Consider the following 57,671-nt stretch of genomic DNA (forward strand, 5'->3'; position numbering starts at 1 on the left):
CGCGCTGACCGGCGGTGGGTAGCCGGGTCCGGGTGGTGCGCTGATCGGCGGCGGGTACCCAGGTCCGGGTGGTCCGCTGACAGGTGGTCCGGGAGGCCCGCTGACCGGTGGCGCGGGTGGTGCGCCGGCCAGCGACGGGTAGGCGGGTGCGGGTGGTCCGCTGATCGGCGGGCCGGGAGGACCGCTGACGGGGGGTGCGCTGATCGGTGGTCCGGGAGGGCCGCTGACGGGTGGCGCGGGTGGTGCGCTGGTCGGCGACGGGTAGCTGGATGCCGGTAATCCGCCGACCGGGTGTGCGGGGGGTGCGCTGATCGGAGACGTCGGGGGCGACTCGACGGGCGGCGCGCTGACCGGCGCAGCGCCGGCGGGCGGAGCGCTGACCGGCGTTGCGCGGACGGGCGGAGCGCTGAACTGGGGCATAGCGGGCGGCGGCGCGGCTGCTGCCGGAGCACCGGCGGTGGGTGCGCCCAGAGTGCTCGGCACATCCGGCGAGGGCGCGCTCGGCTGCATCACGCTCGCGGGAGCGTCGCCGCCACCCGTAGCCGACGGTCCGCCGATCGGGGATGTGCTCGCCGGCGGCGCGCTCACCGCAGGCGTCCCGGACGAGGGGGCCCGGGCCGGGCCGGCGGGCGGTGCGCTGAGCGGCGGCGAGCCCTCGGACCGTCCGCTGGTCGTGGGCGCGCTGACCGGAGGGCTGCTGACCGGTCGTGCACCGGCCGGGGTCTCGCTGGCGGCGTCGGCCGCCGCGGGCTCGGCCGGAGCGCCGGTGGCCGCCGTCGCGGCCTTGCGCGCCGCCTCCTCTTCCAGCAGCGGGCCGATCTGCTGCACCTGGATCGTCGGCTTGTCCCAGCCCGGTCCACCGGGGACAGGCGGTGTGGTACCCCGGCCGGAAGCGTCGGTGCCGGTGCCGACCGCCCGCTCCGCGGGGGGAGCGGTTGCCTCGGCCGTCGCAGTCGCCCGTGGGGCAGGCGCCGGTCGGGGCGGAGCAGGTGCGGAGGGCGGCGTCGGTGCGGCGGCTGCGGACGGCGCCGACTCGTCCACCGGCTGGGGCGTGGGCGCCGGTGGCGCTGCCGGGGCCGAAGGGGTGACCGGTGGCGGAGCGGGCAGGGACGACACCGGCGGGACGACCGGAACGGCCGGCGGTGGAGGCAGGTCGCCGGCTGCCGGAGCCGGCACGCGCGGCGCCGGCGGCAGGACGGTCGGAGGCGGAGGCACGAGTCGCGCCGAGGGCGTCCGCGACGGTGGCGGGGTGATCGCGGCGGGCGGCGCCTCGGTGACCGGCGGTGCGGGCGGCGGCGGGATGACCGGCGGGGGCGGAAGTGGGGACGTGCCGACGGTTCCCGGCATCCGCGGCGACGGCCGCGAGGGCGTGCCGGTAGTTCCGGGCATCTGTGACTGCGGGTGCGGCGTACCGGACGTGCCCGGCTGCGGGCGCGACAGCGGCGTACCGGCCGCCGGTGCTGTGGTCGGCGTTCCAGGCGCCGCCGCGGGTGTTCCCGGTGCCGGACCGGGCGTCGACGTGCCGGCGGCGGCCGGGTGCGAAGGCGCGGCGGACGTGCGGGACGGCACCGGGGTCACACCGGGAGCGGTGGCCGGTCGGCCGTACGTCGCCGGTGGTGCCTGGGGGACACGCTGAGCCGGGGGAACCGGGATGACGCCCTGAGCCGGGGGCACCGGGCGGACACCGGGAACCTGCGGGGCTGTCCCGGCAGCCGGCGACCTGGTCGGGGCGGCGGGCTCGATGGGCACCACCGGGAACCGGGTCGTCGCCTCATCCGTGATGGGGGCGAACCGCGTCGTCGCCTCCTCGGTGACGGGGGCGAACCGGGTCGTCGCCTCCGGGACAGGCGGCGAGGGCGGCGCCCACGCACTCGCGGGCCCGCTCGGCCCGGCCGCGGGAGGCTGCCGCGGCGGGGCGGGTGCAACCGGGGGAGGCGGAGCGACACGCGGGTTCGGCGCGGACTGAGCTGGCTGCCCGGCGTGGGGCGCCTGCGGTGCCGGGCCCGAGCGGGGAGCCCACTGCGAACCGGGTACCGGCGGACTTGCGGCGGGCACGCCCGGGGCGGCGGGCCGAGGCGGTGCGGGCGGGTGCGGTGGTGCGACCGCCCGCAGCGAGACGGTGGGCTCGGACACTGCGTGACCGGGGTACCCGGAGGAGGCGGGGCCGGGGCGGGCCGGACCAGCGCTTCCGGGCAGTGCCGGATCGGGGCCTCCGGGCGGGCTCTGGTTCGGATGCCGCGGCAGGGACGGATTGGAGTGCCCGGGCCGGCCCGGATTCGGGTGGCCGGGCAGGGGCGGACCGGGGTGCGGGCCGGCAGCGGCGGCGGAGCCGCCGGGGGAGGGGCCATAGCCCGCGGGAGCGGCGGCGGAGCCGCCGAGGTACTGGCGGGCTGCGCGTACCGCGGGGTGGTCGGGACCGAGCACGGCGGGCCCGGCGGTCGCCACGCGGCTGTAGTTGCGGCGGGCCTCGTGCCGGTTGCCCAGTTCCTCGGACACCCCGGCGAGGTCGAAGCTGAGGGCGAGCATCAGCGGGTCGGCCTCGCCGCGGCGGCGCTCGCCGGCCGCGTAGGCCTCTTCGAGTACGCGCCGGGCGGAGGCCGGGTCGTCGGCCTCGCGGTGCAGCCGGGCCAGCAGGTGGCCGGTGGCCAGGACGTCCGGGTGGTCCTCGCCGTACGCCGGGCGGGCCGCGATGATCGCGTCGGCGAGCAGGCGGCGGGCGCTTGTCAGGTCACCTGCGGCGCGCAGCGCGAGGGCCTGGTGTTGAGCGGCGATCAACGGGGAGGGGTGGGACACGGGAGCAATGCTGCCCGGAATCGGCTGTTGCGCGCTACCCACCCGATCTATGTGGCCGTTGACCTGCGCAAACGTGCCCAGCTGGAGCTGATGTGCATGATCGTTCCGGGCCGTGTACAGTAATGCCCCGTGCGGCCCGCCAGGCCGACCGATGCGGTGAGCAGCTCACATTGGTCGACCGGGTAGGCTGGTACGTGCAGGTCCGGGTGGCGGAATGGCAGACGCGCTAGCTTGAGGTGCTAGTGCCCGTATAGGGCGTGGGGGTTCAAGTCCCCCCTCGGACACCAACTGAATCCCAACGGTGCGCGGCAAGGTCAACACTTGCCCGCACCGTCTGCGTTTCCGGGTCGTACGACAAGTGCAGCCCGAGGCTGCGGTAGACCTCCAGTTTGTGTTCCGGCTGTGCGTTCCGTAGGGCGGCCACGAGGTCTCCGAGTTCCTCGACGACGGCGATGATCTGCTCCTCGCTGTAGCGGGCAGGGACGTTGGTCTTCTCTTCAACTGGCGTGTGCTGGTGCCGTTCGGCGTGTTCGCGTTCTGCTTGGGTCTCGGCGATCCAGCCGGCCACGACGCCTGGGTCGGCGCCTGCGTCGAGTGCCGCCCGGTAGCGGGCCAGTTTGGCGTCGCACTCGGCGATTGTGGCTCCTTCGACGAGCGCCGTCGGGGCGGCGGTGGGCGTGCCGGTGTGGGCCTGGTCGAGGAGTGTGGTGATGGTGTTCCGTCGGTGCAGTGGCCCGAAGCCTTGTATGAGCCAGGTGTCCAGCGGTGTGATCAGCACGTCTTCCCGCATGATCACATTTCGGGGGTGGTCGACTCTGTTGGCCAGGGCGTACTCCTGGGGGAAACGGCAGCGGTAGTAGGCGACGCCGTGGGAGTGCTGGCCTTGCATCTTGCGGCCGCAGATGCCGCAGTGGACCAGGCTCTTGAAGACGTAGGGGTGGCGGGATCGGTGTGCCCGTTTCGGTGAGGTGGCGGTGCGGGCCCGAAGGCCGAGCATGTCCTGAACGCGGTCGAAGTCTGCCTGCTCGACCAGGGGCTCGTGGACCAGTTCGTTGGAGGTGACCCAGCGGTCGCGTTGGTTCCACCGCATGACCGGGGTATGGCCGAGGGCGACGTCGTCGACGTCGAGCAGCACTTCGTCGGTGCGTTGCTTGTTCCAGACCTGGCGGCCGGTGTAGCGGGGGTTGGTCAGGATCGTTCGTACGGCGGTCTTGGACCAGGCGAGCCCGTCTCGGTGGGGGTTGCGGGCACGGTCGTACGCGGAGGGGCAGAGGATGTCGTCGCGGGTGAGCGCCTCGGCGATGGCGAACATTCCGTATCCGGCCAGGTACATGCCGAAGATGCGCTGGACGACGGGTGCGGTCTGCGGGTCGGGGGTCAGGCCGCGGAGGCGTTTGCCGTCGGCGGCCTTTGCCGGGTTCGGGTGCGGTCCGAGGTCCTTGAGCGTGTAGCCGTACGGTGGCCGTCCGCCGAGGAATCGGCCCTCCAGTTGAGTCTGGGAGGCCATGGCGGTGCGGACCCGGACCTTCACCCGGTTCCGCTCGCCCTTGCTCATGCCGCCGAAGACGGACATGACCAGGTCATGCGCCTCGTTGTCCGGATCGATCAACCCGCCGACCTCCGGCACCCACAACTGGACGCCGTAGTGCGTGAACAGCGGCATGGTCAGACCGAACTGGTTGCCGTAGAAGGCGCGGTGCGGCTCACCGATGACGACAGCGGTGAAGCCGCGCTGAGGGTTGCGCAGGGCAGCGAGCAGCCGGCTGGCTTCCGGGCGACGTTGCCACGGCAAGGACCGGCTGTGGCCAACATCGAAGAACTCCTCGTTGATCACGCCGCTCCGAGGGGTGATCAACGTCCGGGCGAGTGATAGTTGCCAGCGTCGGGACGACTCCGGATCCTGGTTGTCCTCGGTGGAAACCCGGCCGTAGAAGGCGAAGGAGAGCGTCGGGGCTTCGAAGCTCATCTTCGTGAGGTCTCGTCTCAGGCGGTCATGGTCAACGGTCATGTTTCCTCCGTGAGGTCTTGAACAGCGGCGCAGTGGGCACGGTGCACCTCGACGAGGAGCCGTAGGAGGGCGCGCGCGGCGGCCGGCCCGAATTGTGGCGGTTCCAGGGGTGCGATTACCTGAATTCCAACGGACGATGTCGCATCGGTGACATTCGGACCGCAATTCATATTGTAGTCCTGTTCTGGCTGTTCCGAAAATTCTGACCGGGATTTCGGCATGCTGTTTCCCCCACTGGGTTGGCATTGCTTTCTTGTGGCGCTCAGGGGTGTCCATGGCGTGGTTCTCCTTCCCTGTTGGGGTGACCCGTGGTCCGTGTCGCTGAAATTGCGTCACGGCGTCGATAGCCGCTCGATTGCTCCTTGGAGCAGGGCAAAGTGAGTGGTCCGAGGCGCGGTGATTTGCTCGTCCGGCAAGGGTTCGAGGCGTCCGCGAGTAATTCAGAGCTGCAGTGGGTTCAGGAACAGCGATATGCCGTCGAGTTCTACTCGACGGCATATCGCTGTTCCTGGTTCCTGGCGGTCGATGTTCCCAGGAACCTATTTATCTTGTCTGCGGCTGAGCTTGTCGGCTTTCAGGACCAGCAGTGCTCGTTGGCACTCAAAGCCGGCAGCGGCATCGTTGAACGGGCATCGGTGGGGTCGCCGACTCGAATCAAGACTTTGAGGCCTGGGCTGCTCGGCTGGTTGTCAGCCTGTTGGGTTACTGCCCGCTAAGCGGCGTAGCGCCTGCCCGGTGCCGGGGTAGGCGAGCCGCAGGGTGTGGGCGGTGAGTTGGATGGCCCACCAGGTGAGGGCGACGAGGTAACCGACCAGCAGGGCGCTGCTGGTGTCGCTGGTGAAGACGATGGCGTAGCCGATGGCGAGGCCGGGGGCCGTGATGGTGCGGGTGGTGCGGCTTCGGCTGGTGGTCAGGGCGGTGGCGATGCCGAGCAGTGCTGCTCCGGCGCTGCCGATGAGGCCGGGCATGCCGGTCAGGTCGACCGGTGGGGTGAGGGTGATCGCCGCGCGCATGAGACAGATACCGATGGTTGCGATGGCGGCGGGCAGGGCCGCCGGTCGGGTGCGGGCGAGCCAGTTGGACAGTTGCGGGGCCGCGATGCGGGGAGCGGTGGCGGCGATGATCGCGGCGCAGGCGGCGAGGGGGAGTGCGGAGCCGAGGGTCCATTTCAGGTATGGCTCGTAGCCGAACTGGACGGCGGTGCCGGTGGCGAGGCCGTAGAGGGCGGCGGCGGTTGATCCGCCGACGGCGGCGGCGAGGTATCCGCGTCTGATGAGGTGGCCGGTGGTGGGTTCGGAGGTGGCTGCGTTGGGGGTGCCGGCGAGCCAGGTGGTGGGGGCGAGGTGCGCCACGGCGAATGCGGTGAGCATGGTGAGGGCACCGGCGATGCCCAGTTGAGGCAGGGAGAGGCGGACGCCGACGACCTGGACGGAGTAGGTCGTGACGATGTCCGCGGTGAGGATGGTCTGTAGGAGCACGGTGAGCGAGCAGACGCCGAGGATGATGGCGCTGGTCAGGTCACGGACGCGGAGCCGAACTCGTGGCAGTGCGGTGTCGTTGGCGGTAGTTGCTGTCTGGTGATGGGCTGCGGTGAGCGCGAGGGCGCCGTCAGCGAGGGCGTGGGAGTGACCGTCGAGGGCGGTCGGAGTGTGCCCGGTGACGGCCGCGAGGCGTTCCTGTAGGCCAGGGATTGCTTTGGTTTCCCGGTGGATCACGTGGCTGAGGTGCTGCTGGCTGATGTCGGCGGCGTCGAGAATGCCTTGGACGGCATTGGCGGTCTCGTCGAGGAGGGGCTGCGCTGCTGCGGTGACGTCGTCGCGGGTCAGAACGGCCGGTGGGCGGGGCGAGGGCAGGAGAACGGGTGCGCGTTCCTGAGTTGAGAGGGCGGTCCTGGCCTGGCGGATGGACTCCAGCAGCGCCGCGTCGGCTGGCTCGGGTGTGGCCCCTCTTTCGGTTCGTTGTGGGGGGTCGTCTGCGATGCTGCGGGCCAGGAGGTGCTGCGCGAGGTCTCGGTCCAGGTCGCGGCTCGGGCTCACCTGGCGGGTGGCGAGTTCCTGGTACCCGTCGGGGCTGGCTTGCAGGACGGTCAGCGTGATTGGACGCCGCTCGGCGTCGCAGATCAGCAGACATGTGCCATCCGGGGTGTGGCCGGCGGTCGCGTAAGCGGCGAGTGCTGCTGGCGCGGTGACCATGGCCGGTGCGGGGAGGCCCGCCCGGGCTGCCGCGTCGGTGAGATGCCCCCGTCGGCGCGGTCCCCAGGCCGATGGGATGGTCACGGTCAGAGCGGCGACCGGTACGGCGACTTGGCGGACTGCCTGGTCCGCGACGTACCACAACTGCCCGGCGAGCAGCTGTACGGCGTCCACCGGCGGCTCGGCGTCAGCCGCGTGCAGGAGGTCCACCGGGTCGCGGATGAACTGGTGACCTACCGAGGGCTCCGGCAGCCCGTTGACGCCGGGGTGTAGTTGACCGGCGGGGTCGATCACGATGCCGTGCGGCATGACGATACGGCCGTTGAGCAGGACGGGGATCCGGGTGCCATCGAGGTCGACGGTGGCGGCGATTGCCGACGACGTGAGATCGATCGATAGTCGCGTGCCCCCGCTTGGCATGCGAGGCAGTCTCTCCCGACCGGGGAGTAGATCGTCAACCACGTTCTCGTCCCGTGATCGATTGTGCGCGCATGGTGAGAATCCTTCCTGAGGAGATGGCCCTCGATGGGTATCGCCGTGTATGCGAGAGGAAAGGGATCTACCAAGCGGGGGGACGGACAGGATGTCGCAGCAATCCCCGGAAAGCGGCAACCGGCTAGCCGAATACGCGCGTCCCACGGTCTACGTCCCGCCCGCCTCAACGCCGCCACGCGACACAGCGGGGCGGGTGTCCTCCGTGATCCGACCGGTCCGGGCCACCGTAGCCACGGTCGTGTTCCTGGCCGGGGTACCGGCGTTGCTGGTATCCCTCGACGGCAACCCGCTGCGGAGGTGGCCGTCCTGGACGCAGGTGGTGGCATGGTTCGATCAGCCGAACGAACGGTTCACCTCGACCGTCCTGGCCGGCGCAGCTGTCTGGGCGGTGTGGCTGTTGTGGGCCGTGCTCGCGCTACTGCTGATCGCCGAGCTGATCGCGCTGGCGACCCGATGGCGGATCCCGGTGCTACGGCTTCCCGCACCACTGCACCGGCTCGTGTTCGGCCTGGCCGGCACCGCGGCGATCGCCGTCACCTCCGTCGGCCAACTGAACACCGGCGGCGTTCGACCACCGGCGGCCGTCGACGCGGCCGAGGCAGCGGCTGTTCCTCAGCAAGCCCTCGCGCAAGGGCCGGCAGTGATTCAGGTCGGCAACACCCGCTACCTGTACACCGTCGAGCGACACGACACCCTGTCGAAGATCGCCAAGCAGTGGCTCGGTGACGCCGGCCGCTGGCCGGAAATCTGCCGCATGAACAAGCACCGCCACTTCCCCCAGGTCGGCGGCACACTGCGTGACTGCGACTTGATCTACCCGGGCTGGGAACTGCGGCTACCCGCCGATGCCCAACCCCCACAGACCGCCATCCCGGGCCGCCGCCCGCCCTCACCGCGACCTGGCACCGTCGCCCCATCCCCACCGCCGAGCAACCCGCCGGAAGCCCCGCAGCCCACCGATCCATCCACGCCGGAAAACCATGAGACGGCTGCCACGCCCAGGAGCTCTTCGCCGACCGCACCCGCCGCACCGGATTCCGGGTCACCCACCGACGCTCCCACGCGGCCTTCGTCCTCGCCGGAAGCCGACGGCGCGCAACGCCGGCAGGACGCCGACCACCAGCGGGGTCTGCAGCTGACCTCCGCGGAGTGGCTGCCCTGGTCACTCGCCGCCGCCATCAGCGCGGCGGCTGCCCTGGTGTGGCGGCAGCGCCGGCGCCGCTACACCGGTGACCCCCACGATCCGCCCACTGACCTGCCGACCCCGGTGGCCGAGCTACGCCGTGCCGTGGCCCGAAACCCCGAACTCCCGCACCCCGACGACGGGGCACCAGTGGCCGCCCTTGTCCCGCTGCCGTCCGGTGGCGTCGGCCTCGTCGGCGACGGCGCAGCTCCCGCCGCACGCGCCACCCTCGTAGCAGTGCTGGCTTCCGGCGACCCGCAACACCCCGATGCGCGCGGCGAAGTCGTCATCGACGCCGCTACCCTCACCACGCTGCTCGGCACCGAAATGACGACCGTCAGCCCATGGCCCCGCCTGCACATCACCGACACCCTCGACGACGCACTCACCACGATCGAGACCCAACTGCTGCACCGCAGCCGCCTTCTCGACGAACAGACACTGACCGACCCCGAAGAGCAGCAACAACCCAAGAATCCGGAAGCAAAGGTTCCGCCTCCGGTCGTCCTCATCACAGAGACACCAGCCGCAGCAGCCGCAGCCCGCGTCAAAGCGGCTCTGGCCGCGGGCGCCAGCAAGCAGGTATTCGGGGTACTGCTCGGTGAGTGGCCCCCCGGCGTCACCATTGACGTAGCCCCAAACGGACAGACCACCCTCATATCCGGTCAGCCAACCGAACCGCTACCGCCGCGCCTACCCGTACTCGAACCCACCACAGCGATCCAGACCCTGACCACGCTGCGAGAAGCACAAACCGGCGAACCTCCAACGACAACCTCGCCAGCCGAGCCAGCCACGGTCATTGCCCTGCACGCCAGCCGGAATGACGCGGCATCTCAGGATCAGCCCACGGCGACTGCAACCTCCTCCGCCGCTGTCGTCGGGAAGGCCCGACTTCGGGTGCTCGGCTCGCCGCGGATCGAGGACATCACCAAACCGGGCCGGCCCCTGCGCGCCAAAGCCCTCGAACTCGCCGTCTTCCTGGCCTGCCACCCCGACGGCGTCACCACCCGCGACATCGGCGAATACCTCGAACCCGACGCCCGCCTCAGCCAAGCCGATCAACGCGTACACACCAACGCTTCGAACCTGCGACACGTCCTCGGCCGTGCCGGCACCGCCGAGACGAAAAACGCCTACGTCATCAAAACCGCCGGCAGGTACCGACTCGACCCGACGACGGTCGACGTCGAGGTGTGGACCCTCCGAGACCTCATGCGCCGCGCCACCATCGCCACCGGACCGCGACGCCACGAACTGTTGACCGCTGCCTGCGAGCTCTACGACGCGCCACTGGCCGATGGGCAGGACTACGAGTGGCTCCAGCCCCACCGCGAGACGGTGCGGCGATGGGGCACCGAAGCCCACCTGCTCCTCGCCGACGACCTGCTTAAGCCAGACCCGCAGACCGCATCTGACCTGCTGGACAAAGCCATCGTCCTGGACCGGTACAACGAAGCCCTCTACACCAAGGCTATGCACGCCCGGCACGCCCTCGGCGATGCGGACGGCATTCGTACTCTTCTGCGCGCCCTGACGAGAGTGCTCGCCGACCTCGATGCTCAACCGAGCGAAGACACTATCGCCCTTGCCGCCCGGCTCGGCGCGGAGTTGGACCATACCTGACCTAAACGCTTCACAACGCCACGGTCCGTGTGCCCAGGAACAAGGACATGACGCATTGGGCGCCAGCCGATGCGGACTGGCCGCCCAACCTAACGACTCGAGCCTCGCCTTGGCGGCTCATGGAGCTCAGGTGGCGTCCGGATCTGCCGAGAACAGTGCACTCGATCATGCGCGGCGAGCCCCGCATTCTTCATGCTGGTGGGATCACAGTGACGCCGGGCCACCGTGTTCGAGGCTGATGGCGCTCAAGCCGGGTAAGGGACTGGGCGATGGTGACGCGTCGGGGGTTGCGCCGCCAGACGCCGTTGAGGAGGTCGCCGACGCCCAGCGGGGCGCAGATCTCGACAGCATCGTCCGCGTCGAGGCGCACTGCCACCGCTGTAGCGGTCTCAGGCCACGTGTTGACAGCATCTTGGATCGATTTGAGCGGTTCGACTGCACCGCCTCCGAACTTGCCGGGATACCAGATGTGTACCGCGGCCTGGTTCTTCGCTTCCCACGGCACTCCGGGAAGACGTGTCCGAAGCTGTTCGGTCACCCGGTCGTCGTTGCTGCGGCTCAGATCATGTGGATCGAAGAACGCCACGTCGACGTCGCGGACTCGGGCAGGTGAGAAGCCTGATCCGTAGCGCTCGCCCCAGACGAGGTCTCGCAGAACGCCAGCACCTACCCAGGCGTCGGCGAGGGACTCGTCACGTACTGTTTCCAGCACGCGCACCAACCATGTGCTCGACCGGATCAGATCGATCAACGCATCTGCCGTGTTGTCACTTGGGTGCTCTTCGTTCCCGGCGTCGGGGCGCCGCGGGTATGTGGTCACGGTCGGCGCCAGATGGCTTCCCACTGGGTCCACTGTCCGATGCCCGGTGGGATCCGTTCGGTCCGTTGCGCCCGCAGCGGAAGCACGGGCATCCATCCGTTGAACAGAGTGTCTAGCTCAGCCCCGCTGAAGAAGTGGATAGTCAGCCCGTTCTTCGGCCCTGCCGTGTAGCGGACCGAGAACCCCTCGTCCGGATCACGCTCGACGATCTCATGCGCCGGCCATACGTCGGTTCCTACAGCGTTGACGCGCACGCACAGCAGCCCACCGGCCTCAACTCGCTCCTGCGCCATACGAATATGCTCATGTGCCTCACGCCGGTCACCGTGCTGGAACACCTGAATCCCGACAACAAGCGGCCACCGACGGCCAGGAGGCAACGCTTCGAGGTCTCCATGAACCAGATGACTCGCCCGGTCCGGCCGGGCCTGCGCAAGCTGGCGGATGGCCTCATCCGACACGTCCAAACCCAGAAGGTTCAGACCGCCGTCGAGTAGCGGAAGCAGATTCCTGCCGTTGCCGCAGCCGATGTAGAGACCCGCGGAGATATTGTCGCGCCCGACAGCCTGCAGTATGTCGCCTACGAAGCCAACAGGTGGTTCGTCGGCATAACGGCCGTGCTTGTACTCCTCATTCCACGCCTCGGCGGTGCTTCTCGCGACGCTCACCGCGTCACTCTGGCACACCCTCACGCTCCACGTGATCCCTCCATGCCTACCCACCACCGACGCACTGGCGGCTGGTCGGCCAAGATCGGGTGCACGGATCTGCCGCGGTTAGTGACCCGCGATCATGCCGATAGCCCACTGCCTAGACGGGGGCGAGGGGCGTGCGGGGTGTGTCGGGAAGGGTCACCGTGATCGGCTGGCCTGGCACGACCTCGCCGCCGCGTTCGACCACTGCCATCACGCCGGCCTTGCGAATGACCGGCGCGGTCGCGCACTCCGGCGACGCGGTTGACGGAGCAGGGTCGTCGGTCGGCGTCCCGTCCGCGCGGGACAGCACCACCTTGAGCAGCCCGGGCCGAAAGGCGTTGATCTGCGCACAGGGGTTGCGCAGGCCGGTCAGTCGCACGGCTGGACCGCCGAAATCGAGCAGCGTCCCGGTCGGCAACCCCAGCAGGTCGAGGTCGGCGGTGAGGACGTTCTCCCCGAGATCACCCGGCCCCAACTCATAGCCCATGGCCCGAGCGTCGTTGAAGACCTCGGCATGGATGAGGTGGACCTGGCGCAGGTTGGGCTGGTTCGGGTCGCGACGCACGCGCGACCGATGCTGGACCAAGGTCCCGGCGTGGGCATCGCCGAGTACACCGAGCCCGGCCACGAGGGTGATCGACTTGGCCGGCGCCTTGCTGAACCGATGGGTCTCGTCACGACAGACGGCAACGACGCGGGGGGTCGGCATACGGTCATCCTCTCGCGTCGCCCGCCGGAAGCGTGCGACGAACTCGTTCGGCCAGAGCGCGGTGCAGCCCGGCCGGAGCGGTGTGCATGTGGCCATAGGCATCACCAGCGACCAGCGGCATTCGAACTCGATCAAGCTGGCGCAACCGAAGCATAGGAGTCGGACGGCCCCGTTCGCATGTCCGGCGACATCCCAACGACGTACGGATTTGCCGCGATCCGGGCGCCAGTCCGCGTCTACCGATCATTCGTCGTGAAGGTCGAGACCGGATCGTCGAGTCGCACATCAGTCGAAGTATGAGCAGATGCGAGGGCCACGGCGTCCGGCAAGCGGCATCCGGCGGCAGCGACTGTCCCGAACCCAGGAACGTGCCCTTCTCAAGCAGGCTCCTGAACGATCCGTCGGATCTTGGCGATCTGGTCGTTCCAGCTGCTCAGCTGAGTGATCTTGACGACGTCGCCGGTCTGCGGTGCTTGGATGATGAGTCCTTCGCCGAGGTACATGCCGACGTGGCGTGGGTGGGCCGGGGTTCCGTTGCTGCCGGGGATCAGGATGAGGTCGCCGGGTAGCAGGCGCGTCGGGCTGGCTACTGGTGTGCCGGCGTTGGCCTGGTCGGTGGTGATACGTGGGATGGACACGCCGGCTGCTCGGTAGGCCGCTTGCATCAGGGATGAGCAGTCGCACTGTTTGTGGGGGTCGTTGGAGTGCGGGTCAGTGCACGAGCCGCCGAAGTGGTAGGGCGTGCCGAGCTGGGCAGCGGCCCAGAACACCGCGGTTGTCACCGCTGGCGGGGTGTCGGAGGGCAGCGTGAATCCGGCCGGTAGGGCTGCCAGTGCATCGGCGGTGCAGTCGGCGAGGGTGGTGGTGAGCTGCTCCACCAGGCGGAGGGCATCGTTGGTCCATGTGGCGTACGCGTTGGGGTAGGCCGAGGCTTGGACCGCCTGGGCGGCCTGGGTGAGCGGCATCGATTCCCAGCCGGAGATTGTGAGGAGCTTGTCGAAGAACTTGCCTGCTTGATAGGCGGGTTCAGACAGTTGTGCGACGGTGCCCCATCCCTGGCTTGGGCGTTGTTGGAACACCCCGATGGAGTCGTGGTCGTTGCGGGCGCCCAGATGGGGCAGGTTGCGGAGGCGGGATTCCTGCATGGCGGTGGCCACGGCGATGACCCAGCCCCATCGCGGGATGCCCTTGGTGACGCCGGTGTCGACGATGGTCGCGGCTACGTCAACTTGCTCGGCATCCCAGGTGCCGACGGTAGGCGGTCGCCCGGAGAGATGCATGTTGGGTGTGGCGGCGATGCCGCACTCCCTGGAGCCGCCGCCCATGACGGCCGTCAGCAGGAGTATGGGCAGGCCGAGGCAGGCAACGACGACGAGGCTGACAATGCCGGTGATGGCTCTGGTCATGGCGGCGGCCTTTCAAACGGCTGGGGATGGCAGATCGGACAGGAACCGTCGTGAGCACCCTCATCGGCGGTCGGCAGGCCGGTGCGCGGAGGGCTTCCAAGGTGGTAAAGCGCAGAACGACCGTGGGCCGCACACGCGGGCGGCCCACCTCAAGCTGCTCGATCAGCCGTGGACGTGCGGCGCGTCTACACGGCTGACTGAAGTGACCCCCTAAGACCGGACACCTCCTGACTTGGCATCCTGCCGAGGAGGAGGAAACCGCTGTGGCTCGACAGAGCAAGTACCCCGAGGAGTTCCGCCGGCAGGCCGCGGCGTTGGTGCTCGACTCCGGTCGCACGATCCGTGATGTGGGCCGGGAGTTGGGCGTCAACCACGAGACGCTGCGCAACTGGGTCGACCGGATGCGGCAGGAACGCGACGGCGGCCGGCCCAGTGACCTGGCCGCTGATGAACGTGCCGAGCTGGTGCGGCTGCGGCGGCAGGTCGCCCAGCTGGAGCTGGAGAAGGAGATCCTGAAAAAAGCCGCGGTCTTCTTCGCACGCGAGACGGAGCGGTGAACCGGACCGACGTCTACCGGTTCATCGACGCGGAGAAGACCAGCTACCCGGTCCGTCTGCTCTGCCGCCTGCTCGGCGTTGGCCACAGCGCCTTCTACCAGTGGCTGCGCGGCGGTCGACAACGTGCCGCCAACCGGCAACGCCGCGACGAACAGCGCGTGGAGATCACCCGGCGGGCGTGGTCGGAGCACCGAGGCGTCTACGGCGCCCGCCGGCTAACCGCTGAGCTGCACGAGCGCGGTCACCGTTGGAACCGCAAGTCGGTAGCGAGACTGATGCGGCTAGCAGGGATCGAGGGCGCTCACCGGCGCCGGCGCGGCAAACCCCGGCGGAAGGCCGCGTCCACGGCGACCGCACCGGACCTGGTCCAGCGGCAGTTCCACGCCACCGCACCGAACCGGCTCTGGGTTGCCGACATCTCCTACCTACGCACCTGGGAAGGATTCCTCTACCTCGCGGTCGTGGTCGACGCCTACTCCCGCCGCGTTGTCGGATGGGCGATGGCCGATCACCTGCGCACCGAGCTCATCCTCGATGCCGTCGGCATGGCCATCCAGCACCGCCGACCCGCCCGTGAACAGCTCATCCATCACTCGGATCGGGGGACGCAGTACACGTCGTTCGAGTTCGGCCGCACCCTGCGTTCCTGCGGGGTCCTGGCCTCTATGGGCTCGGTGGCCGACTGCTACGACAACGCCATGGCGGAGACGTTCTTCGCCACCCTCAAGACCGAACTGATCTACACCCGGTCCTGGCCGTCTCGCCATGAACTGGAGATGGAGGTCTTCTCCTACATCGAGGGCTTCTACAACCCTCGGCGTCGGCACAGCCGTCTGGGTAACGTCAGCCCCGACACCTACGAGAAGATCCACCGAGAGTCCCTGACAGACATCGAGGTGTCCGGCGGGTAGGGGTCACTTCACTCCCCACGCCGGGCGCCACCTGGCCCGCATTGGGCCCGCCGCTCAGCAACACCTCCACGCTCTGACGGCCGAAACGTAGTCAGCGGTCAGGCTGCACCGCGAGCGGCAGGAGCGGGAAGCTTTGTGCCGGGGTGGTCGCTGCTCTGTCGGTGCCTCCGGGCAGACTGATGCCGTGCCAGTCATCACCGCCGTTCTCGGGGACATCACGACGCAGGACGTTGACGTCATCGTCAACGCGGCGAACAAGGCGATGCGCGGAGGCGGCGGTGTGGATGGCGCGATCCATCACAGCGGAGGCCCGGCGATCCTGCGTGACTGCATCGCCCGGTTTCCTGACGGCCTCGCCACCGGCGACGCCGGATGGACAACAGCAGGCGACCTGCCGGCCCGGTGGGTCATCCACACCGTCGGCCCCAACTACCACGCCGGTCAGCGCGACCGCTCCCTGCTGGAGTCGTGTTACCGGCGCGCGCTTAAGGTCGCCGACGAACTGGGCGCGCGCAGCGTCGCATTCCCGCTGATCAGCACCGGCGTCCGCGGTTGGCCACACGCCGATGCCATCGAGGCGGCGATCGAGACCATCGCGGCCGCCGAGACGGGCGTCGACGAGGTACGGCTCGTCGCATTCGACGAAGCCATGCACAAGCGAACCCGCGCGGCCGTCTGGGTTCGGTGTCCGCCGTCCGTCGACACAGACAGCGTCGGCTCCTTGTTTGAGCGCGAGCCGATCCAGTACTCGCTGCGCGGCGATTTCTACCTGTGGCGAGAACTTCGCGCGCGGTTCGCCGACACGCCGCTGCCAGACGACTGGTTCGACTTACGGACGCTCATCATGGACACCATCGAGCAGGTTGTCGGCGAACATCTCACCAGCCGCGAATCGGCACCGTGGCACGACCACGCCGGAGCGATATACGTCCCCGAGTTCGACCCGGGCCACGGCATGTCTGCCGGCGCCGTCCACGTTCCATGGTGGGTGCACACGGGCGTGCCGATCCTGCTCGACCGCTACGCCGCGCGACGCGAACCCGACACATTCCCTGCTGACTGACTCGATCCACCTGCACCAGGCACGGCCCGGGCATTGTGGTAGGCCAGCGGACGGCGTGGACGGCGCTTGGTCCACACTACACAGACTGCCCTCAGCGCACGGCAGTGGACGCGGCCGCGTGCAGGATGACTTCCCACGCGACAGCTGGCATCCTGGAGTCCCGATGGCTGCTTCGAAAGGGGCGCGGTGGTCAGGGGCCGCACAATCAACGATTGGTACCTCGGTCGTGGCTCGTCCTCGGCGGATGACAGGACTGACGACGAAGCTCCCGATCACGGGCCTGACACGTGGCTGGACCGGGCTCTGGCCACACCTGATCGCTCTTCCGCACCCCTGGCTATGAAATCCAAGCCCCCTGCCCGGCGACGAGGCAAGGCGGAGGCGACCGCGGCTTCGGCAGGCATCCGTCGCGCACCAAAGCCGTCGGTTCGTGAACTCGAGAGTGAGATTGCCGTCATCCTGCGCTCGAAGGCGCAGGAATCCGTGCAAAAAATTCTTCACCGCAAGGGCGACGGTTGGGCTCGCCTAACATCGAAAGAAATTTCTCTTGCCGTACGCCGGGTACAATCCCGAATCAAGCGCATCCCGAAGCCCCGCAAGGAGATAGTGGTCGCTGCGACACCCAGACCTGTTGAGGTTCGCCCTCCTCTCGAGGAAATTCGCCGGGCGGTTCTTCATGTTCATGCGCGCCGGCCGTTGTGGGCCACCTGGGAGATCTCGCGTCACCTCCGCAACATGGGATGGGCGAATGTATCGACCGACCTGGTGAGGAGCATTCTTCCGCCGCCTGGTATCTCGATACCTGGTACCGAGAGCCTGGCTGTCAAACGGCGCCGCGCTAAGACCAAGAAAGAGCGAATCGGTCCGAAAACCCGCAAAGCGCTACAGCAAGCGGCTTCGCCCCGTAAGGCGAAATCCGATGGAGCTCCGCCATCCCTGACAAAACAAGCGCCACCCGAGGTTGCCACACGAGGGACGGCGTTCTGCCCTTCGTGCGGCGTCCGGATCTCGGTGCTGGGGGCGTGCCGCTGCTCGTGAACATCTCGTTCTCCCTGCGGCGAAGATCCAGTGGCCTTGCGCCGCAGTGGTGGACCCGACCGGATCCCGACCCTGACCGCCGCCGGGCCTCGGGCCTACCGAATCCGCGTCCCTGTCCGCGGACGAGACGCGGCCACCGACGCAGCCGTTTCCGACCCGGTCGAGCAGTACCCGATCATCGCTTGGCCGGCACCGCTGCACCTGATCAGGTGAAGCATTGGAATTCTCCCCCCGGCAGACGGGCTTTGATCTCAGCTTCACGCTGGACAAGATCGGCACGCATCCCGTAGACAACTCCTCGGTATGTGGTCGCCGGCAAGTTGCCGGTGCATTCGAGCCGTGACCCGTCAGGCAGCGAAAGTGATGATGAGTTGACGACAGAGGTGCGGTCATTCGAGGAGGCCGTTCGGTCGGCCGTCGAGCAGGGACGCGCGGAACTGATGCACCTGGACGACATCACGGACGACCTGGTCGCCGCGTTCACTCAAGGGCAGGGCCCGGGCTCGATCGCTCGGTTGGAAAACTTCATCCAGGGGTTTCCGGCGGAGCTGCGGCGTCACCTCGACCGTGAGCGGGAGTCGCTCGGCACGTTCAACATCGCGTTCTTCGGGCGGACCGGCGCCGGGAAGAGCACCCTGCTGTCGGTGTTCGGCCGGCTCGACGGGGCGTACGTCTCACCCGGTGGCAACGATTTCACCACCGAGGTGCGCCATGTCGCGTGGCGGGACTGCCGGCTGTTCGACACACCCGGGATCAACGGCTGGGGCGCCTCCGAGAGTCGTGATGTCCTCGAAGCCCGGGCCCGTGCGGCGGTGGAGACGGCCGACATCGTCCTCCTGTGCTTCGACAGCCAGTCCCAGCAGGCGATGGAGTTCGAGAAGATCGCCGCCTGGGTCCTCGACCGGGGAAAGCCGGTGGTGGCCGTCCTCAACTCCCGTAACCGGAACTGGCGCCACCCTGCATTGGTCCGGGAGTCCGGCCGCCGTCATCTGTCCGAGACGGTCCGCCAGCACGCCGACAACATTCGGAGCCAGCTCGGCCGGATCGGGTTGTGGGACATCCCGGTCGTCGCGATCCAGGGGCAGCGGGCCCTCTACGCGCGCGCGGCGACCCCGTTCCGCGGTCCGATCCCTGAGGGCATCCAGAACGAACGGGACAGGTTCGGTACGGACTACCTCGATCGCTGGTCGAACTTTCCCACGCTGGAGCGCCTCATCATCGCCGCGATCGCGGAAGGCGGCGCCGATCTGCGGTTGACCGCGCTGCGCGAGGACATTTGGTCACGGTGCCGCCGTGGGGTCGGTGAGCTCGAAGACCTGGCGGCCGAGTTCGAGCGGGAGGCGGAGTCCCTGGAGCGCCGGGTCGAGTCGATGTTCGCCGTGTTGGGCTATCCGGAGGACGCCGAGCGTGCCGAGTGGCTGCACGACACAGCGCTCAGCGGGGATCTGATGGATCTGTCCGAGCAGGCGCGGGGTGCCCCTTACACCTCGCCGCCGAAGGGGTCGCTGGACCGTTACGTCCGGCATCTCGCCACGTCGTACCTGGCCGGCTGCCACCGGCAGGCAAAGGTCAACGTGGACGATGTCATCCAGCGGGCCTTCGCCGAGCGCAAGGCGTTCGGCGAGCCGGAGTTCCGGGCGGCCGCGTACGACGAAGAAGCCATGACCGCCGCGGCGCAGGCCGTGTGGGCGGACCGTCAGGTGTTTCTGCAGCGTGAGCTGGAGATCGCGGTGGATCACGAGTCCGCCGCGAGCGGGCCGGCTGCGGTGCACGCCGTGACAATCGCCGGCGACGAGGGTGGCACCCTGCTGGGTAACGCCGCCCAGGGTACGAGCATTGCGCTGGGTCTCGGCGCTCTTGCGCTGCCGCTCATCTGGAACCCCGCAGGATGGGTGCTCGCCACCACCCTCGCCGGCATCGGCATCGTCAACCAGGCCGGGCAGTACTTCGGCAAGAAGGCGAGCCAGCAGGGGGAGGAGCAGACCCGCAAGGCGATGGCCGACGCCATCGCTGAGGGCCATCGAGCGGTGGACCGAACGTTCGTCGCCTCCGAGGACGCGCTGGTCCAGGACAGCCGCAGAGCCGCGTGGACGTTGTTGGGGCTGGCGGTCGGCGAGACGCTGAGCGCTGCGATCGAGTTTCGGATGGCGCGCGCCCGGATCACGCGGCTGCTCGACAGTCTGCGGGCCTGCGCCGACGCGATCCGGCCCGCACCCGCGGTGACCGACGTCCTGCGGCGGGCACAGCGCCGGATGGGGGAAACCCCGGCCGAGGTGACCCGGGTGTTGCTGGGCGAGGACTGGCTTGAGTCCGGCGTCGAGCACCAGCCGGTGCGAATCAGCGAGGCGGTGCGCGAGACGTACGCGCGCCGCCAGGAGGCGGACCGTGCGCGGCTGGCACGCGCCGTGACGGCGGCGTGGCGGTCACCGACACCGGCCCAGATCCGCTCCTGGTGTCACGACCTCGAGGGCGCGGCCCGGCGTGACCCGGCCCTGGCCGACGTCGTGGGAGCCTTCTGGCGCGTCGCTGGCGCGCGGCCTGTCTTCGCCGTGCTGGGAGACTACAACTCGGGGAAGTCGTCGCTGGTCCACCGGATCATGGTGGATGGTGGTCGGCGGCCGGACACCGCGTTCGACACCCGGGCGCTGCCGGCGACCACGGCCGCGAGCCGCTACCGGTTCCCCGGGTTCGATCTCATGGACACGCCCGGCCTGCAGAGCGGACACGACGAGCACGATGCCACCGCGCTCGAGGCGGTCACCGAGGCCGCTCTCGTGCTCGTCGTCGTCAACGTCAACCTGTTGGTCGGGAAGACCTCGATGCTGGAGGAGCTCCTGCGCGGCACGGAGATGATCGCCGCCAAGGGCGGGCGGACGGTGTTTCTCATCAACCGGTGCGACGAGCTGGGCGCCGATCCGCTGACCGCACCCGATGATTTCCTCCATCGGCAGAACCGCAAAGGCGAGGAGCTGCGCGCAGCCCTCGCCGCGCGTTGCGTCGACGTGGAGCTCGACCGGATCCACTGCCTGTCCGGGGACCCGTTCGGCCTGGTCGGTGGGGTCGCGACGGCGGAGCCGGTGGACTTCGACGAGCATCGGCTGTGGGACGGCGTGGTCGCACTGACGAGCGCCCTGTTCGGTCTCTCCGACGAGCCGCTTGCCGACGCGGCGTCCTCGGCCGCCCTCGACGCGGCGGTCACCGCCCTCAAGCGTCACCGGCACGCACTGCACCTGGTGCTGACCGACGGTGAGAAGGCGCGGAGCAGCCTGGAACCCCTGATCGCCGGCCTGCGGGACGCGATACGCGACGCCGTGGTCGTCGAGGGTTCACTGCGCGAGGACGCCCGCCGCATGGTGGACCGGCACGCGGTGCCGGCGAAATCCGCGGTGGCGGACCTCGACCGCGAGGACGCCCAGAAGCTGAAGGACATCGTCGAGTCCTGGTGGAAGACTCCACAGTTCGAAGCTGATCTTGATCGCTACCGCGAGGACGCGGCACGCCGGTTGGCCGAGTGGCATGGTGATCATCTCTCCACGATCGGGCGTGAGATGCGCGCTGCCGAAATCCAGGTGACACCCGAGCTCGCGGCAGAGTTCCAGGCCCAGGGAACCGCCTGGTACGAGGAGGTGGCCGCGGGCGCGGGCACCCTCGCAGGAGCGGTGGCGCCGCTCGTGCAAGCCCTCGGCAACCGGGACGCGTATTACACGGTCCTGAAGCAGTTCAACTACAAGTTCAAGCCGTGGGGCGCGGTCAAGGGCGGCGCCAAGGTCGCCCGCGTCGGGCTCGTCCTCGGGGCCATCGCCTCCGTCGTCGACGTCGCGGTGATGGCTACCGATGCCCAGAAAGCCGGCCAGCACCGGGAGCAGCAGGAATCGGCGTTCCAGACCATCGACGAGACGGCTGCGCGGATCGTGGATCTGATCATGCGTGATGAGCAATGGGGAGGTCACGTCGCCTACCTCGAGCAGCGGACCGCGGACCTCGAAGCGCTGCTCGACGAACACCTCGCCCGGGATTCGTCGATCGCCGACGGGATGGACTCGGCGAAGGTACGGGCCGAGGCGGCCGACGCCTTGATCATGGCGGCGGAAGACATGGAAGGAGCGGATCACAGTGGTTGACATCGACGCCGTGCGCGACTGGCTGGGGCGGCTTCCCGGTGGATCGCCCGGGCGGTACGCCGAGGACTGGGACGCCTTCCAGAAACAGGACCTACCGATCATAACCCTCTTCGGGTCCTACGACACCGGCAAGAGCTCCCTGCTCCGGCGCCTGCTCGTCGACTCGGGCCGTGACGTTCCCGACTGGCTGACGATCAGCGCACGCCACGAGACCTTCGAGGTCAACGACGTCGACCTCGGTACGTGCATCGTCCGCGACACGCCCGGATTCGACGTCGGGGCGTCAGGCGTCCGCGAACAGAACAACTCCCGCGCGATGGCCGCGGTCGGGCTCACCGACGTCGGCATCGCGGTGCTGACCCCGCAGCTGGCGACCGCCGAACGCGATGTGCTGCGGAAGCTGCTCACGCAAGGCTGGCCGGCCGGGACCATGTGGTTCGTCATCTCCCGGTTCGACGAGGCCGTCGGGAACCCCGAGTACAACCTCGCGGCATACCGGGACCTCGGTGACCGCAAGGTCCGCGAGCTGCGGAACCTATTCGGCCTGGACGACCAGGTGCAGGTTTTCGTCGTCTCGCAGGACCCGTTCCAGACCGCCGGACCGGTCACGGATCTCGGCCGCGACACCTGGGACGAGTTCCGGGACTGGGACGGCATGCAGGACCTCACGAACGCTCTCGGGGCGCTGGCCCCGTCAGCCCTGCCCGCATGGCGGCACGCGGCCGGGCAACGGTACTGGTCAGCGGTGCTGAACGAGACCTTGTCCGTACTTCGCGGGCAACTGGCGGACTACGCGGAACAAGCCAGGGTGGCGGCCCACGGCGTCGATCGCCGCGAGCAATGGGAGAGGCAACTGGGCAACCTCGACCGGGCCGCTCAGGCCAGCCTCGAAGGTCTCGTCGACGAGGTGCTGCGGCGGTCGTGGACTTCCGGCTCCGCCGCCGACGACCTGGAGCGTACGGTCGGCGAGTGGTTCACCAAACATGAGAGCCACCTCGATCGGCTGCGGCAGTCGATCCGCAAGGGCAAGGAGCGAGACCGCGCCCTGCCCACCTGGGCCGGCTTCGCATCGCTGGTCGGGACACTCAAGTCCGGGGAGAACGCCACCACCGCCCCGGACGGGCTAGGCCAGATCTCGGAACACACCAAGAACATCGGGGGCATGCTGCTCGGCGTGCTGAAGACCATGACCAAGGACGTCGCAGAGACCGCCGGCAAGGAGACCAAGACGTTAAAGATGGCCGAGAAGGTGAAGCCGTACCTCGGCACCGCCGAAGCCACGCTCCCCCTCACCGTCTACCTGACGACGTTCGTCGACCAGCACCTCGCGAATCGCACGCGCCTGAACCAGGACAAGGCCGCGGCCGAGATGCGTCAACAGGTCATCGCCGAATGCACGCGGCTCGCCCAAGACACCTGGCAGCCGTTCGTCGACGACGTACGCGACGAGATCATCGCCCAGACGAAAGACCAGGTCGACCTCGACGCGAGCCTGCGCCAGCTCGTCGGGCAACTGCAAGAAGCCATCGCGGAAGGCGAGGGTCTCGCTCGGTCGGACGCAAGGCCGCTGCACCAGACAGGGGCGTAAGCAAGTGGGCTACTGATCGTCTGTCTCGTCCCGTCATGGTGATTCTCCTCCCCGGGTCGCCCTTGGTTTTCCACGGCACCCCCCGAGGTACTTCACCAGCGACCAGCGTCGGCTCGCCCAACGGATCATTGTCGCAGGGGCGCCGAGGGAGGGTTTTGTAGTCACACACGACTCACCGTGCTGCATCAGGCCGCCGAAGGTTCGTTCCAGGACCCACCGGCGGGATGAACGCGGAAGCCCTTCCCGGCGTGGCGGCGTACCCACTCCACGTCGATGCAGAGCCCGGCGCCGTTCGTCCGCACGACGGTGTTGTAGCCGCTTGAGGCGTTACTGCGACACCCCACAAGGGACGGTAGGTTACGGGTCATGAAGGCAGTCTCACTTTCTGCCGTCGCCACGGCAGCGGTCCTCCTTGCCGGTTGCGGCAACAGCGCCGATACACCAGCACCCCGGGGCCCAGTTTCGCAGGCCAGTTCGGCCGCGCCTGCCACGAGAACCCCGACCGCTGTGGACAGGTCGCCATCCCCGACTGAGGACCAGGGCCCGGCCCGGCTCAAGATCGGCCAGACATTCACCGGCGCTGGTTGGAAAGTAACCATTTACTCGGCCAAATTTGACGGACAGGCGGACTCCGAGCCCGACAAGGGCAAAGTGTGGGTGCCGGCCGATGTGAAGATCTGCAACGCCACCACGGGGGAGAGCCTGCCGACCCCGAGTTGGAGCTCCTGGCAGCTCAAGACCACCGACGACTACCAACTACAGCCCGCCGACATCACTCCCGAACCGCGGCAGCCTGCCCTGCCTTACTCCGCCACAGTCCTGCCGAAAGACTGCGTTCGCGGCTGGCTCACCTTCGAGCTGGATAAGGGAAGCAGGATCAAGGAGATCCGCCTCATCGAGGACCAACTGTTCGGTCCAGGCCCGGCCATAGCGATCTGGGGCTAAGAGGCGGATGTCTCTGCAGCGAGTATGGCGCTCAACGACCTTCTGTCCCATGAGGGCAAGAGCGCGGCGCCCATGGTCTCATGCACCTACGGAGCGTTGCGCCCCGATGATCATGTCCTCTGCCGGAAGATCAGTGATTTGGAGTGCCGGAGGACGAGGCCACAGGCGGCTTGCCGCTTCTGACTGAGATGTCCCCAGGGTGGATACCTCCCGCAGTCCATAGCGCGATGACGAGGGCCGGTGCCGAGGCCACTCGACGAGCTGGCCCCGGGATGTACGGCGTCGGCGGCGGCCAGCCGGAGGGACTGTCTCCAACGTCGTCACCCTGGCTATCACCTCGACGCTCGTCCGTGCTTGCGCCCAGTCGGAGCCGGCGGCAGACTGGCGGCCGTGGTGACTGGTCCTGGGTGGTCGTCTTCAGGATCAAGGACTTACGCGGGCCGGTTTCCGCTGTCGGTGGAGCGGTTCACCATGAACGTTGTAGATCGGCTTGTCCCCGGGGTCACGACGGTTACTCTCAACGCCCGCTACTACGCGCTTCACGGCCTGATCTCCGCGGAGGCGCAGAGGCGGGGCTTGCCCCGCAGCGCGGCACAGAGCCTGTTGCGCCGGGCTGAGGTCGTCGTTGGGGCGGTTTCGGCGCGTCACTACCGCGCCGCCGGCTTCGCCCACGAGGCGCTGTCCCGACCACACGGATACGACGAGATCCTGAGGCGGGCGTCCGACGGCGGCGTGGATGTGGCGGAGTTGGCCGCGCCGGGTGTCTACGCCAAGCCGAATTGGGGTTTCTGGCCGGCGTACCGGGGCTCCGAGGTTCTGCTTCGAATCGTGACCAGAGCCGACGACATCGGTCCCGGTGACCAGATGGATACCCGCGCTGTCGCTCAGGGGCTCGGCGACGTGCTCGACCTGGTCAGCAGGCGGACGCTCGACGACGCGACGCTCGACGCCTACGAGTCGCTGTGCATCTGCCATTCGGCCACCAGCGCGGACGGCGCTTGGCTCGCCCGACTGTTCGCCGCCTCGGACGCCGAGACGCCCGCGACGCGGGCCGGTGTCCGCCGGCAGACGCTGCGCATGATCGCCCGCGTCATTCAGCTGACGGAGGTCCGCCGGGTAACCCGTGACGTGTCGCGATTTCTTGCATACGAGCCGGAGGCGATGAGCGACCCGGTGCTGTCCGCATTGGAGCTGTCCGACGAGTGGCGGGGCCTCATCCTGCGCAACTACTCCGTCACGGCGTGGCGGAGCCTCTGGGCCTGGCTTGTCAACGGCATCCACGGGCTCACGCCCCGCGCGGAGCTGGCCGCACACCTCGCGGACCTGCTACCCGACAGCACCGTGGGAGCGTTCCGGGATGGGCTGCCACGAACCATGGACAGCACGGGGCGGCCGGTGCCCGCCGAGCACGATCCGGGGCTGTTGGGCCTGGAGACTCCCGTGCGCGACCTCAGCGTGCTGGCCCTCGGCGCTCGCCGTGTGCGTGAGCTGGCCGGTCGGGAGCTGCACGGCTTCGAGGGACACGAGGCACAGGACCGCTACGAGCAGCTGGCGCCGCGGTGGTTGGCCGACCAGCTTGACCGATGGCACGACAGGTCGCTGCGCGACTTCGCCCGATGGCTCGCCGACACGATGGTCGACCGGTCGCAGCGGCTCGCGCTGGCCAAGGCCCGCCTCGATCCCCGAAAGGGCGTTCTCAAGATTCCCACCCGGGTGCATCTGCGCGATGACCTGCTGTTCCGCGACTCCGACGAGACCGCGGGTTCCGCCTCGCTGCGGTGGGACCAACTGGCCGGCATCCTCGCCGGCATGGGCCTGCTCGCCCGCACCGACGCCGTGTGGGGGATCGGTGACCGGGGTGACCTCATTGCCTGACCAGGCCTTCGACGTCGGCGGCGGCGACTACCAGAACGCCGGCGACGTCGTGACAGTGCCGTCGCCTCTGCCGTACATCTTTGCCGAGGAGAAACACGCCGATCGGCAGGCCCGTGAGGCGCTCTTCTGCACCTTCAACGCCGACCTAGGCTTCTTCGAGCGTGCCGTGCTGGGCGTCACCCAGGCGACCGGTGCCCGCGTCACGGTCGTCGGCGATCTGCGCATGTCCAACCCGGACCCGCGCGCCGCCCGAAACGCCGGCACCCGCTACGTGCACGGCCTCGCCGTACCCCCAACCGCGGGGAGGGCCTTCCACCCCAAGCTCACCGTCATCGTGGGGCCCGCGCGAGCGCTGGTGGCCGTCGGCTCGGGCAACCTTTCGGTCGGCGGCTGGCACCTCAACGCCGAGACCTGGACGATCGCCGCCGCGGATCGGGACAGGTGTCCCCGGCTGGTCGTCGACGCGGCGGAATGGCTGCGGAGCGTTGCCCGGCTCTGCGCGATCAGCCCGCCCGCCGCCGACGCGATGGGTCGCACCGCCGCCGCCCTCGAAGCCTTGAGCGGCGGCCAGGTCGTTGACACGGGCCACCGGCTGGTGCACACCTCCGACGCCCCCATCATCGACCAGCTTCCCGTCACGCCCGTGGAGTGCCTGCGGCTCTATGCGCCGTTTCACGACGCGCGCGCCGAGGCAATCCAGGAGCTGACGCTGCGTCTGGCCCCGGCACGTGTCACGCTCGCCGTGCAATCCGGGCACCGGACCGTCGTGCAACCCGAGGCGATAGCCCGTGTGATCGGCGACCTCGGCATCGACCTCGAGGTGGTGGAGGACCGGCACCGCTCCTACCGACACGGCAAGCTCGTCGAAGCCATCGGCTACGACGGCGCATGCTGGACGCTCACCGGCAGCCCCAACCTGTCCTCGGCAGCTTTGCTCAAGCCCGTCGCCGACGGCGGAAACGTCGAGCTCGCCGTTCTTGCCCGGCCCTCCGCACCGCTGTTTCCCGGCGGTGTGCCGATCCGCCTCGACGAGGTGCCCGCCGTCCGGATCAGCACGACCAACCACGTCGACACGGCCACCGGGGCCACGCTCCTCGCGGCGACCCGCGCCGCCGGCGGACTGCACCTCACGTTCGCGCACCCCACACCCTGCCCGGTACGGATCGTGGCCTCCGCCCACACCGATTTCGACACCTGGGCGGACGTCGGTGCCGTCCCCGAAGGCGCCGTCCAACACCTCATCGCCGGCGTCGACCTGCCCGGCGGATCCCGGGTGCGGACGGCATGGACCGAACACGGCGTCACGCGCGACGGAAACCTGGTGTTCGTCACCGATCCCGAACGGACCATGTTCCGGGTGAGCGACGAGCCGCGGGGAGGCTCCCAGGGACCGATCGAGATCCTCGCCGACGCGCGCCTGGCCGAACGGTGGCTCCACGGGGTCCAGCAGCTCGCCGCCGCCCGCGCCAGCATCGCCCTACCCGCCGCAGGCGGCACCAGCGGGCCCACCGGCGAGTCGGAGACAGCCACCGGCACGCCGAGGCTCGACACCGACCCCGAGGACTGGCTGCGCTACAGCGACGACGCCAAAAGCCGGCTCGGCACAGCCATGTTCCACTTCTCACTCGGCGGGTTTGCGGCCCTCTCCGCCACCAGCACGAGCTACGGCAGCGACCTGCTCCAGCCGACCGACCTCCTCAGCGACGAACGCGCCGCCGGACTCGACGGAGACGACGCGAACACCGTCAACGACGACATCGACCCCTCGACCGGGCAGAACGCCGAGCTCGGCGGCTCCCGCAACGCGGACGACGAGAGCGACCCGAACGACGACAACGACGAGCGAGCGCTGTACGAGCTGCGCCGCGTCGGCCGCGCGCTCACCCGTGCCGTTCGCGTCGACCTCGCCCACCTGCCCGCCATCGACCGGTTGGCGGTCGGGACGCTCGTGCTCGTCGGCGTCGAACTGGGCGCCTGGGAGACGCCGCACGGTGAGCAGGGGTGGATCACCGTGCTCGCCCAGGTGGTCGAGACGCTCGACCTGGACGACATGCCAGCGGCCATCGAGGCCAACGTCGCGAGCGTGGCCGCCGTCGCTCTCTACCTCATCCGCGACCACCTACCCACGGCGGGCCGCCCCGCCGAGTACCTGCGCTACGAGGAGGCCGCCGAACGGGCCGCGCACCTCGTGGTCGCCGCCGACGCCACCCTCGTGGCTGACTACGCGGAGGCCATAAGCAACAGCCGCGGCTTCCCCATCGACCCGGACGACGTCATGCGCACCGCGGCGATGATCGTCGACGACGACCCGCTCGCCACCGCCATCGACAAACTGGAGGACCGCCGGCCGGCCTGGCGGGTGAACCGGCACGCTGACACCGCACTCCACGTCGGCGGCACCTTCACCAACCCGTTCCACGCGGCGGCCGAGGCTCTCGATGCCATCGACGGCGCCGGCGTCGTCGCCGTGTGGGCCACCGGCGCGAACGGCAGATGGGCGATCGCCGCCCGGGCCGCAGATGACCTGATCCGGGTAGAGCAGCGCGACGGAGCGGTGCGATGGTGGCACTACCGGCTCACGGTGCTCGGCGACGCCACCCGCATCGCCCGGGACAATGAACTTGCTAGCCGCGTCCGCATCAACCACGGCCCGCTCAACCGCGCCTTCCCGGAGGCACTGACCCTACTGGCCAGGGCCGGCATCGACGTCGCTGCGGGACCACCGGAGTAGGCGGTCGCGGCGGCGCCGGTCCGGATTAGCGGCGTATACCGGCCCGCGACGCAGAAGCCCTGCGTCGCTCGGCACTGTCCTGCCCGGCACCGGTCGTCGATCTGGGCGCGGTGCGGGTGCGGACCTGGTAGAGGCGGGGAGGGCGCCGTCAGTACAGGGCCCGCCACGCAGCGTTGGCAACTCCATTCCGTACCCCCGCCACTCGCTCTCGCAGCACCTCCGCGAACGCCGGGCTGTCTCCAGCTCGCCGCAACGGCCCGGTTAACTGGGAGGATGTCGCCGAGGACGGCCGGGGGCATCTCGACGGCCAGGTGAACCAGGGGCGGCAGCGCGGTAGCTGCTGGGCTGGAGGCCGAGGCGTTGGAGCCGGTGGGTGATGGTGGCGGGCAGGACCGGCCGGTCGGGATGCTAACCGGGAACCAGGCATGGGCCGGAGTCGGTGATGCGTTTGGCGACCGGGTACGCCTCTCCTCGAGGTCGCGCTCCCGCCGTTCGCGTGCCACGCTCAACTGCCCCACCAGCACCAGTAGCCCCAGCGCCCGGCAGCAGCGCCGGCGGCGTGCTGGTGACTCCCGCGCCTACCAGGGGGTATCCTGCGGGCATGGCCGACAGGAGCCCCAACACCGGCGCCCGCAGCGAGGAGATCCTCGCCGCCGCCGGCATCGTCGTCTCCGACGAGGGGAAGGCTCGCGCGCGCCGCCGCCTGGACGAGGCCCGGGAGCGGTGGACGGCGGAGCTCGACGCCCAGGCTCGCGAGCAGCTCGGCCTGCCGGCCCGCGCCGCGTGACCGAACCGGCCGTCCGGGTCGTCCTCGACGCCTCTGCGATCATCGCCTTCACCCGAGGGTCGATCGACGTCGGTGAGGTGATCGCCGAGGTCGCCGACGAAGAGAACTGCGTGTTCGGGCTGCCGGTACTGTGCGTGGCCGAAGCCGCCCGGGTGGTCGTCGACACGGACCGCCTGCAGCTGCTCGTCAACCACCCGATCGCCGAGATCCTCTCGCCACCGCCGGACAGCTGGGAGGCCCTCGCAGTCACCCTCGACACGGTCGGCAGGGTCGACGCCGCCACCGCGGTGCTCGCCGCGATCGACCTCGGTTGCAGCGTGCTGACCGGCCAGCCCGGCCTGTACGGCGGCATCGCCGGCGGCGGCCCGGTCATCCCAATCTGACCCAGGTACTACACGGCGTGGACCGCCACCGCGACGGCGAGCAAGACCCGATGTGCACCGGTCAACGCGGCCGGCTCACCATCTCCGGCATCACGCAAGTTCCCCCGATCCGCATCTGGCGTCTATCGTCGCGCCTTGACCTTCCCCTGACTGAAAGGTTCAGTCAGGTACGGGTAGAGCCGTGCCGGCCAGTCGGCGACGCGTGATGCCACCCGGGCCGTTTGTTAGGAGGGCTGTGATGACCGCGGCAGCAGATCGCACCGCAGAGGGCCGGGTGGCTGTTGAGCTTCGTTCGGTGCCGGACTGTCCGAACCTCGCGCCGGCTCGGCATGAGCTGCGCGCGGCCCTGGCCGACGTCGGTCTGCCCATCACGGGGGTCACCGAGGTCGTGGGCGACTATCCGTCTCCGTCGATCCTGGTCAACGGCGTGGACGTGATGGGCGCCACCGGCGACGGTTCAGCGGCCTGTCGCTTAGATATCCCCACTGGCGAGCGCATCCGCGCTGCCCTGCGCCAGGCGATAGGCGCCGGACCCGCTACCACCGCAAGGGAGCAGAGCCGGGTCGATTGCTGCCAGCAGCCGGGCAATGCGATCCGGACAGATCGGCCCCGCCGCGCCGAGCAGCTCCCCGACAGCCTCCAGCAGGTGCATCGAGCGATCCTGCATCACTTCGCCGCCACCGGAGCTGCCCCCACTGATGCCGACATCCGCGCTGCCGCCAGCGAGGCGGACCTGGACACCGCGAAGGCGCTGCGGGAACTTGCCCGGGAAGACCTTGTCGCCCTTGACAGCGGCGGGCGTCTGGTCGCGGCCTACCCGTTCTCCCCAACGCCGACGCCGCACCGGGTTTCATTCGGCGATGTCGAGGTGTACGCGATGTGCGCCATCGACGCGTTGGGCATGCCGTTCATGCTCGGCACCGACGCGACCATCACCTCCGCCGATCCGCACACCGGCCAACCGGTCCGCGTGACCATCACCAACGGTGCCGCCACCTTCCAGCCGGCCGAAGCGGTGATCGTGTACGCGGCCACCGGAGACGCCGGTCGCTCCGTGGACACCTGCTGCTCCACCATCAACTTCTTCACGAGCGCATCCGGCGCTCAGGCGTGGATCGACGCCCACCCCAGCCTGGCCGCCACGGTTCTCGACCAGGACCAGGCCGTCACCCTCGGCCGCGACATCTTCGAACCGCTGCTCGCCCCCCACACCGCCCTCGACCACCGCTTGGTCTGACGCCCGGTCGGCTATCGCCACCGTTAAAGCGGCTCACGGCCAGCGGCGCCGGCTGGCCGACCACGGGCAAAAACTGGTGTCCCTACTCCTAACCACGGTGTCGCCACCGATCCGACCAGCCCGGCACCGTGGATGAGGCAAGACCTTGCCGGCGTGGCCGACGCACCCGCGACCAGAGCGGACGCCCGTGCCGGCACCCGCAGGATTGGGCGCCGGCCTTCGCGGGTGCCGCTCAGCGGGCCTTCTTCGTCGCTCGCTTGCGGGGTGGCGTCAGCAGGTCGGCGATCGCCGCGATCGCGGGCGGCACGAGCCGGTAGTACGCCCAGACGCCGCGCTTTTCGCGTTCGAGCAGGCCGGCCTCGGTGAGGATCCGAAGGTGATGACTCACGGTCGGCTGGGAGAGACCGAGCGGCGCGGTGAGGTCACTCACGGACGCCTCGCCCTCCGGGGCGGACTGGATCAGACTGAGCAGTCGCAGCCGGGCCGGGTCGGCGAATGCCTTCAGCACTCCCGCGAGCCGCTCGGCATCGGCACGCTTGATCGGCTCGCCGGCCAGCGGCGAGACGGCAGGTGTAGCAGTTTTCGCAGTTGGCACGCCGTACATCGTTGCACCAACACCATCGATGCGCCGGTTGAACCAGTACCGGGTCACCGTCAGGTTGCGGGCAGGGAGCCGTGTTGACCTGTCCCGGCCGTGTCAGCGGCCGGATGAGCGAGTTGTCGGCCCCGCCCGAGGGGTGACTAGCGACGGGCAGCGCCGGCGGGTTGGTCAGGCGGTGGGGCCCAGTCCGGTGAGGAGCTTCTCCACCCAGGTGCGGATCTCGTCGCCGATCGGGCGGACCGCTTCGACGCCCTTGCCGGCGGGGTCTTCGAGATTCCAGTTCTCGTAGCGCTTGCCGGGAAAGACGGGCCGCCGCATGCGAGGGCACCCAGCCCCGTGGCGCGACCGGACCACACCCTGCGACGCATTGCGGCGCGTGCCGTGATGCGCGACCCCCGGTTCTGGATCCTCGTTGCCGCCCTGATCGCCCACGGTGCCGCCACCAGCGCCATCGGCGTCCCCGTGGTCGGTTACCTCATCAGCCGCGGCCACCCGGCCACCTTCGCCGCCACCGCCGCCGGCCTGCTCGGCGTTCTGTCTGTCACCGGACGACTCGTCCTCACCGGCGCCCGACGCCGCCTACCGGTCACCACGATCGTCGTCGCGGTGTTCGCGATCCATGCCGCCGCAGCCCTCGCCATGCCCCTCGCTGCCAGCACACGGATGGGGGCCGCAGTCGAAGAAGGAGGAGCGACGGTCGGGCCAGGAACCCTATCCTCCTAGGACGTCTTAGAAGGCGTGTTCCTGCCGCGGGCACGGAAATCCTCGCCCGCTCGCTGCCAAGTCCGGGCCAGTCACACCTCATCAGTGCATGACGTCACCTAGGCCAGCAATGCCAGGCGACCAGAGAAGCAGCGCCTGAACAGCGCACGTGAGCGCAGCGTGGATCGGAGCGTCGAGCCGGGTCCAGCGTGCCTCCTATGGAGCGTGGCGGAGTGCTGATCGGCTGAGTCGCCTTCGTTGCAAGCTCTGCTGGTGCAGTCGATGTTCCGTCCACGGCGGACTCTTGGAGAAAACTGGAACTTGCTGGAACGCGTGGAAGCGGCTACGGTGTGTCCGTGGCTGAATCTCTCGACGATCTCGAGGCGCGCATCGACGAGCTGCGCACAGCCGTGCGTCGTGCCCTGATGGCCGGTGATCGGGCCGAGGCGCGGCGTCTGCGATCCGACCTTCGTCAGGCGGAGGTGCAGTGGGATGACGCGCTTCTGGCGATCGAACCGGAAAAGCTGGCTTCGCAACCGCGGACCGAGCCGCAGGACGCCGGGAGCCTGCTGTCGATTCGTGACCAGGTCCACCAGGCCTTGACGTTCCTGGGCGTCCCGGCGGCGCCGAAGCTCATCGTCGCCCTGCACCAGGCGGTCTTCGCTGGAGCCTTGAACGGGCAGCAGCTGACGAGCCTTCGCCGAGACGAGGAAAGATCCTTCAAGACGGCGCCGTGGGCTCGGCCGTACTACTTGTGTGCGGCCCTGACCGCTGACCGGCTCTCGCCTGCCCGCGGTCTCCTGGCTGTCTCCACCTGGCCGCTTTCCACCCGTATCGTCGGGCCGCTGAGTCCCAGGGTTCACTTTCTGACCTCGGCGATCCGTATCGCCGAGCACCTGAGCCACCCGGACTGGGCGACTCTGCCCGCCCGGCGTCTGTTGTGGCAGTTCGCCGCCAACATCCCCGGCGGTGCCACCTCATTCGACACGACGAGGCCGGACGCCGTGCGGCGTGCGGCGCAGGCCGAGCTGGAAGTTCATCGTGACGCAGACCTGTCGCAGCGCGAAGCGGCAGCCCGGCGCGCCGTCGACCAGCTCGACGATCTTCACCAGCTGTTCGGCGCCGCTCTCAAGGTGGCGTCGCATGCTGCGAGCGACACCTGATCTTGAATCCGCACTTCCCACGCGAAGGAAGAGCACGTGAAAGAACTGACGGCGCGTCTTGACGCGCTGCGGGGGGACACTGAACCACAGAGCCTCGACGCCAGGGCTATCTCCTCGATTGTCGGCAACCCGGGCTGCGGCCGCCGGAATCTGCTGGATGCAGCCGGTATCGACAAGGACGAGCTGGCCCGAGCCATCCGGCACCCGATGTACGCCAAGCCGTCGCGGATGGTGCTTGCCCGAGGCGCCCAGTTCGAAGCCCAGGTCAAGGCGAGTGGCGGTGCGCAGCTGCTGACGTTGCTGCGGGAGGACATCGGGCTATCCATTCCCGAAGCCGAACACGAGGACTTGAAGACCATCGGCGGCAACGAGGGCAAGCTAGCCCGGTACCGCAACACGGTTCAGCGGCTGACCGCTGTGGCCCGCTCGGCGCAGGATGGCGGGACGCTGTTCGACCACCCGTACTTGAAGATCACGGTCGCGGGTTACGACGTCTTCCTCGAGCCCGATCTGGCGGCTGTGAAGTCGGGCGGGAAGTTCTACATCGTCGAGGTCAAGTCGTTCTCGGTGATCGACGGCCAGGCGCCTGCGGCCGCGGTGGAAGGCGCAGAGTTGCAGGCTGCGGTCTACGTCTACGCCCTTCGGGAACTGCTTCGTTCCCACGGGTTCGACGAGGACCTGGTGGCGGACGAGGCGATCTTCGTGTGCCCGCAGAACTTTATCAACAAGCCGTTCGCGGCCCGGGTCAACGTCCGGAACCAGGTCGCGGCGGTCCGGCGGATGCTGATGCGGATGCATGACCTCGACACGATTCTGTCGAACCTGCCGGCAGGGTTGACGTTCGCTCTGCGTGGCCCGGCCGGTTCCCGCTCCGCCGAGGAGCTGAAGGTGGGACTGCGTCTGGTGCCGGCACGCTACGCACCGTCGTGCTTGGACACCTGTGAGATGGCGCGGTTCTGCCGCTCCGAGGAACAAGGTTCCACGGCGGTGCTCGGCCGGCAGGTCCGTGAGGAGCTGGCGCTGGACACGATCGGTGAGGTCGTCGGTCTGGCTCGCGGTACGCGCCTTCCTGGCCCGGACCAGGTCGAACAAGCTGAGTTGCTGCGGCGGGCCCAACAGTATCGGGACGAGTTGCTCGGGAGCTTGATGTGAGCCTGCTGACGTCCCTGGCCCGTGCCCATGCCAGCGACCAGGCGGTGGCGCAGCGCCTGACGACTGTCCGGCATCTGCATGTGAGCAGTGAGCCGCTGGTGTTCGTGCCGTTGGCGATGGCGGGCGAGGCCCACGCCCCGCTCGCCGTCATGATTGGCACCAGCCCTGATACACCGGAGCTGTTGACGGTTGCGCAGCCCCGGAACCGTGACCAGCAGGTTGCCTTCGCCTATGAGCTGGCCAAGATCTTCGCCGCCTACATCACGCCGCGCACGAACCGGCGTCTTCCGGTGCGCGCCGGCGCGTCCGGCGTGCAGTACCGGTGCGCGGACGCACCGCAGGTCTGGGTGCCGAACCGTGCCGGCGTCGAGTTCATCCGGATCCTCGGGCGCTCCACCCGCTTGCGAAGGAGTACAGGCGAGTGGGCCGTGCCACGCAACATCCCGGTCATGGGTAAATGGCTGACGTTCCTCGCCGACCGTGCTGAATACGCCGGCTCCGCCATGCTGGTCGCGGCGACCGACGCGCTGACCCTGCATTGGGCAACCGGGCAGAGCACCGAGGAGGACCAGCATCTTCCCGCTGTACTCGGCTGGATCGCGCCGCCACCCGGGATGACCGGGCGGGATGCCGCGCGTGCCTGCGAAAATCCGTTGAAGGTACCGCCTGCCGGACCTGCCACGGATCCGTCGTTCGACAACGGCATCCTCGAGCCGCTGCTCGCCGCCTACCACCAGGCGGCGAGCCCGGCGGCGTCGCGCATCGCCGAGGACAAGATCCGCAAGGAGTTGCGAAAGCAGCTCGACGGCACCTGGCATCGGATGTGGCAGGCGATCACCCTGTTGCGTGACCCTAGTCTTCCGGCCGGTGCTCATGTCGGTGTTCGCTGGGAACGGGACCTTGACGCTTTCACGCAGGCCGCCGACTGGATCGCGACCAGCCCTGGGGCGCAGCCCAAACGTGACTCAGCGGTGTACGCCGCCCGGCGCCTGTACTGGTTGGAACGGGCCCAGCAGCAGTATGACGCGGAGCGCGCCTTCGACGACCCGATGGTGATGGCCGAGGCTCGGATGATCGGTGAGGCGTTCGTCGGTACCGTCATCGCCGCCGTCCCGAACCGGCGGGTCGGCAGGAGCCTGCGGCCGCTGATCACCGTATCGACCACCGACGCGATCAGCCTCGCCGCCGGCGAGAGCGGTCTGCGCCGGCCTGAGTTGCTGGACCAGAAGACCAAGGTCGTCTCGGTGACTCGTGACGGCGACACGGTGATGGTCGAGCTGGAACTTCGCGAGGGCATGGGCAGCGGGCGTGAACCACGGCCCGGCACCGTCCCCGCCGTAGGGGACTCCGTGTGCTACAGCCTCTTCAAGGACGACTACCGCCGGGCGCCGACGCTGCCGCGCAAGGAGGACACCCCGTGGACTCATGGCGGCCCGCCCAAGCCTTACCTGCCGACGGAGCAGGATGCCCAGGAGCCGTGGTCATGACCGTCACCTATGTCCCGCCCACCGCGGTCCTCGACGTACTTCGGTTATTGACCGAGGGTCCGCAACCTGGCGTGGTGCTCAACTCACCCCCCGGAGCTGGCAAGAGCACCGCCGTCACCTACATGGCTCACCACCTGGCCCGGCACGGCGACCAGGTGCGCGTCGTCGCACAAACCAACTCCCAAGTCGACGATCTCGTCGCCAAGATCGCCGCCGTGGATCCGGGGATCACCATCGGCCGATACACCGCCTACGGCTACCCGGTGCCGGCCACCCTCGCCGCCTCCAACATCCTGATTGCGAACCGGTTCCCCGATCTGCGTCAGGCAGCCATCCTGGTTGCCACCGCAGCGAAGTGGCTCGACCCCGTCATCACCGAGCGCGGGCCGTGGGCGATCATCGACGAGGCGTACCAGATGCGTTCGGACACCCTGTTGCGACTCGCTTCGACGTTCGAACGGGCTGCGTTCGTCGGCGACCCTGGGCAACTCGACCCGTTCTCCGTCGTCAACGTCGACCGATGGACCGGCCTGGCCTGGAGCCCGCTGCAGAGCGCGGTGGCCGCCATGCTCGCTAACAATCCGGACATCCCGGAACGGCAGCTGCCGCGCTCGTGGCGGCTTGCCCCTCACACCGCGATCCCGGTGTCGGACGCCTTCTATCCGTTCGCACCCTTCGAATCCGCGCCCGAACAGGGCGCGCGGGAGATGTGGCTGCCGACCCGCAGCCTCGGCAATAGCCCCGCTGACCGGGCGATCGAACATGCCGCAGCCAACGGCTGGGCCTTCTACCAACTGCCGCGCCGGCACACGGTGCGCACCGACGCTGAAGCGGTCGCCGCGGTGGTTGCGCTCGCTGTGCGTGTTCTCGAGCGCGGCACGATGCTCCGCGATGAACGCCACCCCGATGGTGCCAGGGTGACGGCAGACCGAGTGGCGATCGGTGTGGCACACCGCGACCAGATGGCTGCCATCAAAAGCGGGCTGGCCGAGACCGCTTATCCGAACATCCGCGTCGACACCGCGAACCGGCTGCAGGGCAGCGAGTACGACATCGTCATCGTGCTACATCCGCTGTCCGGCCGCCGCGACGCCACGGCGTTCCACCTCGAATCCGGGCGGCTGTGCGTCCTGACCTCACGGCACCGGCATGCCTGCATCGTGGTCGCCCGCGACGGCATCTCCGACCTGCTGGACGCCCACCCGTCCGCCGACCCCGTGCCCTTTAACACGCAACCGCGCTTTCCCAACGGCTGGGAAGCCAACCAGGCCCTGCTTGAACATCTCATTGCCCACCGCATCCGGGCCCTCTGAGCTCACCCCTGGCACCGTTCTGGCCGGCCCTTGTCGGGTTCACAATGCCGGTCCTCCCACCGATCGCAGCCACTGACGACGAAGAGGTCGCACGTGAAAGTACTGCACACCTCCGACTGGCACCTCGGACGTACCACCTATGGCCACTCCCGGGCGAGCGACCACGAAGCGGTGCTCGCCGAGATCACCGAAATCGCTGCCGCCACCCGCCCCGACCTGATTCTCAACACGGGTGACTTGTTCGACATGCAGCGGCCACCGCTGCACTCGCTCAAACTGGCCACCAGCACGCTGCACAACCTCGCCGAGATCGCTCCAGTCGTGGTCGTCTGTGGCAACCACGACTCGGCTGCATACCTGCACTGGCTGCACGACCTGCTCAGCCGGTCCGCGCCGATCCACTTCGTCACCAGCCACGACAACGCCGTCGGTGAAGTCCTGCGGTTACCAGCCGGCGAGCAGGCGATTCACGTCGCCGCACTGCCGTTCATCAGCGCCAACCGCATCGTCAACGTCTTCGACGAACCCGGCCAGCGGCGCATCACCTACGCCGGACACATCGCCGGCTTGCAGCAGCGCCTCATGCGCGAGCTCAGAGACGGGTTCGACGCGTCCCGCGACGTGAGCGTGTTTGCCGCACATCAGTACATCGCCGGCGCCATCCCGTCGCGGACCGAGAACCCCAGCCACACCTGCGACTTCTACGCCACCGATCCACAGCACCTGCCGGTGGTCACCTACGCGGCGTTCGGTCACATCCACAAACCGCAGCCACTGCCGACCACCAGCGTAACGGGCTGCTACGCAGGCTCACCCCTGCAGCTTGACTTCGGTGAGGTCGGCGAGGACAAGAGCGTCGTCATCGCGACGCTGCAGCCCGGCCAAGGCGCCGTCCTTGAACGAATTCCGCTAAAGCGCGGCCGCCGGCTGCACTACATCACCGGAACGCTCGACGAGATCCGCACCACGGCGGCCTCCGTGGCCACGGACATCTGCCTGGTCACGGTCAACACCGAAAACCACATCGACAACCTGGCCGGCCAGATCCGCGGCCTGCTGCCTGAGGCCACCATCGCCGATCTACGGGAGAACGCCGCCGACCGCAGGCTCGAACTGCTCGCCCCTGTCGACGACGCCACCGACGTCGACACCACGACGTTGTTCAGCGAATACCTCGCCACCCGCGGTGTCCAAGGCGTCTCGGCGCAACAGGTTCTTCAGCTTTTCAGCACCCTGCTGCCGCACGCCAGCGAACACGAACCACCCGAGCTGCCGGAAGAGCAGCTACTGGCGGCCGACCCCGAGATCGCCTTCCCGCTGCCGGCAACCAGCACGGCCACCATCGGAGGGGCGGCATGAGACCACAGACATTGACCTTCTGCGGCCTGGGCACGTACACCGCGAAGCAGACCATTGACTTCACCGATAAGCGCTTCATCGCGATAGTCGGCGACACCGGCGCCGGGAAATCGACGATTCTGGAAGCGATCTGCTACGCCCTCTACAACCGATGCACCTACGCTGCCACCGCATCCCCGTTGATCGCCGACGGCGGTGACGGCACCCTCGCCGTCGAACTCACGTTCACCGTCGGCAGCCGCCGATGGCAGGTATCACGGTCCGTCAGCCGGCACACCGCCACGTCAGTGCACCGGCTGACCTGCCTCGACACCGGCGCCCTAACCACCGGGGCCAGGCAGGTCACCGCAGAGATCCGGCGGATTGTCGGGCTCGACTGCGACACCTTTCTACGTGCCGTGGTCCTGCCCCAAGGCCGCTTCCAGGAACTGCTGCGCATGAGCGACCGTGACCGAGGCAAAGTCCTCGACTCCGTCCTCGGTCTCGAGCAACTGGGCCAGGTCCGCGAGCACGCCCGAACCCTTCAGGCGCGGCTCAAGGACCGGCTCAACGAGTACCAGCTGCACCGCAGGAGGTTCCTCGACGACCCGGCCGCGGCGCTGGCCGCCGCGGCCGAACAGCACAGCGTGCAGCAGCAGGGCCTGGAACATCTCCAGAATGCTCGGGCCGCCATCGCTGATGCGCGTGCCGAACAGCGACGAGCCGCCGGGGCGGCCAGCACGCTGACCCAGCTGAAGGAATCCCTGGCGGCCGCAGTTCCTGCCGGCGCCGCCGACCAGCTACACGCCTTGGCGTTGCAGGCTCAAACGCTCAACGGCCAGCGCGCCGACATCAACCAACTGACCCACCAACTGCAGATCGAGCAAGACCTCCTGCAAGGTCAGCTCACACAGGCCGAGCAGTACGGCGGGAATGTGGCCGGCACCGCCACGACGATCAACACTCTGAAATACCTCGCCGAACAGCTACCCCAGCAGCGGAAACGCCACCGGCAGTTTACGGAGAACGCCGCAGCCCTTGCCGTCGAGCAGCTCCGGCTACAAGGCGTGCAACAGAGCCTGGCCGATCTTGAGCCAGCCGTCGCGGCGGCCAACAAGACGCATGCAGACGCGGAAACGGCGTTCAAACGAGCCCAGGATCGGCAGCACAAGGCCGTCGAACGACTGAGGATCTGGCGCGGAGCCGCCGCAGACCTAGAGAAGGCACGCGCAGAACTCGCCACGACGGAAGAGGCTCTCGGCACCGCCATAGCCAAGGCAAGAGAAGCGGCGGGTATCGCAGAAGAGGCCGAGCACAACCGGAGCGAGAGCGAACAAACGCACCGCGCGCTGCTGAAGGCGAACGCCGCAGCGCACGCCGCCGCGGACCTCGAACCCGGCGCGGCATGCCTCATCTGTACTCGTCCCCTGCCTGCCGACTTCACGGCACCGATCGCACCCGACCTCACCGCCGCCGACGACGCCCACAAGAAAGCCCGAGTCCGGGCGGAGAAGACGGGTCGGGCGGCCGCCGTAGCGGCCGCCCGGGTGGAAACCCTGGAACGAGACAACCTGCCTGCGGCGCAGCAGAGCGTGACCACAGCCGAGAGCCTGCTCAGTGAAGCGCTGATCAGCCTCCAGGAAGTCGTTGGAGACGCCGACCTGTCGGGAACCGACGAGCAGATCCTCAAACTGGTCACCGATGACGCTGCCAAAGCGCAGCAAGACGTCGAGCGCGCCGGAAAGATTCGCGACGACACCCGCGATACCGCGACCGCCGCCAGAACCGAATTCGTCACCCTCTCAGAGGCCCACGCCAAGCGCATGTCTGCCCATCAGGAGCAGGAACGCGACAACGTCGCCTTGCGCCAATCGATCGACGAGGCGGCCAGCCGCCTACCCGCCCGCTTCACTCTCGCCACACCCCTGGACGTCGCGGAAGTCCAGCAACAGAAGGCAGCAGCCGAAGCCCATCAGCGACTCCTTCAGGAGCTGGCCGGCCGACGGACCGGCGCCGAACAAGCGCTCGCCGGCCTGCGCTCGCGGAGCGCGGCGCTGGAGACGACCTACGCCAAGAAGATCACCAAGCCGGCGGCGACGCTGCGAGACAAGCTCTTGACCCTGGCGCAGCGGGTTAACGACGCCGCAGGGGCATTCGGACTCGAAGAACCGGCGGCCGCGCCCGCCGCGCACGTAGACCTGGACACGCAGGCGCACTGGGCTGCTGATCTTCTCGCTCAGGCAAAGGAACTCCTCGGCATCTGCGCCGCAAAAATCGACGAACAGCAGCGTGCCGAGAAGGCTGCCGGAGAGGCCATCGGCCTTGCCTGCCATACGGCTGGTGCCGCCGGCGAAGAAGACCTCGAGCAGCAATACCTTGCCGCCCACGGTACGGTCCAGAACCTGAAAAGGCAGATCGAGCGCGCCCGGGAGGAACTCCCCGTGGTGAACGCGTTGCAGGAGCGGATTGATGCTGCGGCTGGCACAGTCGATGTTCTTGCGCAACTGTCGGTAGTGCTGGCCGAGGGCAAGTTCATCGCTGACGCTGTCAGCCGGCGCCTCCAAGCGCTGCTTCGCCAGGCAAGCGAGATCCTGCTCTCGATCTCCGGTGGCCGCTACAGGTTCGCGGCCGACTTCCGGATCATCGATATGGACACCATGGCTGCCCGAGATGTTAAGACGCTCTCCGGCGGCGAAACCTTCCTCGCCAGCCTCGCCCTGGCGCTCGCCGTAGTCGAACTCGCCAGCCGTGCGACCGGCCACGTCGAAGCGCTCTTCCTCGACGAGGGCTTCGGCACCCTTGACACCACCTTCCTGCGCGATGCCCTCAATACGCTGACCGACCACAGCACAACCGGCCGGCTGGTCACGGTGATCAGCCACATGCGTTCCATCACCGAGAACGCTGAACATGTACTAGTCGTGGAGAAGTCCCTGACAACTAGTCACGCCCACTGGGCCGACGCCTCGGAACGAGAGAGGATCATCAACGATGACCTTGGTCGTGGCCTGCTTGAATAGGCTGACAGGGCGCCAAGCTGGCCACGCAAAGGCTCCAGACCGAGATGATGCGCGAGTACCACGGTTGCGGGCGTGGCCTCTCGTGCCGACGCGGCAGTGTGATCTGGCTGAGCGGGGGAGGACTGTGTTGTCGATGGCAATGCACAATCCTCCGGTGACCCGGAGAGTACTGGTAGTAACCCCCGCGTGCGGTCAGCTACGCCGGCCACGGCGGTCCCGGGCACATGCCGTCGATCAGCCGAGGCCTGAGGACGCAGCTCCAAGCGGCTCGCGGCCGGCGAGAACCTTAGCCGCCGAGGCCACCGGCATCCCGGACGCGCCGACGATCACTTCAGCCCGCCCCGGCACCCGATCCAAGGGGGGCAACGGAGGCACCAACTGGTGACCGAGATCGCAGAGCTGCCATTTGAGGAGCACGCTGCTGATTCTGCCGTGCTTGCGCTGTACCGGCAGGTGTTCGCCGTTCTCGCCCGTGACGCGAACCAGATGGTCGACGACCCGGCGCTCGTTCGCGTCGACGAGCTGATCCTGAACGCATTCGCGTCCGCGGGCCCGGCCGGCTTGACGGTGGAGCAGGTGATCGCTGCGTTCGGAGACACCTCGCCCGTCGCGGTCCGGCGCCGGTTCGAGGTGCTGCGCTCCTATCGTGCGATTACCAAAGTCAACGAGCGACCGAACGAGATGTTCTACCAGGCGGCGTTCGCGCCGTACGTGATGCTGCTGTTCCTGCGCCGGCTGGCGCAGACCGGCGGCCTCGGCGAGCTGCACCAGATGCTGTCGATCGCCCGCCTCTCGATCGAGGACGCCGATACCACCCTCGAGCAGGCCCAAGCGCAGCTGCAGGACCTGGCGAACGTGTTCCGGCTGCTGGCGAACCCCATCATGCAGATGGCGAAGTCCGGGACGGTCGAATCGTTGCGAAGCTCGGCGCAGCCGATGCTCGGCAACAGCGAACTCATCGACAAGGCGACCGTCTTCCACAACCTGGCGACGGAGAAGTGGCCGCAGCTGTTGCCAGAGTGCACGCAGCTGCGGATGGCGTTGGCCGCGTATCGGGACGCGGTGAACGCCGCGGCGCGGCGACTGATCGACCGGGCCGGCCGAACCCGGGCGTTGGGGCTGTTGCCAGCGGAGAAGTGGCGCAGCTTCGCCCGCGACGCCACCGGCGACGAGCTTGCGGCCGCGCTGGACGGGTTGCTGTTCGACGCGCCGAATCCGCACTTCACCGTTGACGACCTGCTCGACGCGGTCGAAGAAGGGTTGCGGACCGACACGGGGCGGACACCGCCGCCTCGGCCGCGGATTGACGATGAACCAGGCCCTGAACAGGTCGGTGCCGATATGGAGGCGGAACTGCTTGCCACTCGGGCGGAGGAGCTGCTGGCCGGCCGCGACGAGGTCACCGTCGCCGAGCTGTTGGACACGGCCGGGGATTGGGCGGCCAGCCGTCGGGTGCTGTCGGACTTGACCGCGATCGGCTTGCGACCCGAGCTGCCTTACCTGCTGACCTGGGGGGACGGGCTGCGGATCAACGTGGTCGGAGACCTGACCTGGATCACCGACGGCTGGTTCAGGCGCCGGACACCGGCGGAGGCGCCGGCGTGAACGAACACGACACCGCACTGTGGTGGGCGAAGATCCGCTCCGGCGGCCCGCAACAGGCACCCGCGGGCAGCCCATCCCCAGCAGGGATGCGGCGCCTGGTCGAGCCGGACGCCCAGTCAGTGTGGTTCCTGCCGAACCTGCCGCCAAGTGCTGCGCCGGAGGTCCTCGCCGAGTACCGACAGGAACCGGCGACGCTACAGGATTCGGCCGGCACGCTACGAGTGTTCGCCGCCTGCCTGCGCTGCTGCTGGCCGGACCCGGGCACCGACTTGTGGCCGGGCCAGCCGGCCGATCTTACTGACGTCGACCAGGTGCTACAGCAGCTGACCCCGGGCCGGGACCGGGCCAGCCGGCGCAAGCTGCTGTCCGCCAGCCTGCGCCGGCTGGAAGCGTCCCGGTGGGTGCTGCAGACGGCCGACCGGGTCCGGCTGGGGCCTCGCGTCACCGGGTGGGGGTCGCTGGAGCTGTCCACGCTCCGGGAACTGTGGCGGATGATCCCCGACCCCCAGCCGAAGTCTGACCCAGGCGGAGGGGAGGCGCCGTGAACCGCAACCAGAACCCGCTGTTCGACTCCGTCCTTGCGACCCTGACCGACCGGCAGCGCGAACACGTCGAAGCGGCGTACGCCCTGCTGGAGCACAGCCGCGAACCCGTCCACCGGCAGGAACTGCACGCGTTGCAGGACCCGACCAGCCGGGACCGACTCGAGCAACTGCTGCGCCACACCGGCCGGGTCCTCGTCCAGGTCGACGGGCTGCGGTTCACCTCCGGATATGACGACACAGTTGCCGCGCAGCTCACCGCCGCCGGCTGGCAGCCACTGACCACCGTCGAGCGAGCCGTGCTCGCTCTCGTGCTCATCTACTCGGTCGCGATCGCCCGCAGCGAGGAACGCCTCGCTCCCGACACCTGGACGAGCCCGTACCCGACCACCGAGGCCGACATCCTGAAGGCCAGCAAACTCCCGGCGGTCGCCGCAAAAGCCGCAGCGAGCAAACTCGTCGCCGCCGGGCTGCTCACCCGGGTCCGCGACCGCGCCGACGCCGAAGGTGGATACGTGCCCGGCCCGCAACTGTTGCGCCTGACCCCGGCCGCTCGGGCCCGGCTGCAGGAACAGTTGATCCTCGCCGCCGCCCCGAACCATCCGCTCGCCGCCGCAATCCGTGAACGCCGCAACCGCACCGCCAGCAGGGAGAACATTCGTTGACCGCAGCAGGTAACCCCGTCGACGACGGCGCCACCGACATCGTCGGACCGCGGGTCCTCGCCGGCATCCAAATGATCAATATCTCCCGGCTGTCGACCCACCCGGTCCCGATCACCTCCCGCGGCCTGATCACCATCGCCGGCCAAGGACCGTCGGACTCCAACGGCGCTGGAAAGTCGTCGTTCATCGCCGGCCTCAGCCTGCTGCACGCCGACGAGCAGTGGCGGCTGCAATCCGGCGCGCAGGCAGCCGCCGAACTGCTGTTCACCGCCGAACTCGCCGGGCAGGAAGTCGTCCACGCGAACGCCGACCACGGCTACATCGTCGGCGTGTTCGTCCCGCCCACCGCCCGGGCGCTCGCCGAACTTGAGGCGGACGTGCTGACGGTGTGGCTGCGGATCAACCGGCAGGCGCCCCACGTCGAACTGCGATGGAAGCCGCAGCTGCACGTCGCGTACGGTGCCAGCGAAAACGACCGGGCCGGCAGCGCCGACGGCTTGTGGGACGAGTTACCGCGCAGCAACGGTCGTACCGACATCCGGGCGAACAAACTCGCCCGCACCCTGTATGGGCAGACCGTGCGATGCGTGTCGTTCCTGTCCACGTCGGTGCGAGCCAGCCCTACAGCGAACCTGCTGGCCCAGCCACTGAACGAGCTGACCCCGGAGCGGATTTTCGATGCGATCGGTGCGCTGACCGGCCTGACCCGCGAGATCGACGACGAACAGGCGGCCCGGCAGAATCAGTACCAAGCCGCGCTCGCCGCGAACACCGCGAAGGAAGAGTACGAGCGGTGGGACGAGCGGGTCACCGTCACCGAAGACATGATCCGGGCCCGCGAAGCAGCCCGTACGGTAAAGGCCGACGCGCTCGACAGTTGGCGGTCGCGGTGCGCCCGCTACCTCGTCGACGGTGTCGCCACGGACGCGGAGCTGCGGCATGACATCACTCAGCTCGAAGCCAAACGCAAAGAGCTCCAAGCAGCCATCGACGCTGCCGACGTCAAAGTCGGTCAACTTACTGACGACAAGGCGTTCGACGAGAGCTACCGGCAGCGGGTGAAGGCGTACAACGACATCGACGCCGAGGTGAACAGTCTGCGGAAAGAACAGACCGGTTACGTCGCCCAGGTCGAGCTCCTCACCACACGTAGCCGCGCTTTGCGGGAGAAGGCGGTCGTCGCGGACGGTCGGACCGTCGCCCAGGCCGAGCATGAGCTCCGCGACGCCAACGCCTCGGTCGACCGCGCGCAACGCCGCAAAGGCATCACCGAACAAGCCGTCAAGGACGCACGTAAGGCGCTGGCCGCCGCAGAACGCGGCGAGGACGTCGCGGTCGCCCAGGTGCAGGCGCTGCGCGCGGCTGGCTTCACCGAGGCCGTCCCGCTTGTCGACGTGGTCAGTCTCACCGACGAGCAGCGCCCTGTCTGGGAAGCACGGCTGCTGCCGTATCGGCATGCGGTCGTCGTCACCGATGCGACTGCCGCCCAGGCGGCGCTCACCGACGTCCCCGGCTCGCTGCTCGTCGAAGCTGACCCGGACGGATTCGCGGGTGGCCCAGACCTGCCAGCGGCGGCGAACGCGGTGGTGACCGTGGCCCGGTTCCTGACCGCTCTGCGGGACCGTGCCGGCACCGGTGGACTGATCGACACGGCCGCCGGGGTGCATGGTATTGCTGGGTACGCAGAAGCCATGACCGGCCGCGCCGGCCGGATTCAGGCTGCCCGTGACGCCCTCACCGCCGCGTCCGCTGACGACGGTGAGGCGGACGACAGCGTGCGGGACGCGCAGCGGGCCAAGAAGCGTGCTGATGGGCGGGTCGAGGGAGCCAAGGCGGCGCTCGAGGCCGACGAGATCGACTCCCAGGTCGGGAAGTTACGGAAGAAGAACGCGAAGATCGATGAGGAGCTGGACGAACTCGCTGCCCCACATGCCCATGCGAATAAGGCTTACCTGACGGCGCTTTCGGAGAAGAGCGGCCGCAACGAGCGGATCGCCGCCGCGAAAGCGGAGAAGGAACGGTTGAGCCGGGACCTGCAGCAGAACCAGGACCAGTGGCAGGCGAAAATCGACGCGCGGGCGGAGTTGGACCTGCCACGTCGGCAGGAAGCGTGGGCGGGCACCTTCGCGTCCGCGGAACAGCACCTGCTCACCCTCACCGAAACGGAGCAGAAACGCGGTGTCGCCGAATGGGACGACCTGTGTGCAGGGCAGACCGACCGGCTGCAGCAGGCGTGTTTCCCGCCGGGCACCCCGGACGAGCAGCTGCCGGAGGAGCTGAAAGTCGTCGACCAGCAGCGCCGCGACCGCCGGCTCAGCGCCTACATCCGGCTCATCCCGCAGGTACTGCGGATCATCGGCCAGCACCTCGACGACCTTGAAAGCATCGACCGGCAGCAACTCGACGAGATCAGCGCCGAACGGGAACGACTCACCGGGACACTGCAGAGCGCCGAAGACCACCTGAGGGAGGCCCAACTCGCGGCGACCGCAGTGCGAGCCACCCTCGCGAAGGCCATCAAAGCCAAGCTGAAGCAGGTTTCTGACGAGTTCGACGCCCTCGACCAGGCGTATGGCGGGTACGGCGGCGCCCTCGACTTCCCCGAACCAGAACCACCAGCAGACCCGCAGAAGCCTTGGCAGTGGGCGATCACCCCACGGTGGCGACGCGGCGAAGGGAAACCACTGTCGTCGTACCAGCTGCGCGGCAACACCGCCCAGATGGACGACAAAGCCGTCAAACTCGTCTGCGCGGCCGCGCTTGCCGGCTCGCAGGACCGGCCGCTGCTGCTCGTCCTCGACGAACTCGGACGCAACCTCGGCTCTGCGCACCGCCGTGACGCGGTCGCCCTGTTCGAGAACATCGGCCGGGACCGGGCGATCAGCGTCGTCGGCGCCCTGCAGGACGACATGGAACGGTACGCCGTCGGCTCCTCCAGCCTGTACATCAAGCTACGGCGAACCTCGGACGCATACGCCTACAACCAGGCACCCGTCGTCGTTGGCAGCGAGTCCGAAACAGCCCGCGTCGAGCTGCTCAGCATGTGGATGACCTCCTACCGCGGGGAGACACAAGCGTGACGATCCCAGGCGGCTCCGCATCCGACAACGCCGTCCCGGACGCAGAACCGGATCGTGAAATCGTGCTGACCTGGATCACCGACTATCCCGGACTGGTCGTGTACGCGCCGCTACCAGCCAGTGGCCGGTATCCACGCGACCGGAACGGCGACCCGTACTACCGCAGCGTGCGGCTGCGGGCCGAAAACCCCGGTCAGCCGCCGCGCCGGCCCGCCGGCCTGCTTTCCGACACCGACTGGGCGTGGATGACCCGCAGCGAACACGCCTGGCGGCAGGTCGCCGACAAGTTCGGCGCCCAAGCCGAGACGATCGTGTTCGCCCTCGCCCGGGCCGCGTGCGTCACCATCGGCTACGACCTGACAGGCAGCCGGCCAGCACCGAGTCCGAAGCGGGTGTACCCGCACCCCGACCTCTCTGCCGCAGAGAAGTACCGCCGCGCAGTCCGCCGCGACCAGCGGTCCACCCTGCAGTCCCGCGCCGCCGAACTCGCCGCCGACCTGCGCGATGAATGGCCCGGCGTCGCCCAAGCCCTGCACACCACCGAACACCCGGACCGGCTCGGCTGGGCAGTCACCGCCGCAACCGATCTGACCGCCGGCGTCGTCCACAACTCCGTCCGCGCCTTCGTGCAAACCCACGCGGGAAGCACCAAAGCCCGCGATGACGTTCAGCGGCTGCTGACCGAGCTCGGATTCGAACCCGACGCCCTCGCTGCACTCGGCCTATCCCGCAGCCCATACATCGGCATCGGCGGCCCGGTCCGGCTGCAGGTCTCAGATGCCGTCATCGATCTTTCCCCGCTGCCTGGCCCGCATGACATCCGGCTCAGCCCTCAGCACACGATCTCCATCGACATACGCCGCGGGACGGGGCCGCTTCTGATCATCGAAAACCGGCAGGCCGCCGAAACGCTATGCGATATCGACGCGGGCGTGCCGGTCATTTGGTGCCACGGCCAGCCACCAGAGCCCGTCCTCAACCTGATTGCCGAAGCAGCAGTGCAGGCCTCGTCAACACTGATCTGCACCGACGCCGACCTTGGCGGAGTGCGTATCGCCGCGAGAATCCACGACCACCTCGCCGCAGAGTTGACAGTCCACGTCATCGACGTCGGCGCTGCACGGCACCAACCCGGCCGGGCTTTCTCCGCTCACAGCCGGGCACATCTGGAACCGTTCGCGACCCGGAACGATCAGATCGGAGCCTTTGCCCGCAACTGCCTGGATCGTGGCTACGCCATCGAACAGGAGGCGACCGTGAAAGCAGCGCTGACCGAAGCACTGGATCGGATTCGACGAAACTGACGGCGGCGCAGCCCGCAGTGCAGTCACTCGATGCGAATCGATCGACGACGGCACGAAGCCACTCGCCCACTCGCTCCACACCCACAACATCCTGCCGCAGATGGCTACAGCCGCCATGGCTGGCGTCGGTGGAACGCAGGGCAAGGTGACCTGACCAAAGGCTCCGTATCGTGCCGTAGCGTGGGGACAGCAAATTAGAGGGACTTCCCCCGGCGATCCTTGCTTGTGGTCTAGTGTTACGCAACGTAGTTCGCTACTGTTGGCGCATGAACACCCATTTCGAATATGGGTGCTACGTAGACGTGTCTGAATCCCCCCTCGGACACAAACGATAACCCCACGGTGTGCGCTGAGATCGACTTCAGCGCGCACCGTTTGCGTTTCCGGCTGGTAGTTCAGTCGGAGTCCGAGTTGTCGGTAGACCTCGGCCTTCCCTGCTTGGGAAGGATCGAGAGATGGCAGAAACGAAGCCGTATCCGCTGGAGTTGCGGGAGCGGGCGGTGCGGATGGTGGCGGAGGTGCGGCTGAACTACGAGTCGGACTGCGGCGATCACGGCGGTGGCGGCCCGGCTCGGGATCGGCACGGCCGAGACGTTGCGCAAGGGGGTCCGTCAGGCGCAGGTCGACGATGGTCAGGTGGAGGTGCGTTTCCGCCATGCCCGCAAGCGGTCACGCAGCCAGTGGTAGCTGGCCTTGGGCGTACGGGATCCGGTGCCGTAGTCGACGTGGGCCAGACCGAAGCGGGGCCCGTACCCGCGGGCCCACTCGAAGTTGTCGATGAGCGACCAGTAGAAGTACCCCCGCAGATCGAGCCGGTCGTCGACGGCGGCCGCACGGGCCGCCGCCGCCAGGTGCCCGACCACAAACGAGATCCGTTCCGGGTCCGGCTCGGGTTCGTCCCGCAGGTCGGCGCAGCCGTTCTCCGTCACGTACACGGCAGGCAGGCCCGGGTAACGGTCCGCGAGCCCGGTCAGGGTGTCGAACAGCCCTTGCGGCTCCACCGGCCAGCCCAGGTCGGTGGTGGGCAACCCGTCCGGCCGTAGCTGCCGGACCCCGATGTCGAACGCGCTGCGCAGCGCCGGGTCGGGCTGCTCGTACGGGGCGTCGGCGACGTGCACCCGGTAGTAGTAGTTGACACCGAGGAAGTCCAGCGGTGTCGAGATCACCCCCAGGTCACCGTCCCGGCGGAACGACAGATCGCTCACCCCGGCGTAGAGCCGCTCGAACCCGGACGGGTACGCGCCGCCCAGCACCGGATCCGTGAACTGCCGGTTGAGCATGAGGTCCTGCCGATCCGCCGCCGCCCGGTCGGCCTCGGTATCGCTGGCCGGCACGGCGGGGGAGAGGTTGAGCGTGATGCCGACGCGCGCCCGCGGGCCGGCGGCGGACCGGACTGCGGCGACCGCCCTGCCGTGCCCGAGCAGCAGGTGGTGGGCGGCGGCCAGGGCACCGTGTCCTTCGGCGGCGCCGGGAGCGTGTCGGCCCTCCGCGTAGCCGACCATCGACGAGCAGTACGGCTCGTTCAGCGTGATCCAGTCCTGGACCCGGTCACCGAGGACGCCCGCCACCGCGGCGGCGTACTCGGCGAACCACTCGGCGGTATCCCGTACCCGCCAGCCACCCTCGTCCTCGAGCGCCTGGGGCAGATCCCAGTGGTACAGCGTGACGAACGGCTGGATGCCGTGCCCGCACAGGGCGTCGACCAGCCGGTCGTAGTAGTCGAGGCCCCGCCGGTTCACCGCGCCCCGCCCGGCCGGCATGACCCGTGGCCAGGCGATCGAGAAACGGTAGGCGTCCACGCCGAGGCCGGCCAGCAGGTCCACGTCCTCCCGCCAGCGGTGGTAGCTGTCACAGGCGACCGAGCCGGAGGTGCCGTCGTCGATGGCACCGGGGCGGCGGCAGAAGGTGTCCCAGATCGACGGCCCGCGGCCGTCCTCGTCGACCGCCCCCTCGATCTGGTACGCCGCGGTGGCCGCGCCCCAGCTGAAGCCGGCCGGCAGGTCCGGCAGCTCGGGCAGGTCCGGCTGGGTTGCGGCCGCGGCGGCGCCTTGGGATGTGGTGGTCATCCCTTCACCGCCCCCTGCATGATGCCGTCGACGAGATGCCGGCCGAGGAGCATGAAGACGACGAGGATCGGCAGCGTGGCGAGCAACGTGCCGGTCAGCGTCAGGGTGTAGTCGGTGGTGTAGCCGCTGGCCAGTGCGGAGAGCGCCACCTGCACGGTCGCGTTGTTCTGCAGCACGACCAGCGGCCAGAAGAAGTCGTTCCACGCCTGCATGAAGGTGAACAGCCCGAGCACCGCCGCGGCGGGGCGGGCCGCCGGCAGGACGATGTGCCAGTACAGGCCGAACGTGCTGGACCCGTCGACGCGGCCGGCCTCCAGCAGTTCGTCGGGCACGGCGCGGCCGAGGTACTGGGTCATGAAGAAGACGCCGAACGCGGTTACCAGCCCAGGCACGATCACGGCGGTGAGGCGTCCGGTCCAGCCGAGGTCGGCCATCAGGATGTACAGCGGGATGATGCCGAGCTGGTGCGGCACCATCGAGGTCGCGATGGCCACGACGAGAAGCGCCTTTCGGCCTCGGAACCGCAGTTTGGCGAAGGCGAACCCGGCCAGGGTCGAGAAGAACACCACGGAGACGGTGATTGAGCCGCTGACGATGAAGGAGTTCACCAGGGCCCGGCCGAAGTCGGTCGTGTCGAACACGCGCGCGATGTTGTCGAAGAGGTGCCCGCCGGGCACCAGGGCCGGCGGCACCTTCGTGACGGCGTCGCTGGTCTGCGAGGACACGACGATGGACCAGTAGAGCGGGAAGACCGACCCGGCTACGACCGCCAGCAGGGCGCCGTAGCTCCAGACCGAGCCCTTGCGTGGGTACCCGAAGCTCCTGCGCCGGTGGGACCGGCGTTGCGGCGGCGAGGGTGTGGTGCCGGTCTGTACGGGGTCCGCGAGGGTGGTCACGGCGTCCTCCTCAGTCCTCGTCCTTGGCGATGCGCCGGGTGAGCAGGAAGTTGATGATCGCGAAGATGGCGATGACCAGACAGAGCGTCCAGGCGACCGCCGAGGCGTAGCCGAAGCGGAACTCCCGGAACCCCTGCTCGTACATGAACAGGGCGACGGTCTGGAACTGCCGGTCGGAGCCGCCGGTGGGCGTCTGGGAGCTGGCGAACAGCAGGGGTTCGGCCATGATCTGCAGGCCGCCGATCGTCGAGATCACCGTGGTGAAGATGATCGTCGGCCGCAGCATCGGGACGGTGATCCGCCTGAACTGCTGACCCTGCGACGCGCCGTCGAGGTCGGCGGCCTCGTACAGGTGGTGCGGGATCGCCTGCATCGAGGCGAGGTAGATGAGGGCGTTGTAGCCGGTCCACCGCCAGGCGACGATGAACGAGATGGCCAGGTGGGAGCTCCAGGTGTTGGCCTGCCAGTCGATCGGGCCGACGCCGACGAGGCCGAGCGCCCAGTTGACCATGCCGAAGTCGCGGCCGAACAGCTGGGTGAAGACGATCGTCACCGCCACGATCGAGGTGACGTTGGGCAGCAGCACGCCCATCCGTAGCGCGGTGCGGGCCCGCAGCCGGTGGTTGAGCAGGTGGGCGATCCAGAGCGCGGCGAGCAGTTGCGGCACGGTGGACAGCACCCAGATGCTGAGTGTGTTGCCCAGGGCGTTCCAGAAGTACGCGTCCTGCAGCATTTCGCGGTAGTTCGCGAGGCCGACCCAGCGGTGCGACCCGGAGTCGAGCAGGTCCCAGTCATTGAACGAGACGTACGCCGTGTACAGCAGCGGGAACAGCCCGAACGCGCCGAACAGCAGGAAGAACGGCAGGATGTAGAGGTAGGGCGAGCCCTTGGTGTCGAGCCGGCTCAGGCCGGCCCGCCGGGCCTGGTGGAGGTAGGTGGCCATCGTCGATCCTTCGTCGCCGGGGGCCGCCGGCGGTCAGGGGGCGACCGCCGGCGGCGCGGGTCGAGTTACTTGGCGAGGCGCTCGACGTCGCTGACCATCTGCTTCCAGGACTCGTCGGAGCTTTGCTTGCCCTGTTCGATGCGGACGAGGGCGTCGCGGATGGTGGTCTGCACGTCCCCGGCTCGCGGGCCCTGGTACTGGGGCTTGAGTTGCTTTGCCGCGGCGGTGAAGAGCTGGCCCACCGGAGCGTTGTTGAAGTAGGCGTCCTTGTACTGGGCAATGTCGGGCTTGTCGTACAGAGCCGGGATGGACGGCAGGTTGCCCCGCGCAGTGAACACCTTGGCCTGCTGTTCCGGGGCGGTCAGCCACGCCGCGAGCTTCTTCGCCTCCTCGATGTGCTTGCCCTGCTTGGGAACGGTGAGGTACGAGCCGCCCCAGTTGCCGCCGCCGCCCGGGACGCTCGCCACGTCCCACTTGCCGGCGGCGTGCTTCGCCTGGTCCTTGATCTTGGTCATCATCCAGGCCGGGCACGCGATGGTGGCGAACTGGTCCTTCGCGAAGCCGTTGTTCCACTCCTGCGAGCTGCCGATCAGCTTGGCCGACAGGTTGCTCTGGATCGCCTTCACCGTCAGGTCCCAGGCCTTTCGGACATCGGGGTTGGTGCCCACGACGATGGCGTTGTCCTCGTTGTAGTACCCGACCGGGGCTTGGCCGATGATGGCGTTGAACAGTTGGCCTCCGCCATCGAAGAAGGCGCTGCCGGCCGGGGCCTTCGCCGCGTACCGGTTGCCGAACTCGATGTACTTGTCCCAGCCGCTGCCCCAGGCGGCCGACACCTGGTCGCGGTCGAACGGCATGCCGGCCTTCTCGAACAGGTCACGCCGATAGCAGATGGCCAGGCCGCCGACGTCGGTGCCGTACCCGATCTGCTTGCCGTCCTTGGCCAGCGACGCCGTCCACTTCCAGTCGAGGTACTCGGACTGGCGGTCCTTGCCCAGGTCGACGAAGAGGTTGCCCCGCTCGCGCATCTGCGCGATGAAGCCCGTGTCGACGCCCTCGATGTCGCCCGCGCCGGAGCCGGTGGCCAGGTGGGTGATCAGGTCGCGATGATGGTCGTTGTAGGCGGCCGTGTGCTCCTGGATCGTGATGTTCGGGTGCGACTTCTGGTACTCGGCGTACAGGTCCTGGTACCCGAAGTTGCCGAACAGATTGACGTTCAGGGTGATCTTTTCGTTGCCGCCGCCGGAGCCTCCCTCGGTGCCGGTGCCACACGCGGTCAGCAGAACTCCGGCGGCCAGGGTGGCCGCCGCCAGTCGCAACAGTCGGTTTGGGTGCATGCCAGGGAGCCCTTTCGTGCGATGTAACCGGTTACCTGAAACCGGTTACATTGTCGGCGAAGCGATGGTGGTGGGGGTGGGTGGAGTTGGATGAAGATCGGATGCCGGCCAAGTTGCGGGTGACCGTCGGCGAGCGCCTTTCCTGGGAAGTGTGAACGGTTTCGGCTAGGGAGTGTCAAGTTAAGAAACGGTAACGGTCGATGCGGGTTGACCGGCGGGCATCGCCGACGCTAGGGTCGTGAAACCGGTTACAGAGAAGGCACCACATTGACCACAATCAGGGAGTTGGCGCGCCGCTCCGGCGTGTCCGTCGCCACCGTGTCCCGCGTCTTCAACACCCCCGAGGTCGTCAGCCGGCACACCCGCCAGCGCATCCTCGACCTGGCCGCCGAGATCGGCTACCTGCCGAACGGGTCGGCCCGGACGCTCGCCACGAAGAAATCCAACATGGTGGGCCTGGTATGGGACACCGACCATCGCCGCCCTGGATGGCGCCACCCGTTCCTGCAGGAGATCCTCGTCGCGCTCAAGACGGCGCTCAGCGCGCACGGGCTGAACCTGCTCTTGCTCGCCGGCCACGACGCGGCGGGGCCCGACGACGGGCAGCGATACGTGCGCGCCGTCCGCCAGCACAATCTCGACGGCGCCGTCATCATCGACAACGGCACCCGGGACCCAGCCGTGCTCGCCCTCGTCGAAGCCCAGGTGCCGTGCGTCGCTCTCGACCTGCGGGTCGAGGGCCCGACGTCGACCTACATCACCTCGGACAATGCCGGCGGCGCGGCGCTCGCCGTGCGCCACCTCGTCGAACGCGGCCACCGGCGCATCGCCACCATCACCGGCCCGCTGCGAACCTGGCCGGGATCCGAGCGGCTCGTCGGCTTCCGGGCCGCGCTGGCCGGGGCCGGCCTGCCGCTCGCCGACGGCCACGTCATCGAGGGAGACTTCTACCTCGACGGCGGTCACGCCGCGATGGACCGGCTGCTCGCCCTCGACGACCGCCCTACCGCAGTGTTCGTCGCCGGTGACGAGATGGCTGTCGGCGCGATGCGCGCGGCCCAGGCGGCCGGCCTACGGATTCCCGACGACATTGCGATTGTCGGCTTCGACGACATCGAGGTGGCCGCGCTGATCCCGCCCGGGCTCAGCACCGTCGCCCAGAACAAACCCGGCTTCGGCACGGCCGCCGCCGAGGCGCTGGTCGCCATGCTGCACGGCGGCGACGACCCGCCCAAGCCGACCGTGTTGCCGACGACGCTCGTCGTCCGCGGCACCACCTGACCCGAACCGCGCGCCGTCGGCGCCGTCCCGCTCTGGATCGTGCTGCTGCCCGCGGTCGCTGTTGCCGGAGCCGCTGTCACCGACCCCGCAACCGGGCCTGCCTCGAGCGTCACACCCGTGCCTGGGCGAGGTCGCGGCCGGCGGTGGCTCGAATGATCCGGGGCCAGGTCCATACGGCGCGCAGGAGCCGCGGTAGTAGGCGTCACCGTGGTTGTACGGGCCCTGCATGCGTCGGTCGCAGGCTGTGCAGTAGATGAGGCCGCGGAACACGTACGAGGTGCGGGGCGGCCCGCTCCCGAGGGGGCGCGCGGGTCGAGGGCGTACGTGATGGCAAGGCATCAAGACTAGGGGCAGCGGCGTGACCCGTGACGGCGTGGTCTGATACCCGCCAGACCGGCTGCCCGATCGGCGGTTTGCTTAGGTCCATGACCAACTCGCATGACGAACAAGCAGTGCACTTCCGCTCCCTGCACCGCCCCGGACAACCGCTGGTGCTGCCCAACGCCTGGGACGCCGCGAGCGCGCGGCTGATCGAGGAGGCAGGAGCAGTCGCCATCGCAACTACCAGCGCCGGGGTGGCCTGGAGCATCGGCGCGGGCGATGGCGAGGCGATGGGCCGTGACCGCGCGCTCGACCTGATCGCCCGCGTAGCGTCCACGGTCAGCGTGCCGGTCAGCGCCGATATCGAAGGCGGGTACGCGGAGGATCCCGACGGGATCGCCGAGACGATCCGTGGGGTGCTCGACGCCGGAGCGGTAGGTGTCAACCTGGAAGACGGTCCGCGACCGGCCGCCGAACATGTCGAACGGATCGCGGCTGCGCGGAAGGCTGCCGGTTCGGCGCTGTTCATCAACGCCCGGATCGACACCTACCTGATGTCCCTCGGAGATCCCGCCACCCGACTGCGGGACACGCTTGACCGGGCGGCGGCCTACATCGCCGCCGGCGCGGACGGCGTCTTCGTGCCCGGCGTCACCGACGCCGAAACCATAGCGGCGCTCGCCGCCGAGCTCGCGGTGCCGTTGAACGTCATGGCCGGGCCGGGCTCACCCTCGATCAGTGAGCTTGCCGGCCTGGGCGTCACGAGGGTCAGCCTCGGCCCGGCGATCGCCCTGGCCGCGTACGCGGCGGCGCGGCGCGTCGCCCGCGAGTTGCTGACCGCTGGGACCTACCAGGCCCTCGACGGCTCCCTGGGCTTCGCCGAGACCGATGCGCTGATGGCTGCGCAGGCCTGAATGGGTGACTGGCTCGGTGAACCGCCACCCCGCCAGATGGTGCGCCGATGCGCGCGCCGTCTTCGAGGCGGTCGCGACTCGACCGCAGCGGAGTTCTTCGGCCAGCCCCACGAGGTCAGTGAGACCGCCGGTGCCACAGTCGATCGCGTCCAGCAACTACCGGTAGATCCTCGACGCACGGTCGCCGGGCCGGCGAGGCTGACGTGGATGTCCACGGGGGTGACCCCAGATTGGCCCAATCAGAACGGTCAGAATCGGCGCTTCCTCACACCAATTCCCGGGTCTTGAATGACTGCGGGAAGGGGGGATCCTCGATGACCGTCGTTGACGTGTGGTTCGACCCGAAGTGCCCGTGGGCCTGGAACACCTCCCGGTGGCTGCTGGAGGTCGAGCGGGTCCGGGACGTGGAGGTGCGCTTCCACGTGATGAGTCTGTGGCTGCTCAACCAGGGCCGCGACGGCTTGGAGCCGTGGTACGAACGGTGGCTGTCGAACACTCTCGGCCCGGTCCGGGTGATGACCGCCGTCGAGCAGAAGCACGGCACACCGGTGCTGCGGGAGCTGTACACCGCGTTCGGCAACCGCATCCACCATGAGAAGACGCCGATCGGGCCCGACCTGTACCGCGACGCGCTGGTCGAGCTGGATCTCGACCCCGCCCTTGCCGAGGCCGCCGAGTCCACCGACCACGACGACGCGCTCCGGTCGAGCCACCACAACGGGCTCGACCCGGTGGGGGAGGACCTCGGCACCCCGGCGATCCACGTGCCCGGGCCGGA

At 68.7% G+C, this 57,671-nt stretch carries 39 protein-coding genes, 1 tRNA gene and 3 pseudogenes (1 of these 43 only partly in view); 30 read left to right on the forward strand and 13 right to left on the reverse strand.

Annotated elements, in window-relative coordinates:
- Positions 1 to 1,249: 1,249 nt before the first annotated feature.
- The gene (locus tag Q3W68_RS21700) at positions 1,250 to 1,636 is read left to right on the forward strand and encodes a hypothetical protein (RefSeq protein ID WP_302907526.1); all 387 of its coding nucleotides are present in this window, start codon (positions 1,250 to 1,252) and stop codon (positions 1,634 to 1,636) included.
- Between the two features lie 644 nt (positions 1,637 to 2,280).
- On the opposite strand, the pseudogene Q3W68_RS21705 reads toward Q3W68_RS21700, so the two are convergent.
- Positions 2,281 to 2,793 (reverse strand): annotated as a pseudogene (locus tag Q3W68_RS21705) (tetratricopeptide repeat protein); the annotation flags it as partial.
- Positions 2,794 to 2,993: 200 nt separating this feature from the next.
- Here Q3W68_RS21705 and Q3W68_RS21710 point away from each other — a divergent pair.
- Positions 2,994 to 3,080: transfer RNA gene (locus tag Q3W68_RS21710), tRNA-Leu, on the forward strand.
- On the opposite strand, the gene Q3W68_RS21715 is transcribed toward Q3W68_RS21710, so the two are convergent.
- On the reverse strand, positions 3,059 to 4,801 hold the full coding sequence (locus Q3W68_RS21715) for a recombinase family protein (protein ID WP_302907197.1): 1,743 nt from the start codon (positions 4,799 to 4,801) through the stop codon (positions 3,059 to 3,061). The genes Q3W68_RS21710 and Q3W68_RS21715 overlap by 22 nt on opposite strands.
- A 689-nt stretch (positions 4,802 to 5,490) precedes the next feature.
- The gene (locus Q3W68_RS21720; protein ID WP_302907198.1) at positions 5,491 to 7,413 is read right to left on the reverse strand and encodes an Hsp70 family protein; all 1,923 of its coding nucleotides are present in this window, start codon (positions 7,411 to 7,413) and stop codon (positions 5,491 to 5,493) included.
- Positions 7,414 to 7,690: 277 nt separating this feature from the next.
- On the opposite strand from Q3W68_RS21720, the gene Q3W68_RS21725 reads away from it, so the two are divergent.
- Positions 7,691 to 10,297 carry a LysM peptidoglycan-binding domain-containing protein gene (locus Q3W68_RS21725; protein WP_302907199.1) on the forward strand — a complete coding sequence of 869 codons (2,607 nt, stop codon included), beginning with the start codon at positions 7,691 to 7,693 and terminating at the stop codon, positions 10,295 to 10,297.
- Positions 10,298 to 10,487: 190 nt separating this feature from the next.
- On the opposite strand, the gene Q3W68_RS21730 is transcribed toward Q3W68_RS21725, so the two are convergent.
- The 4 genes from Q3W68_RS21730 to Q3W68_RS21745 all read right to left on the reverse strand — a co-directional run bounded on the left by Q3W68_RS21730 (position 10,488) and on the right by Q3W68_RS21745 (position 13,927).
- The gene (locus tag Q3W68_RS21730; protein WP_302907200.1) at positions 10,488 to 11,141 is read right to left on the reverse strand and encodes a nucleotidyltransferase family protein; all 654 of its coding nucleotides are present in this window, start codon (positions 11,139 to 11,141) and stop codon (positions 10,488 to 10,490) included.
- Positions 11,114 to 11,785 carry a methyltransferase gene (locus Q3W68_RS21735; RefSeq protein WP_302907201.1) on the reverse strand — a complete coding sequence of 224 codons (672 nt, stop codon included), beginning with the start codon at positions 11,783 to 11,785 and terminating at the stop codon, positions 11,114 to 11,116. Before Q3W68_RS21735 ends, Q3W68_RS21730 begins: the two co-directional genes overlap by 28 nt.
- 142 nt (positions 11,786 to 11,927) lie before the next feature.
- Positions 11,928 to 12,656 carry an MOSC domain-containing protein gene (locus tag Q3W68_RS21740; protein ID WP_302907202.1) on the reverse strand — a complete coding sequence of 243 codons (729 nt, stop codon included), beginning with the start codon at positions 12,654 to 12,656 and terminating at the stop codon, positions 11,928 to 11,930.
- 242 nt (positions 12,657 to 12,898) lie between these two features.
- A complete protein-coding gene (locus Q3W68_RS21745; protein WP_302907203.1) occupies positions 12,899 to 13,927 on the reverse strand; it encodes an NlpC/P60 family protein in 1,029 nt (342 codons plus the stop codon).
- Between the two features lie 263 nt (positions 13,928 to 14,190).
- On the opposite strand from Q3W68_RS21745, the gene Q3W68_RS21750 reads away from it, so the two are divergent.
- The 11 genes from Q3W68_RS21750 to Q3W68_RS21800 all read left to right on the forward strand — a co-directional run bounded on the left by Q3W68_RS21750 (position 14,191) and on the right by Q3W68_RS21800 (position 31,163).
- Positions 14,191 to 14,484, forward strand: coding sequence for a transposase (locus Q3W68_RS21750; protein ID WP_013289120.1), 294 nt, complete (start codon positions 14,191 to 14,193; stop codon positions 14,482 to 14,484).
- Positions 14,481 to 15,395, forward strand: coding sequence for an IS3 family transposase (locus tag Q3W68_RS21755; protein WP_302904860.1), 915 nt, complete (start codon positions 14,481 to 14,483; stop codon positions 15,393 to 15,395). Before Q3W68_RS21750 ends, Q3W68_RS21755 begins: the two co-directional genes overlap by 4 nt.
- A gap of 184 nt (positions 15,396 to 15,579) precedes the next feature.
- Complete coding sequence (locus Q3W68_RS21760; protein ID WP_302907204.1) at positions 15,580 to 16,458, forward strand: O-acetyl-ADP-ribose deacetylase; 879 nt, start codon at positions 15,580 to 15,582, stop codon at positions 16,456 to 16,458.
- 1,478 nt (positions 16,459 to 17,936) lie between these two features.
- Positions 17,937 to 21,617 carry a GTPase gene (locus Q3W68_RS21765; RefSeq protein WP_302907205.1) on the forward strand — a complete coding sequence of 1,227 codons (3,681 nt, stop codon included), beginning with the start codon at positions 17,937 to 17,939 and terminating at the stop codon, positions 21,615 to 21,617.
- Positions 21,610 to 23,205: a GTPase domain-containing protein gene (locus Q3W68_RS21770; RefSeq protein ID WP_302907206.1), complete on the forward strand. Its 1,596-nt coding sequence runs from the start codon at positions 21,610 to 21,612 to the stop codon at positions 23,203 to 23,205. The genes Q3W68_RS21765 and Q3W68_RS21770 overlap by 8 nt, the downstream gene beginning before the upstream one ends.
- A 366-nt stretch (positions 23,206 to 23,571) precedes the next feature.
- Positions 23,572 to 24,150 (forward strand): hypothetical protein, encoded by a 579-nt coding sequence (locus Q3W68_RS21775; protein WP_302907207.1) that lies wholly within the window; start codon positions 23,572 to 23,574, stop codon positions 24,148 to 24,150.
- A gap of 456 nt (positions 24,151 to 24,606) precedes the next feature.
- A complete protein-coding gene (locus Q3W68_RS21780) occupies positions 24,607 to 26,025 on the forward strand; it encodes a hypothetical protein (RefSeq protein ID WP_302907208.1) in 1,419 nt (472 codons plus the stop codon).
- Positions 26,000 to 28,756 (forward strand): hypothetical protein, encoded by a 2,757-nt coding sequence (locus Q3W68_RS21785; RefSeq protein WP_302907209.1) that lies wholly within the window; start codon positions 26,000 to 26,002, stop codon positions 28,754 to 28,756. The genes Q3W68_RS21780 and Q3W68_RS21785 overlap by 26 nt, the downstream gene beginning before the upstream one ends.
- A gap of 601 nt (positions 28,757 to 29,357) precedes the next feature.
- Complete coding sequence (locus tag Q3W68_RS21790) at positions 29,358 to 29,543, forward strand: hypothetical protein (RefSeq protein WP_046566800.1); 186 nt, start codon at positions 29,358 to 29,360, stop codon at positions 29,541 to 29,543.
- A 77-nt stretch (positions 29,544 to 29,620) separates the two neighbouring features.
- Positions 29,621 to 29,926: a hypothetical protein gene (locus Q3W68_RS21795; protein WP_235437391.1), complete on the forward strand. Its 306-nt coding sequence runs from the start codon at positions 29,621 to 29,623 to the stop codon at positions 29,924 to 29,926.
- Positions 29,927 to 30,164: 238 nt separating this feature from the next.
- Positions 30,165 to 31,163 (forward strand): alkylmercury lyase family protein, encoded by a 999-nt coding sequence (locus Q3W68_RS21800; RefSeq protein WP_176921740.1) that lies wholly within the window; start codon positions 30,165 to 30,167, stop codon positions 31,161 to 31,163.
- A gap of 232 nt (positions 31,164 to 31,395) precedes the next feature.
- On the opposite strand, the gene Q3W68_RS21805 is transcribed toward Q3W68_RS21800, so the two are convergent.
- Both Q3W68_RS21805 and Q3W68_RS21810 read right to left on the reverse strand, forming a co-directional pair.
- Positions 31,396 to 31,767 carry a helix-turn-helix transcriptional regulator gene (locus Q3W68_RS21805; protein ID WP_046566796.1) on the reverse strand — a complete coding sequence of 124 codons (372 nt, stop codon included), beginning with the start codon at positions 31,765 to 31,767 and terminating at the stop codon, positions 31,396 to 31,398.
- A 165-nt stretch (positions 31,768 to 31,932) separates the two neighbouring features.
- A pseudogene (locus Q3W68_RS21810) lies at positions 31,933 to 32,073 on the reverse strand (heat-shock protein HtpX); the annotation flags it as partial.
- A gap of 27 nt (positions 32,074 to 32,100) precedes the next feature.
- Between Q3W68_RS21810 and Q3W68_RS21815 the strand changes: the two are divergent.
- The 13 genes and pseudogenes from Q3W68_RS21815 to Q3W68_RS21875 all read left to right on the forward strand — a co-directional run.
- Complete coding sequence (locus Q3W68_RS21815) at positions 32,101 to 32,487, forward strand: hypothetical protein (protein WP_302907210.1); 387 nt, start codon at positions 32,101 to 32,103, stop codon at positions 32,485 to 32,487.
- A gap of 335 nt (positions 32,488 to 32,822) precedes the next feature.
- Positions 32,823 to 33,629, forward strand: a complete 807-nt coding sequence (locus Q3W68_RS21820; RefSeq protein WP_046566883.1) for a hypothetical protein — start codon at positions 32,823 to 32,825, stop codon at positions 33,627 to 33,629.
- 36 nt (positions 33,630 to 33,665) lie between these two features.
- Positions 33,666 to 34,781, forward strand: a complete 1,116-nt coding sequence (locus Q3W68_RS21825) for a hypothetical protein (RefSeq protein ID WP_302907211.1) — start codon at positions 33,666 to 33,668, stop codon at positions 34,779 to 34,781.
- Positions 34,778 to 36,268 (forward strand): hypothetical protein, encoded by a 1,491-nt coding sequence (locus Q3W68_RS21830; RefSeq protein ID WP_302907212.1) that lies wholly within the window; start codon positions 34,778 to 34,780, stop codon positions 36,266 to 36,268. The genes Q3W68_RS21825 and Q3W68_RS21830 overlap by 4 nt, the downstream gene beginning before the upstream one ends.
- On the forward strand, positions 36,265 to 37,581 hold the full coding sequence (locus Q3W68_RS21835) for an AAA family ATPase (protein ID WP_302907213.1): 1,317 nt from the start codon (positions 36,265 to 36,267) through the stop codon (positions 37,579 to 37,581). The genes Q3W68_RS21830 and Q3W68_RS21835 overlap by 4 nt, the downstream gene beginning before the upstream one ends.
- A 93-nt stretch (positions 37,582 to 37,674) precedes the next feature.
- Positions 37,675 to 38,940 (forward strand): exonuclease subunit SbcD, encoded by a 1,266-nt coding sequence (locus Q3W68_RS21840; protein WP_302907214.1) that lies wholly within the window; start codon positions 37,675 to 37,677, stop codon positions 38,938 to 38,940.
- A complete protein-coding gene (locus Q3W68_RS21845; RefSeq protein ID WP_083395344.1) occupies positions 38,937 to 41,939 on the forward strand; it encodes an AAA family ATPase in 3,003 nt (1,000 codons plus the stop codon). The genes Q3W68_RS21840 and Q3W68_RS21845 overlap by 4 nt, the downstream gene beginning before the upstream one ends.
- A gap of 381 nt (positions 41,940 to 42,320) precedes the next feature.
- Positions 42,321 to 43,544 (forward strand): hypothetical protein, encoded by a 1,224-nt coding sequence (locus Q3W68_RS21850; protein WP_047890770.1) that lies wholly within the window; start codon positions 42,321 to 42,323, stop codon positions 43,542 to 43,544.
- Positions 43,541 to 44,089 carry a hypothetical protein gene (locus tag Q3W68_RS21855; RefSeq protein ID WP_047890771.1) on the forward strand — a complete coding sequence of 183 codons (549 nt, stop codon included), beginning with the start codon at positions 43,541 to 43,543 and terminating at the stop codon, positions 44,087 to 44,089. The genes Q3W68_RS21850 and Q3W68_RS21855 overlap by 4 nt, the downstream gene beginning before the upstream one ends.
- Entirely contained in the window at positions 44,086 to 44,751 is a 666-nt protein-coding gene (locus Q3W68_RS21860; RefSeq protein WP_047890772.1) for a hypothetical protein, read from the forward strand. Before Q3W68_RS21855 ends, Q3W68_RS21860 begins: the two co-directional genes overlap by 4 nt.
- On the forward strand, positions 44,748 to 47,831 hold the full coding sequence (locus Q3W68_RS21865; protein ID WP_302907215.1) for a hypothetical protein: 3,084 nt from the start codon (positions 44,748 to 44,750) through the stop codon (positions 47,829 to 47,831). The genes Q3W68_RS21860 and Q3W68_RS21865 overlap by 4 nt, the downstream gene beginning before the upstream one ends.
- Positions 47,828 to 49,135: a hypothetical protein gene (locus tag Q3W68_RS21870; protein ID WP_302907216.1), complete on the forward strand. Its 1,308-nt coding sequence runs from the start codon at positions 47,828 to 47,830 to the stop codon at positions 49,133 to 49,135. The genes Q3W68_RS21865 and Q3W68_RS21870 overlap by 4 nt, the downstream gene beginning before the upstream one ends.
- A gap of 455 nt (positions 49,136 to 49,590) precedes the next feature.
- Positions 49,591 to 49,771, forward strand: a pseudogene (locus Q3W68_RS21875) (IS3 family transposase); the annotation flags it as partial.
- Here the strand turns inward: Q3W68_RS21875 and Q3W68_RS21880 are convergent.
- The 4 genes from Q3W68_RS21880 to Q3W68_RS21895 all read right to left on the reverse strand — a co-directional run bounded on the left by Q3W68_RS21880 (position 49,768) and on the right by Q3W68_RS21895 (position 54,377).
- On the reverse strand, positions 49,768 to 51,201 hold the full coding sequence (locus Q3W68_RS21880) for a GH1 family beta-glucosidase (RefSeq protein WP_302907217.1): 1,434 nt from the start codon (positions 51,199 to 51,201) through the stop codon (positions 49,768 to 49,770). The pseudogene Q3W68_RS21875 and the gene Q3W68_RS21880 overlap by 4 nt on opposite strands.
- Positions 51,198 to 51,977, reverse strand: a complete 780-nt coding sequence (locus Q3W68_RS21885) for a carbohydrate ABC transporter permease (RefSeq protein ID WP_198039696.1) — start codon at positions 51,975 to 51,977, stop codon at positions 51,198 to 51,200. Before Q3W68_RS21885 ends, Q3W68_RS21880 begins: the two co-directional genes overlap by 4 nt.
- 130 nt (positions 51,978 to 52,107) lie before the next feature.
- Positions 52,108 to 53,040: a carbohydrate ABC transporter permease gene (locus Q3W68_RS21890; RefSeq protein WP_302907218.1), complete on the reverse strand. Its 933-nt coding sequence runs from the start codon at positions 53,038 to 53,040 to the stop codon at positions 52,108 to 52,110.
- A 65-nt stretch (positions 53,041 to 53,105) separates the two neighbouring features.
- A complete protein-coding gene (locus Q3W68_RS21895) occupies positions 53,106 to 54,377 on the reverse strand; it encodes an ABC transporter substrate-binding protein (RefSeq protein WP_302907219.1) in 1,272 nt (423 codons plus the stop codon).
- Positions 54,378 to 54,644: 267 nt separating this feature from the next.
- Between Q3W68_RS21895 and Q3W68_RS21900 the strand changes: the two genes are divergently transcribed.
- The 3 genes from Q3W68_RS21900 to Q3W68_RS21910 all read left to right on the forward strand — a co-directional run.
- Entirely contained in the window at positions 54,645 to 55,658 is a 1,014-nt protein-coding gene (locus Q3W68_RS21900) for a LacI family DNA-binding transcriptional regulator (RefSeq protein ID WP_302907220.1), read from the forward strand.
- Between the two features lie 425 nt (positions 55,659 to 56,083).
- Positions 56,084 to 56,893: an isocitrate lyase/phosphoenolpyruvate mutase family protein gene (locus Q3W68_RS21905; RefSeq protein ID WP_302907221.1), complete on the forward strand. Its 810-nt coding sequence runs from the start codon at positions 56,084 to 56,086 to the stop codon at positions 56,891 to 56,893.
- Between the two features lie 314 nt (positions 56,894 to 57,207).
- Positions 57,208 to 57,671, forward strand: partial view of a disulfide bond formation protein DsbA gene (locus Q3W68_RS21910; RefSeq protein ID WP_302907222.1) — the 5' portion only. The gene runs 154 nt beyond the window's last position; 464 of the gene's 618 nt are visible here — the first part of the coding sequence; the start codon lies at positions 57,208 to 57,210; its stop codon lies off the right edge, out of view.

The sequence above is a fragment of the Micromonospora sp. C28ISP2-4 genome (assembly GCF_030519385.1).
Lineage (GTDB): Bacteria > Actinomycetota > Actinomycetes > Mycobacteriales > Micromonosporaceae > Micromonospora > Micromonospora tulbaghiae.

Bases quoted from the DNA above. Each gene is read 5' to 3' on its own strand.
- Q3W68_RS21765 (WP_302907205.1), top strand. From the start codon at position 17,937: ATGCACCTGGACGACATCACGGACGACCTGGTCGCCGCGTTCACTCAA.
- Q3W68_RS21775 (WP_302907207.1), top strand. From the start codon at position 23,572: ATGAAGGCAGTCTCACTTTCTGCCGTCGCCACGGCAGCGGTCCTCCTT.
- Q3W68_RS21790 (WP_046566800.1), top strand. From the start codon at position 29,358: ATGGCCGACAGGAGCCCCAACACCGGCGCCCGCAGCGAGGAGATCCTC.
- Q3W68_RS21800 (WP_176921740.1), top strand. From the start codon at position 30,165: ATGACCGCGGCAGCAGATCGCACCGCAGAGGGCCGGGTGGCTGTTGAG.
- Q3W68_RS21715 (WP_302907197.1), bottom strand. From the start codon at position 4,801: ATGACCGTTGACCATGACCGCCTGAGACGAGACCTCACGAAGATGAGC.
- Q3W68_RS21720 (WP_302907198.1), bottom strand. From the start codon at position 7,413: ATGCCAAGCGGGGGCACGCGACTATCGATCGATCTCACGTCGTCGGCA.
- Q3W68_RS21880 (WP_302907217.1), bottom strand. From the start codon at position 51,201: ATGACCACCACATCCCAAGGCGCCGCCGCGGCCGCAACCCAGCCGGAC.
- Q3W68_RS21845 (WP_083395344.1), top strand. From the start codon at position 38,937: ATGAGACCACAGACATTGACCTTCTGCGGCCTGGGCACGTACACCGCG.
- Q3W68_RS21745 (WP_302907203.1), bottom strand. From the start codon at position 13,927: ATGACCAGAGCCATCACCGGCATTGTCAGCCTCGTCGTCGTTGCCTGC.
- Q3W68_RS21895 (WP_302907219.1), bottom strand. From the start codon at position 54,377: ATGCACCCAAACCGACTGTTGCGACTGGCGGCGGCCACCCTGGCCGCC.
- Q3W68_RS21890 (WP_302907218.1), bottom strand. From the start codon at position 53,040: ATGGCCACCTACCTCCACCAGGCCCGGCGGGCCGGCCTGAGCCGGCTC.
- Q3W68_RS21905 (WP_302907221.1), top strand. From the start codon at position 56,084: ATGACCAACTCGCATGACGAACAAGCAGTGCACTTCCGCTCCCTGCAC.
- Q3W68_RS21835 (WP_302907213.1), top strand. From the start codon at position 36,265: ATGACCGTCACCTATGTCCCGCCCACCGCGGTCCTCGACGTACTTCGG.
- Q3W68_RS21805 (WP_046566796.1), bottom strand. From the start codon at position 31,767: ATGTACGGCGTGCCAACTGCGAAAACTGCTACACCTGCCGTCTCGCCG.